A 57,671-nucleotide genomic window follows, 5' to 3' on the forward strand; every position below is an offset into this window, starting at 1 on the left:
GTATCTCTTCTGGAATCGCTTGGATCTATTAGATACGTATGTTCCGTTACTGGCCAATTCATTTTTAGGACAAGAACCCTTCTTCGTGTTCATGATGATCCAGTTTATGCGTTCAATTCCACGGGATCTCGATGAAGCAGCGATCGTTGACGGTTGTTCTTCTTTCGGTGTTCTCTGGCGTGTCCTGATTCCGTCATTAAAACCTGCACTGATTTCTTGTGTGATTTTTCAATTCGTTTGGAGTTTCAGTGATTTCTTAGGTCCATTGATTTATATCACTTCACAAGACAAATTCCCAGTATCTCTTGCGTTGCGGCTCAACGTTGATCCATCTACTAATACCCCATGGAATCAAGTGTTTGCAATGTCGGTGATCTCATTGTTGCCAGCCATCATCTTATTCTTCAGCGCGCAAAAGTATTTTGTCGAAGGTGTCACAAGTTCGGGTATCAAAGGATAGGAGGTAAGTATGAATCCTTTCTTTCACGCTATTTCTGAGTGGACCGTTGCCATTGTCCACTCAGCCTATCGGCTTTTGGTTTATCAACTGTATTTCATCCTGTCGAATAGTTTACTCCTGATGCACTTGTTTTTTCTTCGATTGACTCTGAATAATATTGTCTTCTTTTGGGTACCCCTAGTATTTTTTATTGCAAGTCTGTCCGCTCAATTCGGCTTATTTAACAACCCAGAGCATTTATCGAATAGAAAGAACTATTCTCAGTACTATCGAGAATGCTTGAAGAAAAACTGGGGATTATATTTCTTGTATTCTCTGATTATTCTCTTGATTCTCTTTGGACTGAAAATACTGATATTATATCAACGATCTGTTATGTTTTTGCCATTTGTCCTTACGAGCTGTTTTTTATTAAGCAGTATGCTCTTTGTCTTACTGATCTCAAGCGATTCCCGCGTCACTCAAATCCCATTTAAGAAGAAAATAGAATGGTCATTGCTGATAAGCTACCGTTTGCCTTCAGTCACTGTTTATAATAGTGCATTTATTGGACTGTCGATCTTTTTGATGCAGTATTTTTCTTTGGCGTATCTTTGTTTTCTTAGTGGTGCAATCAATTACGGCGTGTATCGTAATTTGATTCGACGATTTTCACTTGATTTGTTTTTTGAGGAGTGGGGCAACAAGAGCGAACGGCTTGAAATGAATACTAATCAAAAACTGTAGCTTAATTTTAAAAAAAGAGGTGTTTCTATGAAAATAAAAAATCCTGTCTTATCCGGCTTTCACCCTGATCCGTCCATCATCCGAGTAGGAGATACGTACTATCTAGCTAATTCAACGTTCGAATGGTTCCCTGGGATTCGTTTGCACGAATCAAAAGACTTGGTCCATTGGAAACTGCTGGATGCTCCTCTCGATTCAGTAGAGATGCTAGACATGAAGGGAAATCCGTCGTCTGGTGGAATATGGGCACCAGACTTATCATATGCAGACAACAAATTTTGGTTGGTGTTTACCGACGTCAAAGTTGTGGATGGGGCATTTAAGGACATGACCAACTATTTGACTACCGCAACGAACATCCATGGACCGTGGACTACACCGATTCGATTGAATGGCGTTGGCTTTGATCCCTCTCTGTTTCATGATGAGGATGGCAGAAAATACCTCGTGCAACAGACGTGGGATCATCGAGAGTATAAAAATCCTTTCAATGGCATTACACTGACCGAATTTGATGTAGAAACCATGCAGTTGAAACCAGAAACTGCTCGAATGATTTATGAAGGAACGAATGTAGGATTAGTTGAAGGGCCGCATCTATACAAAATAAATGGGCGTTACTATTTATTTGTGGCAGAAGGTGGAACTGTCTTTACCCATCAAGAAGTCGTAGCTAGATCCTCTTCACTGGAAGCTGATTCGTTCGAAACCGATCCTCATGGTCCGTTTCTAACCAATTACGATACGCCTCATTCATACTTGCAAAAGCAAGGACATGGGGCACTTGTGTCTACTCCGTCAGGCGAATGGTACTATGCATCGCTATGTGCAAGACCCTTACATCGAGAAAACGAGTCGGTGACAAATCCTCGCGGATGGTCAACTTTAGGACGTGAGACCGCCATTCAAAAAGTTGAATGGGATTCTGAAGACTGGCCAAGAATCGTTGGTGGACATGGGGGACAAACAAGCGTGGAGGCACCTAAAGATGCAGTACCTACCGAAGTTTTGAGTAGCCGCTCTCATTATGATGACTTTAGTGAGAAGCAGCTAAATAAAAACTGGCAGACCCTTCGTGTACCAATTTCAGCAGAAATGGGCAATGTAGGCGATGGGAAACTAGAACTAATTGGAAAAGGAAGCTTAACAAATCGCCATGATCTTTCAATGATCGCACGCCGTTGGCAAACCTTTTATTTTGATACAATAACAAAAGTAAAATTTGATCCATTTTCTTACCAACAAATGGCAGGACTAACCAATTATTATAATGACCAACACTGGTCCTTCATTTTTATCACTTGGAATGAAGAAAATGGAAAAGTAATTGAAGTAGCTGAAAACAATCAAGGAACCTATACGTCCTACTTAAGAGAAAATGCGATTGCCATTCCAGATGATGTGGATTTTGTCTGGTTCAAAACAAAAGTCCGCAAGCAGACCTATAGATATGCCTACTCCTTTGATGGAGAAACATGGCAAGATTTACCAATCGAATTTGATTCTGCTATTCTCTCGGATGATTATGTATTACAAACTTGCGGCGGCTTCTTCACCGGAGCATTTGTCGGACTAGCAGCGGTTGATTATGCAGGCTATGACACAAAAGCTGTGTTTTGTGAATTTGATTATCGAGAGATGGATGAGGAAGGGCGCAGTTAATTATTATATTGATCTAGAGTAAACTCATTTTTTGTGAGTTTACTCTTTTTCGCTAATTTCTTTCAGTTGGCAGATGAAAAAGTGAATACCCTTAGGTGCTACACTTTTTTTTAATTTTGATTGGCGACCTTAGTTTTCCGATATTCCCCTAAAAAGCTCATCTAACAGCTCCTAACCTTATATACATTTACATATCTAACTCTTATCTTTTTGCTTTTAGTTAGTTAAAAAGCAAAAAATAAATGTGAATCCGAGCTATTTTTAAATAATTAACCAGATAATCTTCCGATTGGAACGATTAAATAGTGAATGATTGGTAGAAAAGAGATTAGAGGATGCGAGTTGTGATAAGTAAACTCATAAAAGAAGAATGCTAGAAAAGTAGAGAAAAAATAGGATTAATGAAATAATCGAGATCCTTATTTTATAACAATTTTCGAAAACCATAAATGAATTGAAGGAAGCTTAGTGTGGGTGAAAGAATAATTACAAAAAAATATTGACTTAAAAAAATGGCTATGGTAATCTATAAATGAAAATAGTGGGAACGTTTCCAAAAAAGTGACTTCGTTAAATTTTTATTTTTTTAAACAAAAATGGAAACGTTTCTAAAATGTATTGGGAGGAGATTGAATTGGAAAAGACATTGGGACCAGGTGGTGAGATAAGGGCGGTACAACGGGATAACAAAAATATCTCGAAGTGGAAAAAATTAAAGAAACAGTTGCGGCGTGATAAGTGGATGTACTTTTTGCTCTTACCCGGTATCATCATGACGTTTATCTTTAAGTATGTGCCAATGTACGGTGCTGTGATTGCATTTAAAGACTATAATCCTATGCTAGGAATTTTGGAAAGTCCTTGGGTAGGACTAGATCACTTTAGGGAATTTATCAGTTCACCAAATTTTACACTTTTGCTGAGCAACACATTAAAAATTAGCATTTATGGTTTATTGTTAGGTTTTTTTCCACCAATTATTTTAGCACTGAGCTTGAATCAAATTATCAATAAAAAAATAAAACAGAAAATCCAGTTGATTCTATATGCGCCGAATTTTATCTCAGTAGTTATTATCGTGGGGATGCTGTTTTTGTTCCTATCCGCAAATGGACCTATTAATGGGTTAGTAGAAAAGGTTACGGGGCAACCAATTATGTTCATGTCTAATCCAGCTTATTTCAGAACGATTTATATTTTATCTGGAATTTGGCAAGGAATCGGCTGGTCATCCATTCTTTACACCGCAACACTGGCGGGAGTCAGTACCGATTTATATGAGGCAGCAAATATCGATGGGGCAAATATTTTACAAAAGATTTGGCATATCGATTTGCCTGCATTGAGGCCTGTGATGGTGATCAGCTTCATCTTGGCCGCCGGCGGTATTATGAATGTAGGATATGAAAAAGCCTACTTGATGCAAACTTCAATGAACATCCCTGCCTCAGAAATCATTTCCACTTATGTATACAAAGTCGGCTTGCAATCAGGTGATTATGCCTACTCTGCTGCTGTTGGTCTGTTCAATATGATTATTAATGTCGTTTTATTACTGATTGTCAACAATATAACCAAGCGGCTAAACGATGGTCAAGGCTTGTAATGAAAGGAGAAAATTATGAATAGTGCTTTATCAAAAATCGACCGTCAAATCTTATGGTTGAATCGAGTGATTGTAACTTTTTTAGTCGTCATTACCATTGTTCCGCTGATTTATGTACTGGTAGCTTCTTTTATGGACCCAGCTACTTTGATCAATAAAGGTATAAGCTTCAATCCGAAAGATTGGACAATACAAGGATATCAACGGGTATTTGCAGATGATTCCATTTTACGCGGTTTCGTAAATTCGTTGTTTTACTCTTTTAGCTTCAGCTTATTGACTGTATTTATTACGATGATCACTGCGTATCCTTTATCTCGACCTAACTTGGCTGGGAAAAAGATTATTATGACTTTTTTTGTCATTACAATGTTCGTTGGTGGCGGCTTGATACCTACCTATTTATTGGTAAAGAACTTGGGCATGTTAGATAGTGTATGGGCGATTATCATACCAGGTGCTATAAATGTGTGGAATATTATCTTAGCGCGTACCTATTTTAGTGCTTTACCAAAAGAACTTTCTGAAGCTGCTACTATCGATGGCGCCAATGACTTGCAAATACTGTTCAAAGTCATGCTTCCATTAGCTAAACCAATTATGTTCGTATTGTTTTTATATGCCTTTGTTGGGCAATGGAACTCATATTTTGATGCCATGATCTATATCAAAGATCCCGACTTACAGCCGTTGCAACTCGTATTAAGAAATATTTTGATCCAAAACCAACCCTCACAAGACATGGTGGGAGCCAATACAGCCATGGCAGAAATGAAACAAATTGCTGAGTTGATCAAATACGCAACGATCGTCATTTCTAGTCTGCCATTAATCATAATGTATCCTTTCTTCCAAAAATATTTTGATAAAGGTGTTTTAGTTGGTTCTGTTAAAGGATAAGTATTGTTCACTATTTGTATGAATAAAAATTATAAAGGAGATTTTAAGATGAAAGCAAAATGGATGCTGCCAATCGTTTTTACTTCCGTACTAATTTTGGGGGCTTGTGGAGGCTCAAAAGAAAAGAGTACATCAAGCCCTGATTATGAACTAGAAAATGTCTCTTTTCCATTGAAAGAAAAAGTATCTTTAAAAATGATGTCTCAAAGTGCCCCTTTGGCTCCCAATGATCCTAATGACAAATTGATTTTCCAACGATTAGAAGAAGAGACCAATCTCCATATTGATTGGACAAACTACAGTAGTGATTTTGCCGAAAAAAGAAATTTGGATATCGCTAGTGGTGATTTACCAGATGCCATCTTCAACGCCGCTGCAGGTGACTATGATTTATTAAACTGGGCGGAAAGTGGTGTTATTGTACCGATTGAAGATTTGATCGAAGATTATATGCCAAATCTGAAGAAAATTTTTGATGAAACCCCCGAATACCGACAAATGTCTACTGCACCTGATGGTCACATTTACTCTATGCCTTGGATTGAAGAATTAGGCGAAGGAAAAGAGTCGATTCATACAGTAAATGGGATGGCTTGGATCAACAAGGAGTGGTTGGATAATTTAGGTCTTGAAATGCCGCAAACCACTGATCAGTTGATGACTGTGTTGGAGGCTTTCAAGACGCAAGATCCAAATGGTAATGGTGAAGCAGATGAAATTCCTTTTAGCTTTATTAACAATGGAGGAAACGAAGACTTAAAATTTTTAATGGGGGCATTCGGTCTAGGTGATAATGATGACCACTTAGTCGTTGATAACGATGGCCAGGTACAATTTACTGCTAACAAAGAAGGGTATAAAGAAGCCATCAAATATTTCAATGAAATGAATAATAAAGGTCTTATTGATAAAGAGGCTTTCGAACAAGATTGGAATACGTATGTTGCCAAAGGGAAAGAACATAAGTATGGCGTGTACTTTACTTGGGATAAAGCAAATATCACGGGTGCAGATGATAGTTATGACGTCTTGCCAGTCTTAGCGGGACCAGATGGAACGAAACACGTTACTCGTACGAATGGCATGGGTTTCTCAAGAGATCGTTTCGTAATTACTAGTGCGAATAAAAACTTGGAACTTACAGCTAGGTGGATAGATAAAATGTATGAACCGTTACAGTCTGTCCAAAATAACTGGGGAACCTACGGTGATGAAGCACAGGCGAATATTTTTGAATTAAAGGATGGTATGTTAAAACATTTGCCTTTAGAGGGGACAGCACCGGGGGAACTAAGACAAAAAACCGAAGCTGGAGGACCATTAGCAGTTCTTGATTCTTATTACGGCACAGTCACGACTATGCCAGATGATGCGAAGTGGCGTTTAGATTTGATGCATGACACGTATTTGCCATATATTACAGAAGACAATATCTATCCACGTGTCTTTTTAGAAAAAGAAGAAACAGATCGATTAGCAAAAATCGAAACGGATATGTGGGATTACATCTATCGCAAAAGAGCAGAGTGGATCACCGGCGGTAAAATCGATGAAGAATGGGAAGAATACCTTGCTGAATTGGAACGTGTAGGTTTGGAAGAATGGATTCAAATAAAACAAACTGGCTATGATAATTTTTTGAAGGGAGCACAATAAGTGTTAGTAGAAGAAACGGCGATTTTGGATAAAGCAAATCGATTTATTGAAATGATGCGAGGAAAAGTTAACCCTCAGTATCGACAAAACTATCATTTTTCCGCACCCATCGGGTGGATAAATGACCCCAATGGGTTTATATATTACAAAGGGCATTACCATCTCTTCTATCAATACTATCCTTACGATAGTCGATGGGGGCCCATGCATTGGGGACATGCGCGCAGTAGTGATTTGGTCCATTGGGAAGATCTACCAGTAGCGTTAGCCCCAGATCAACCTTATGACAGCGGCGGGTGTTTTTCAGGAAGTGCAATTGAAAGAGACGGAAAACTATATTTATTTTATACAGGCTGTCAAGAAATTGATGGTATTAGCCATCAGCATCAATGTTTGGCGGTCTCTGAAGATGGTATTCATTTTAGCAAATACAGTGGTAATCCTGTGGTAGCAGATAAACAATTAGGTGAAAATGGGTTGATACAAGAATTTCGTGACCCTAAAGTAATTGTTCACAACGATGCTTACTATATGGTAGTAGCTACTAAATCTGCACAGTCTACTGGTAGAATAGTGATGTTTCAATCATCAGACTTGTATACTTGGCACTTTTACTCTGTGTTACTAGAAGGGACTTCAGAGCAAGGAATAATGTGGGAATGTCCTGATTTATTCCATTTAGACGGACGAGATGTCTTAATCATGTCACCGATACAAATCAAGAAGAACGGACTGGAATATCATAATATCAGTTCTACCATGGCTTGTATTGGTGAGGTAGACTGGGAAACAGGTCAGATGATAGTTGATAATTTCCATGAAATGGATTTTGGAATGGATTTTTATGCACCACAAACAACAACAGATCCTAATGGCGGACGGGTGATGATTGCTTGGATGCAGATGTGGGATCGTACATTGCCTACACATGAGTTAGGCCATCTTTGGGCAGGCTCTATGAGTTTGCCCCGAGAGTTAAGAGTGAAAAAAAATCGATTGGTACAAAAACCCATCTCAACTGTATATAGTCATTTAGTTTATCAACAAGGCAGTGAAAATATCGCAGTGACTGACACATCAGTCGTATTTCGAAACGCACTGTCGGATTCTTCATATTTACATCTAGTCGCAGATTTGGAGAAAGCAGAAGTTTTTACAATTGAATTACTGCGGTCTAAGACGGATTGTCTCAAACTAGCCTATGACACTGCTACACAGGTTTTTGAATTGGATCGTCAGAAACTAGGAAGAGAGCTTACAGGGGCGGAAGAAGACCCTCTGAATGTCCGAAAAGTTGAAGTACCTTTGATTGATAATCAGCTCGTTCTTGAGATTTTTAGAGATACCTCATCAGTTGAAGTCTTTATTAATGGGTTAGAAGTTATGACGGCTACTTTCTATGAGCTGGAAAAAGCTCGAGATATCTTGTTTCATTCGATTGGAGAAAGTCGTATTCAAGCTTTTGAAACAGCGAGTGTGAAATAAATGTTTGATTGCTTAGGCGATGTATCAATTATTTAATAGGTTTTGAAGGATAATGTTTTTAGAAAAGAACAGATAGCTAGATTTCCCATGGTTTTGCTATTAGTATTTTGAAAAAATTAGTAATTTATGACAAAATTCATTATACTAAACTTGTGCAGAAATGTGAGGGATCAACTATGAAAGCAACAATGAAAGATGTCGCAAAATTAGCAGGTGTCGGAGTAGGAACTGTTTCCCGGGTATTGAATAACGGTTCTGTTAAAGCTTCTACTAGAGAAAAAGTTGAAGCAGCAATGACAGAGTTAAACTATCAACCAGATTTTTATGCCCGGGGGTTAAAGATGAAGCATACGAACACGGTTGCTTTGATTCTACCCACTGTATGGCATCCATTTTTTGGCGAATTTGCCTACCATGTAGAAACAGCATTAGAAAGACAAAACTACAAGCTTTATTTGTGTAACTCCAGTGGGAATAGTGAAAAAGAACAAGAATATATCCAGATGGTCAGTCAAAATAAAGTAGACGGCATCATTGGAATTACTTATTCAGATATCGATGAATACATTTCGAGTAATCTGCCTTTTGTTAGTATTGACCGTTATTTCACTGAAGAGGTGATTTATGTGACCGCTGACAATGCGGCCGGTGGACGTTTGGCTGCAAATGAACTTTATCGCCGAGGATGTCAGAATGTAGCATATATCGGTGGGTACCAAGAAACACCGAATGAAACGAAGAGTCGTCGAAAATATTTTGAGATTGAGTGCCGTCAATTGGGGATTTCCTATAAAGCGTTAGATATGTTAGAACCTTTAGACCATCTCTCAGAACGTGTAACAAATTTTTTGTTAGAGAATCCCGATATCGATGGTATTTTTACGATCAACGATCCAATGGCATTAGCTGTCATTGATATGCTTGAAAAAATAGGGAAAAACGTACCAGAGGATGTCCAAGTTATCGGATTTGATGGTCAAAAGATGACAGAAGGAGATCCTTATCTAGTCTCAACGATTGCCCAACCTACAAAGCAAATGGCGGAAGTGGCAGTGGCAAAATTAATTGCTGTCATTAATGGAGAGACAGTAGAAAAACGTACCGTATTGCCGATTGAATTTGGCGAAGGTGGCACAACGAAACCTTTAGTGAGAAACGATTTTGCTTAGTGCAAATACGTTTCTTTTTTTGAAAATGAGTGAATGAAAGGTGTAGATAAAATGTTATATGGTGGAATAGAAGCTGGTGGAACAAAGTTTGTCTGTGGGATTGGTAATGAACAATTACAAGTGATAGAACGGAAAAGCTTTCCAACCACAACACCAGAAGAAACGATGAAGCAAGTGTTTGATTTCTTTGATAAGTACAAAGGAAATATCGCATCAATTGGTGTAGGAGCATTTGGGCCTATTGATATTCAAATCGAATCAAGAACTTACGGATATATCACCAACACTCCGAAGGTAGCTTGGCAAAATTATCATTTTGTAGGAGCTTTGGAAAACGCCTTGTCGGTTCCCATCTATTGGACTACCGATGTAAATGCTGCTTGTTATGGAGAATATATGGCAGGTTATGGAAAAGGTAAAAATAGTGTTCTGTATTACACCGTTGGTACTGGTGTTGGTGGTGGTGCTGTAGTCGATGGAAAAATAGTCGCAGGTTTCAGTCATCCTGAAATGGGACATATGCTCTTACAACGTCATAATGAAGATCAATTTGAAGGGATCTGTCCTTTTCATCATGATTGTTTGGAAGGGTTAGCCTCAGGACCCGCGATTGAAAAACGCTTTGGAAGAAAAGCCCAAACCATTTCATTTGATCATCCTTATTGGGCGATTGAGGCAGATTATCTTGCTCAGTGTGTGTATAACACAACTTTACTATATGCACCGGAAGTAATAATTTTAGGTGGGGGTGTAATGAAACAGCCACAACTACTCGAGTTGATTCGCCAAGCGTTTAAAGAAAAAATGGGTTCCTATGTGGATACCCCTACTCTCGAAGAATACCTACTAACTCCAATGCTTGCTGACGATGCAGGTTTGATCGGCTGCTTAGCTTTAGCAATAAAGAAGTTGGAACAATAGCAGCATGTTAAAGAACGTGTGAGAGAGTTTTTATAGCAGTTAGGATAGATAAAAAGGTTAACTAAAATGTGAGCTAGAAAAAAGGATGGCTAATAATAGATGTTCATATGTATCTTTTTCGTAATCGAATGTTGCGAATAAGAATTTTTTCTTTCGTTCTATACTATTGTCTAGTTGCCTCAAATTGCTTCTTAATGCTTGGGTTTTGTTTTATCATAGATATTCAGTATAGAAATACACGATGTGAAAATCTATTATTCTTCTCGGTAGTTTATTGCTTCTAGTTGGGATGATTGCGTAGAAACTTAACGTCAGTTAAAGCGCGTCACGAATAGTAGTAACGAGAACTAATGAGACATTAGAATGTTATAAGAAACCCGTCAGAAGAGTCTGCCTGACGGGTTTTATAATTATTAGAAGGCTTGCTATTCCTCACAGCTCCGCAATCTTCCGTACGGTATTGATGGTCCGAATCGTAATCTGTTTACCGACGCTGGTGCCGGCTGTTTTTTTCCACCAATTGGTTTTTTGATAGTCTTTGCGGATGTAGGACCAGAAGACGACGTCTTTGTAAGGGAAAACCTGTTCAAGGTCGGCATTTGGAGCCCCGAGTTTTTCAGATAACACCTCGTAGGTCAGTGAAGGCATCAAAAAGATCAGGTTGTCATAGATGGTTTTATCTTCCGTTCCTGACCAGTCAGGTATATGGGTCAAGCGTTCCTGCAGCTCTGTTTGGCGAATGATATAAATAGCGATATCAAAGGAAAAGTCGTGTTTGACCATTGCTTTAATCATTTCGGCAAGGGCTTGTGGATCATACCCTTCACTGGAAAAAATCACATTGCCGCTATTCAAATAAGTGACCACATCTCTAAACCCTAGTTCTTCAAAACCGGCTTTCAATTCTTTCATAGAAATTTTGTTCTTTCCACCGACATTGATGCCTCTTAATAAAGCGATGTATCGTTGCATGGCTAGACCCTCCTTTAAAACGCTTCTTTTAGCTGATTATAGAATGGATGGAGCGGAAGCACAATCCTGGCTTCTCAGCTACCCAAAATACGTGAGCGAGAAGCGATTAATGCAAGCTTATTGGTGGAGTGGCTGTGGCGTACGTATTTTTGCACTGCTGATTAGTAAAAACGAAGAAACAGCCTATAGATGGTAATACCCCTCACAAATTTGCTAAAGCAAGCGAATTTGTGAGGGGCACTTTAAGTTGTTTTCTCTATTTCTGGTTTCATTGTTAATCCACCGCAATCTTCACAGACACTGTCTGTACGGGGACATCATAAAAGGGATCTTCTCGTCGGCCTAAAAAGTCTTGGGCTTGCTGAGGGAAGAGGGCGTACATCAGCACGTCTTCTTCGCTTTTGGCATACTCAGCGATTTCTTCCTTGAAGGCTGGCAATTGCGGTGCCAGTAGATCAGCTGGTCTGACAGTGATCACTTCAGCATCTCCGATAATTGTTTCTTTGATTTCGTCGCTGATGGGTGCTGGCGATTGTCCATAAAGTCCTTTGACGTAATCTTTGATCTCACTTGGGACAAGTTTGTAGCGTTCTCCTGAAATCACATTCATCAAGGCTTGAGTGCCGACCATTTGCGACAATGGGGTCACTAGCGGTGGATAGCCCAAGTCCGCTCTGACTTTTGGTACTTCTGCTAGGACTTCTTCATACTTGTCTTGCAATCCTTGTTCCGTCAATTGGCTGAGTAGGTTCGACAACATGCCGCCAGGTACTTGATAGATCAAGGTTTTGGGTTCGATGTCTTTGACTTTTGGATTCAGCAGCCCTTCTTCACGGAAACGATCACGAATGGGATTGAAATGTTCTGCAATCTCAGCGACTTTCTGCAAATCAAGTCCAGTAGCAAAGCCGCAATCTTCTAAGGCGATCGCCACAGATTCGGTCGCTGGCTGACTGGTGCCGCCAGCAAAAGAGGAGATGGCAGTATCAATGATGTCTGCGCCAGCTTCCGCAACTTTCAAGTAAGTCATCTCAGCAATGCCGCTGGTGGCATGGGTATGGACTTCCAGCGGCAGATCGACCGCGTCTTTGATTCGGCTGACCAACTCGTAGCCGGTTTGCGGCGTCAAAACGCCTGCCATATCTTTGATACAGATAGAATCTGCGCCGAGGTCTGCCATTTTGTTGGCAAGGTCAACGAAGTAATCCACGGTATGGATCTGGCTAGTAGTATAAGAGATCGCCGTTTGACAGTGTCCACCGGCTGCTTTTGTGGCACGGATGGCAGTTTCCAAATTGCGGACATCATTTAAAGCATCAAACAAACGAAGAATGTCGATGCCGTTTTCGACCGATTTGGTCACAAAGTCAGCAACGACGTCATCGGCATAGTTTTTGTAGCCTAAGAGATTTTGTCCCCGTAAGAGCATTTGCAGTTTGGTCTTTTTCACTTCTTTGCGGATTGCGCGCAATCTTTCCCATGGGTCTTCATTTAAAAAACGCAGGCAAGCATCGAAGGTCGCGCCGCCCCACATTTCAAGGGCATGATAGCCTGCTTGATCCATGGTTTTTAAAATCGGCAGCATATCGCTGGTAGGCATTCGCGTGGCGATCAGACTTTGTTGGCCGTCCCGCAAGACGGTTTCGGTAAATTGGATTTTTTTCATTCTTTCACTCTTTCCTGAATGATTTTACGGATCTGCTGCTGCATGTCTGCTACGCTATGGGTTCTAGAACGGCCACAAACTTTGGCGTCTTGTTCACAGATGTAGCAGCTTCTTGCAGGCAGTCCAATTTCGGTGCGGCTGATAGGTAAAAGCTGGTCTTGGGTTTTGGTTAAGACATCCAGATCCACCAACCGGCCGTAAGGATGATTGGTCTCAATCTGAACCATCATTCGTTTTAGTTCATAAGGATCTGTGGGCAGTACGAGATAATATTCTGGTCCGGTCTCCAAACTGCGGTAGAGGTTTGCCAGTGGAATTAGTTCCTTGACGACCTCTTCGATTTCCGTAATGAGTTCTTCAAAAACTGCGGTCAATGGGGCAGAATTTTTCACGGGACCAGGAATATTCATGGTGGCAACAAGTAATGCCGCTTTTTCATCTGCAGCGAGAAGCTCCCGTTGAAGGGAGCTTCTATTTTCTCGCGCCTGCAGCATGTCGGTTAGCGTCACAGGGGTTCCTGAAAATAGGGCATCAGACATTTTTGACCACATCAATGATCGTGCCATCGCGGTATTCGATCAAAGCGACGGTTTTTTCCCCGTACTTGATTGGTTCGGGTTGACCCACGATACTGTAGGCTTTTTCTTTTAGCTCTTCAATGGTGTATTGGGGAATATCCAATGCTTCAAAATGGCTGATCAGGTCTTTGCGAGCAGGATTGATGGCGATCCCGATTTCTGTGACAACGACATCAATGCTGGCGCCTGGCGTGACGATCGTGTTGACGGTATCGACGATCGTTGGGATCCGTCCCCGCACGAGAGGAGCGATCACTAAGCTCATTTTGCACGCCATACTGGTATCTGAGTGGCCGCCAGAAGCACCGCGGATCACACCGTCAGAACCGGTGATGACATTGATGTTGAAATTCGTGTCGACTTCCAATGCGGAAAGAATGGCGGTATCCAATTGATTGATAAACGCCCCTTTGCTTAACGGTGAGGCATACATATTGGCATCGATCTCGTAATGATTGGCGTTTTTCCCTAGCGATTGTGCGGAAGGATGATCGAAGTCTTGGACATCGATCAGTTTTTCCACTAATCCTTCTTCTAACAGTTCCACCATGGCATTGGTAATGCCGCCAAGGGCAAAGCTAGCTTTGATCTCATCTTTGATCATTGCTTCGCGTAAAAAACGAGAAACAGCTAATGCGGCACCACCTGTTCCAGTTTGGAAGGAGAAGCCTTGTTGGTAATAAGGCGAGCTGGTGATGACCTTGGCTGCATACTCAGCAATCAGCAATTCTTTTGGATTTTTGGTAAAGCGGGTCGCGCCTTTTGCGATCCCTGCAGGATCACCGATGGCGTCGACTTCCACGACATAATCGACATCCGTTTGGGGAATGCTGATTGGGGTATTTGGAAACGGCACAAGGGTGTCGGTGATGATCACGACTTGGTCGGCGTATTTTGCATCGACCATCGCATAGCCCAATGAGCCGCAGGTTGCTTTTCCGACAGTACCATTAGCATTGCCATACGCATCTGAGCTAGGCGCTCCTAAGAAAGCGACATCGATGTGGATATCGCCGGCGGCAATCGCACGAGCCCGACCGCCATGAGAACGGATAATGACTGGGGCATCCATAATGCCTTCGGAGATTGCGGCACCGACTTTGTCCCGCAGACCGCTGGAGGTGATATTGGTCACGACCCCAGATTTGATATGTCCGATCAATGGTTCATGGACATTGGCGATGGAACTAGGGGCAATCGCAAGATTCTTGATGCCCATTTTTGCGATCTCGTCCAAAACGAGATTCATGATAAAGTCCCCTTCGCGAAAATGATGGTGGAAGGAGATCGTCATGCCGTCCGTTAGCCCTGTTTTTTCAATGGCTTCACGAATACTGCCCACGACCTTGCTCTTGCCTGGCAGGACTGGCTCGATCTTGCGACTCGCTTCTTTGTAGGCATGGATATTGGCTGTTTCATTTTCAAAGACCCCGTATTGGTTGGCATAGCATTCAGGGATGTCTTTTCCTACTTTGTTTAACACCATAATTACACTTCCTCCTCGGTAATCAATTTCGCTGCTTTGGCAAGGGCGATCACGCGTTCCGCTCGCTCAACGATTGGTTTATCGACCATTTTGCCATTCAAGGAGATCACACCAGAGCCTTTGCTTTCGGCTTCGCGAATGGCCCAGATCACTTCTTTGGCCTGTTGGATCTCGGCTTTTGAAGGCGCATAGATCCCATTGACTAGGGGAATCTGCCGTGGATTGATCACTGATTTTCCGTCAAAACCAAGTTGCTTGATGCGAGTCGTTTCAGCAATAAAGCCATCTGTGTCATTGATATCAGAAAAGACGGTATCGATAGCGGCGATCCCCGCAGCTCTAGCTGCATGCAAGATCATACTGCGGGCAAACAACAATTCTTGCCCATCTGGGTAGCGACGGGTTTTCATATTGGTGACATAATCTTCTGCCCCTAAAGCGATCCCGATCAAACGATCGGAAGCTGTAGCGATGTCTCGGGCATTTAAAACGCCTTCGGCAGACTCGATGGCAGCCATCATTTTGGTGGTTCCCACAGGCAGATCGTTTTCTTCTTCTACTTGTGTGATCACAGCGGCAACGTCAATGATGTCTTGGGCGGTTTCGGTTTTCGGTAGACGAATGACGTTGACCCCCGCTAGGACCATCGCTTCGATATCAAGGGCACCCACCGTGTCGAGGCCGTTGATGCGTACGACGGTTTCGATGGCAGAATAGTCAAAGGTTTTTAAGGCAAAATGCACCAGTGTCCGAGCGGAGTCTTTTTCATTCAAGGAGACCGCATCTTCTAAATCAAACATAACGGAATCGGCGCCATACAATGGTGCATCCCGTAGCATGGCAGCATTGGCTCCTGGTACAAACATCATCGTTCTTCTTAAACGTTCCATGTGTCGATCTCCTTCCAAGCATACTGTTCTTGTTCGGCGGCCCGATGAACGGCGGTCAGAGTTCGGGCTTTGATGGCACAGTCCAATGCGCCTTTATCGGTGGCAGTGATTTTGGCCTGTGTCACGCCTAGATGGTTCAGCGTCTCAAGGATGACGGCGCGAATTTGTTTGCCGAATTGTTTTTCGACACTGCTATCGAGGGTCAGCTCGATGGTTTGGGTTGTGGTAGGCTCGATCGCGATTAAGATATCACTGGATTCAACAGAGCCAGCAACCGCACTTTTTTTGATTTCCACTTATTATCACCTCTAAATATAGTTATGCTGCATTAAAAATGAGAACGTTGTTTCTGGTAAAAATTGCTGCAAGGAAAGTAAATCTTTTTCTGCAATCGCTTTCCGGACTTTTGTAGCCGAAACGGTTGATTGGTTGATCTTCAGACGGTCGATCACGATCAGTTCAAGCTCGGGTGAAAAAACGGCAGCCATTGCCTCGTTGTAGAGTTGGGTCACGGGCGAGTAAGGCTCTGAGCCTACAAAACGCGTAGTGATCGTCAACAGCGGGGCAATTTTTTCTTTGAAGAGGGTTGCATCAAAGGCGGCTTGTTTTTTGGCGATCGCCTCAGGTGCTTGCTCTTTCAAGAAATAACTGGGAAAGACCGCCGAAGAGACGAGATAGTTGTTGGTCGTCAGCACCGTTACATTTGGCAGATGAGCCACACCATCCGTCACCATCTGCAGCCGTTCGCTGGCAGAAAATTGCGAGCGGTCTTCTGATAAAACGAACACATAAACCTGTTCTTTTTGACTCGCAGCCGTTTCGACTAAGTACAAATGTCCTTTAGTAAAAGGATTAGCGTTCATGACGATCGCGCCGTTGTTTTGTCCAATTCGCTGCCGTTGCAGCTGTTGGGCATAGCTTTCAAAAGAAGGAACGCCTTGTTCCATGAACAAGATGTCTTGTGCTGCCAGCACTTCACGAAACCCGAGGGATTCAAAAAACAGGCGGTTTTTCGGTGCTGTATAGACGAAGGACTTGGTGAAGCCTTCGTCTTTGATATGATCGCTAAGGTGCGAAATCAATTGCGTCAACAGCTGTTCGGAGCGTCTTTTTTCACAGACCACTACATACTTGATGATATTGGCATAGCAAGAAGCAGTAGCAATCAAGGTTTGCTGGTCAAAAATGCCAACGGTATAGGCTACCTCTTCACCGACGGCTAAGCCAGCACGGGTGATCAATTTTTGCCATTGCAAAAAGACTTCTGGATCTTTTTGCAGCCAGATTCTTTTCAGGGTATACATACAATGCCTTCTTTATTTTTTTACTGGGAAGAGCTTCGACAAAAGCAAGGATGCGAAGTAGATGATCAGGATCACGACAAAGACGCCGCCCCAACCGAATAACAACAATTCAAATGAAGTCAGTAAATCTTGACTCATAGTTTTCCTCTCCTTTCTAGTGACCTAAGCAATCAGTGCCAGCAGTAAGCCACCGGCGATGACCGAAGCAATCTGTCCTGAAACGTTGGCACCGGCTGCATGCATCAAAATAAAGTTTTGCGGATCTTCATCTGTCGCCATTTTTTGGATGACCCGACTAGACATTGGAAACGCAGAGATACCAGCGGCACCGATCATTGGATTGATTTTTTCTTTACGGAACAAGTTCAGCACTTTCGCAAACAACACGCCGCCGACCGAGTCCATCACGAAGGCAACCAGCCCTAAACCAATAACCATCAATGTATCGACTTGTAAGAATTCTTCATATTGCATTTTCACAGAAATTGATAAACCTAGGAGGATACTAATGATATTCACTAGTTCATTTTGAGCAGTGATGGACAAGCGATCCAAGACACCACATTCCCGCAAGAGATTCCCGAACATCAAAAATCCAACCAGTGGCAATGAAACAGGCGCAATCAACCCTGCTACGATCGAGATCACGATCGGGAACAAAATTTTGGCCGTTTGCGAAACTTCGCCGGCACGATACGACATACGAATTTTTCGTTCATGCTTGGTCGTCACTGCTTTGATGGCAACCGGTTGAATGATCGGTACTAGCGCCATGTAAGAGTAAGCTGCTACCATGATCGCACCCATATATTTCGAGTTCAGCGTATTTGCGACAAAAATCGAAGTCGGACCGTCAGCAGCGCCGATGATCCCGATGGAAGCTGCGTCGTTTAAATCAAAACCAAGCAACACGGCAACGATGATCGTAAAGAAGATCCCGAATTGCGCAGCAGCGCCAAACAACAAAAGAAATGGATTTTGCAGCAAGGGACCAAAATCGATCATCGCGCCAATCCCGATAAACAAAAGCAAGGGGAACAATTCAGTTGAGATCCCCATATCAAACAATACTTGGAACGGGCCAGCTTCTCCGCCAGCACTTAACACACCTGAGTTCGGGAAGTTCACTAACAACGTGCCCAATCCCATGGGTACTAATAAGGTCGGTTCATATTCTTTCTTGATCCCCAAATACATTAATAGACCACCGATGAACATCATAACGATCCGTCCCGGCTCCGATCCTAACCCGACTACACCTTCAATTAACGTTTCCACTACGTCACTTCCTTTTCAATAAATTAGCCGATCGTAATCAGCAGTTCTCCTGGGTTGACCATGTCGCCCGCATTGACTGCAATCGCAACCACGGTTCCTGCTTTTGGTGCCACGATCTCATTTTCCATCTTCATGGCTTCTAAAATCATCAACGACTGATTTTCTTGTACAGTATCACCTACATTGACCAAGAGACGTAAAATCGTTCCCGGCATCGGAGAATGAATCGGCTCGCCATCAGCAGGAAGCGTAGCTGGCGCTGGCTGCGGTGCTACTTCTGGTTCTGGTGTGCTGACTGCCTCTGGTTGAGCAGGTACCGCTGCGGGAGCCGGTGTTGGCACTGCTGGGGCAGGAGCGGTAGGTTGCGGCGCACCGATTTCTTCCATTTCGACAAGGTATTCTTGCCCATCGATCGCTATTTTAAATTTACGTAACATGTTTTTCCCTCACTTGTTTTCATTTTTTTTGGCTATTTTTTTGATTGTGAACTGAGAATCAGGCAGCTCTCCTGCGGCAATACTGGCAGCAATCAGGGCGACTCGCCTAAAATCAGGATTACGCTTCTCAATTCTTCGAATGACAAACTGACTTTCAGGGTAACATTCAGCCCCTAGTGCGGCGGCTATCAGACTGACTAATGGATAATCTTCTGCAGGCGCTGGCTGATAGCTCGACACTTCTTGCCAATCAGACGCGGGTGGATCCGTTATCATTTCCTGTGGCTTCAAAGGGGAGCTGACAGCCGCATCAGGTTCATCATGCGTTTTTTTGAACAATCTTTTAATAAGATTCATGGGTTTCTCCTTTCTCAATGATTCGTTCCCTTTCATTATAGAAACTCCCGTTCAATCAGCGAGATTTATTTCGGCTAAAAATTGTTTTTTCAGTGTTCCTTTTTTTAAAAAAGAGCGAAAAACCGAGATAAACGTTGATTTATCAAGGTTTTTATTGCGTTAATATTCTGTTAAGAACTTTTTAAACGAAAAATAAGATTTGAAAAGAGAAATTGTTTTTTTGCTGTTCTTTTTTTAAACGGGTCTTTTTTTCTATTTCTTGATTGTTTATTCTTAGACGTGTAAAGCATTCAATAACATTATTTCCTTTAATAAAAGAAAAAGATTCACAAACTAGTGACGCTTGTCGCTAACAAATTACGGGCCTGTAATTTTTTTAAAATGTTTTTTGATAACGCTTACACATTTCGATGCATGAAAGGAAGAAGAAAATGTTCTTAACGATTTTATCCTATGCTATGATTATTGTCTTCATGTTCGTCATCATGAAGAAAAAAATGTCACCCTTTACATCCTTAGTAATTATCCCATTACTATTTACCCTCGTTGCGATGGTTGCTGGTGTTTCAGAAAAAGGCAATATCGGTGATTTTGTCCTTGAGGGAATCTCCACCACAGCCAACACAGGGATCATGTTGCTGTTTGCGATTTTGTACTTTTCGATTATGTTGGATGCGGGATTGTTTGATCCAATCACGAAAAAAATGATTTATTTTGCTAAAGGCGATCCGATGAAAGTCTTGATGGCAACGGCAGTCGTTGCCGCTGCAGTCTCTTTGAACGGTGATGGAACGACCACGACCTTGATCTGTTGTTCTGCGTTTATTCCCATCTATAAGAAGTTGAATATGAAAATGATGAACCTTGGTGTCTTGATCATTTTGCAAAATACCATCATGAACTTGTTGCCATGGGGCGGACCAACTGCTCGGGCAATGGCCGTGCTGGAAGTCGATGCGGATATTCTTTCTTATCTGCTGCCAGGAATGATCTTGTCTTTGCTCTATGTGGTTTTCTTTGTGGCTCGCAGAATGGGGATCCAAGAACGGAAACGTTTAGGGGTTACCGAGCTGACGAATGATGAGATTTTAGAAATGACAACTGTGACTGATCCTGATACATTAGCGATCCGCCGTCCGAAAAACTTTGTCTTCAACGGTATCTTAACAATCGTCTTGATTGGCTGGTTAGTAGCAAGCTCCTTTATCTCTAGTATCGCTTTACCGCCAATCTTGTTATTCCTTGTAGGTACGTGTATTGCATTGATGGTCAACTACCCAATCTTGAAAGACCAGTCGTCACGGATCGGTGCCAACGGCGGCGACGCTGTGCAAGTCGTAATTTTAGTTTTTGCAGCAGGCGTCTTCATGGGCTTGTTCCAAGGCTCAGGGATGGCAACGGCTTTGGCGAATAGCTTCACGCAAATCATCCCTAAACAATTGGCTGGTTTCTGGGGATTAGTCATTGCCCTGATTTCTGCACCTGGGACCTTCTTTATTTCCAATGACGGATTTTACTTTGGGGTCCTGCCAGTCTTAGCAGAAGCAGGTCGTTCGTATGGTTTTACCAATATGCAGATGGCCTTGGCGTCCTTAATGGGCCAAGCGTTCCACTTGTTAAGTCCATTGGTTGCCTTCATCTACTTGCTGTTGCGCTTGACGGGCTTAGATATGGGGCAATGGCAAAAAGAAGCGGCGAAATACGCACTGGGGATTTTCGTGATCTTCGTCGTTACGATCGTGCTATTAGGTCACATGCCGTTTTATATTCCACAGTAATTTCATACAGAAACTATCGAGCAGGCTGCCATTTTGCTCGGTAGTTTTCCTTGTTTATCGATAAACTTATTTTTTCCCAAAAATCTCATTTGTTTTTAGTATGATAGGAGTAAATCATGAATCCAATTATTGATGCAGTAAATAAAAATCTGGATCTGACCAAAAATAAACCATTAAAAGATTTGATCTATGAAGCATTCAAAAAAACCATCATTTTAGGAGATATTCCCGCAGGCTCTCGCATCAATGAGAAAGAATTTTCCGATACGCTAAATATCAGCCGAACCCCGATTCGTTACGCCATGACTCAGCTCGTGGCTGAAAAACTGGTGGAGCATGTGCCAAAAATCGGCATCGTCGTAAAAGGGATCAGTATCAAAGATGCTTATGAGATTTACGATATCCGCAAATCATTGGATACGTTAGCGACCATCAAAGCGATGGACTTGATGACTGAGGAAGATTTCCAGGAGATGCGCTGCTTGTTAGAACATGGCGAACAGCTGAATCGTGAGGATGATGTGGATGGGGTCTTGAAAAACTTTTCGGACTTCAATGCGTTTATTTACGAAAAAAGTCAAATGCTGCGGTTAAAAAGTATCGTGCTAGATCTGCAAGCGTACCTCGTGTATTTTCGTGACATTGCGATTCGCTCTTCTAGAAGAAGGGATGCGGCATTGACGGAACATTGGCTGATTTATCGCGGCATGAGAACCAATGACACGGAACAGATCACGTTGTTGACCCATGAACATTTGGATCACTCCCTGCAATTTATTCTTGCTGAAATGGAGCGAAGAAAAATTGACTGATTCCCGTCTTTTTATCGCCAGCAGCTATGCAGTCAATGCGCTGCATTATGAGGTAGCGTTAGCACCCAAGCCTGGTTTAGTAGATCCTTGCTCCTCTGGTGCGCATCAGGACATGAATGTGTTTACCTTTATCAACAGTATCACTTGTTTGGCGCCTTTTTTTCAGCGCTATAGCCAAGCGGGCTTTGCCCATACAGGCTCGCTGATCCAGCTGTTTGACCAGTTACGTGGGATCGGTCAAGAAGCAGAAACAGCGATGCTTCGGGCAACCAAAGGCATCAATACCCACAAAGGGGCGAACTTTTCCTTTGCAGTTTTGTTGGGGGCGACAGGAGTCTATTATCAACAAAATGGCAAGGCGGAGCTGATGGCTGAAGATACCAATCAGATCCTGCAGCTTGCCGCTGATATCTGCCAGCATTTGGTCAAGCAAGACCTGCAGCAAATCACCCACAAAGACCAATTGTCTTATGGGGAAAAAAATTATTTGACCTACGGCACGATGGGGATTCGTGGAGAAGCTGCAGCTGGGTATCCAACGGTCAAAAAACTGCTGGAGTACTTGCGGCAGCAACCGCAAAAAACCTCCGTTTCCTTGTTGCGCGGGTTAGTCTATCTAATGAGTGAAACCGAAGACAGCAACCTCGTCCATCGAGGAGGTTACGAGGCGATGAAGACGGTACAGCAGGAGATGCAAAAAATTCACCAAGCCAATCTGTCAGATACAGACTTGCTTCGTGAATTAACGATCTATGATCAAGTATTGATTGCACGCCATTTGAGTCCCGGCGGCTCGGCGGATCTTTTAGCCTTGGCGCTTTATTTCTTGCAGCTAGAAGGCGTCTCCTTCTGGTAAAAAGGTATAGCCGATCCCCCAAACGGTTTTTAAAAAGCGGGCGTGCTTCGGCTCATCTTCAATTTTGTTTCGCAGATGATTGATAAAAACCATCACGGTATTGGCATCGAATTGGCCATCTTGCCAGACATTGCTGTAAATCTGTTCTTTCGAGAACACTTGATCTGGATTTTCCATGAAAAAGCGCATCAGCATGATTTCTTTTGAAGACAACTTGATGGGCTGATCATTTTTGAAAAACTGATAGCGTTTTTGGTCAAAACGAAACATGCCGCTGCACAGATCGCCTTCCGGTTTGGCGATCCCTTTTTCTCGCAGCACGTTGCGGCGATCAAGAATCGAAACGATTTGTGCTTTTAAGAGTGCCGGTGAAAAAGGCTTCGTAATGTAGTGATCGGCGCCAATCTCATAGCCGTTGATCATGTCTTTTTCGTCACTTTTTCCGCTCAAAAAAACGATCGGCACCGTGGGGTTTTCTTCCCGAATCAGTTGTGCCAAATGATAGCCGTCATTTTCATGCTCTAAACTGATATCCAGTAAAAAAAGATCAAAGCTGACACGAGAGTTGATCGCAATCGTTTTTTCAACGGAATCGGTCTGGTAGATCAAAATACCCGTCGACTGTAAAGATTTCCAAATCAGCCGCCGAATGGCAGGGTCATCATCAACGATTAAAATTTTTTCATCTCGCAAAATATCCGCCTCCTGTATCAATAGTATTATAGTAAATATGAAAGGGGTTTATAATGAAACCGCCATCAAAGTTTTGGCTGTATTTAAGTGTGGTCGCTACCTTATTCATTACACTGATTGGACTTATTTTTACCTTTACAAGTTATAAAAGCGCACAAAGACAAGCTGAAACCGTCGGGTTGCGGCAGTTGGAAACGGTCAATCAAGCGGCGATCAAGCTGATCAGCCGCAGTATCGAATCGTACCACATGGCTCTTACCAATTATGCCGATGACCACCTCGAAGGCGCCGCCTTGGCTGATTTGCAGCGCCCCTTAACGTTACCAGTGATCAATTCTGCGAACAATGCCATGGTCGGATTGTTTTTGATCGACCAACAAGGTCAGGTCATCGCCCAAAATACCGCAACGGCGGTCAATAAACCAGAAGACCCGCCGGTGCAAGAATTGTTATTCAAAGACCCATCCTTAGACAAAGTATTGGCAGGACGGCAGGTACAAAATGGGCAAGTCTATTTTGATGGCAAGCAGGCCTATCTAAATGTGTATCAGTCCTTAACCCTTGACGACAAAGAAGCGATTCTTGTGATGCCTTTGAATCTACAGCGCATGTACCATCATGAATTTACCACCGATCGCAATGTCTCCGGCTATACGATGGTCAAAAACGCCGAGATGCGGATCGTTATGCACCCATCGGACGAACAAATTGGTTTTTCCATCGTTGAAAGCCGCAAAAAAGAATTTCCAGAGCTGGATTTCACCGATCTTGAGCGCTTGGAGCAAGAACAAATCGACAATGAAGCAGGCACCTCCGTCTATTATTCTTATTGGTGGAACGAAGAAACACTGCAAAAAGTGCTGAAATTGGCTGCTTATCAATGGATCACCATCGGCGACAGTCGGCTGATCGTCGCTAGCAATGCCGATTTTTTGGAGCAAAGCGGTCTCTTTTTACAAGACAACTTAATTTTGATCGGCCTACTAGGTTTGTTGTTTGTCATTATGATTTTATTGACGATCCTGATCAAAAACTACATGAAACGCAATCAAGCCTATGTCGAAAACCAAGCATTGAAAGAACGACAACGGCTGTTAAAAGAAAAGCACGAGATCGAAAAAAACATTTTGCAAGAATCAAAACTGGAAACCATTGGCTTATTAACGACCTCGATCGTCCATGACCTAAACAACTTTTTGACGCCCATGATTGGTCATCTACAATTACTGATCGAGGAAAACCAACACGATGAAGTCTTGGTGGAGGACTTGCAAGAAGTCTGCAAAGCAGCAGAAAAAGGCAAAGAGTTATCTAGCAATGTGCTGCGTTTTTCGAAACTCGAAAGTGCCGATAAAACTGTGCAGTCGATCGCTACTACCTTGACAGAAGCCATCGATACTATGCGTGCGCTGCTGCCAAAAGCCTTTTCCCTTACGTATGATATCCAAGAAGTAGGATATGCCGTCTACGAGAAGATCGATCTGCAAGTCATCATTTACAATTTGTTGATGAATGTGTACCAAGCAAATGCCGATTGCAGCATTCGCTTGAGCCGCACTTCGACAGAAAGCGCCACCTTTCTGTTTCGTAAGCAAGCTTTCTCCGCGCAACAGGAGTTTGCTTTGATCGAAATCGCCGACAACGGTCCCGGCATACCAGAAGCGATCCAAGAAAAAATCTTTACCCGCTTTTTCACGACCAAGAGTGCCACTGGCGGTACTGGTCTAGGACTCTTCACTGTCTCTTCGATCGTGGAAAAAAACGATTGGCTGATTGATGTTACAAGTACGCCTAAAGGAACCACCTTTTATATTGGTATCCCTCTAACTGATCCCGAAAAAGCCGCTGAAACCAACTGATCCAATGGGATGGTTTCAGTGGTCTTTTTCCTGGGTATGTTGGAAGGCATTGATTTTTTGCAGGACTAGCAAGACGAGTACCAAAACAAAGATCGCTAAAGCAAAAAATAGGGCATCGTTCGCCATACCTTGCGTCAACAATAACTCGCGCAAAATCGCAGTAATGCTGATCAGAATCAAGTAACGGACGGGAATGTGATGTCCATCCTTCATATACCGCAGCAACATCAAAATGATTTCTAATAAAATGAATAACGTGGCAATTTCTTCAATCAAAAAGGACAGGTGAGGCGCTTCACTTAAGGGAAAGAGCGTCGTGCTGATCATAAAAATCGCTTTTCCCATAAAAATCAAGACGACAACGACTAAGATCGCCAACATGCTATCAATGCAAATACTGATCACTCGCTCGAACATTCGGGTCAATTTTTCCATTCGCCACTCCATTTCTGCTTTTTCTTTTATTATACAAAAGAAGGCGTAGAACAAAGGGAAAAGAACAGAGAAAGAACAATCGCGGCCATATCTTTTTGACCGCAAGCTTAACGGTCCTTCTATGGGCATGTCTTTTGTGATAGCTTTCAATAGCAGAAAGTAGCGAGAAAAATATATTATCTTTTTTCGGAAAAATTAGAAAACAATGAGAATAAATAGTTAAAATATACACAAATTATTACGGGACACTTAGTTTCTTTTTTTGTTACAATGGTTAAATAAAATAGAACGCTGTTGAAATGTTGCTTAAACAATGTTTTTATCGCTATCGAATAGAAAAATAGTCCGATCGCAAGATGTTTATCGTTGTTAATAAAGTAACAAGTTGGGCGGAGTTCGCAAGAAAAATGCTGCTTTTCTTATCGTATATGACGGGGATCAGTGAGGAGAAAAGAGCAAGAAAAACGGAGGGAAACAAATGAAAAAAAGTGGATGGTCAAAATGGGTGATTGGGGCAGCCTCATTATTGTTGCTTAGTGCATGTGGCGCCGATGGCGGAACAAAAGCCAGCAGCAGTGCGGCAAGCTCTTCTTCAGAAAGTGAAGTCACTTCAGGTGCTTCCCAACAAGAGTATACCGATCCAGCAGAGTTAAAAGATCAATATGATATCGTCATCGTTGGTGCTGGCGGTGCAGGGATGGCAGCAGCCTTGTCGGCTAAAGATGCTGGAATGAATCCAGTCATTTTAGAAAAAATGCCGATCGCAGGCGGAAATACCTTGAAATCTTCTGGCGGAATGAACGCATCAGAAACCAAATTCCAAGAAGCCCAAGGCATTGAAGATTCCAATGAACTATTTTTTGAAGATACCCTAAAAGGCGGTAAAGGAACCAACGATCAAGAATTGCTGCATTATTTAGTGGATAACTCTGCTTCAGCGATTGATTGGTTGGATTCAATGGGGATCACTTTAGACAATATCAGCTATAGCGGCGGTGCCAGTGTGAAACGGATCCATCGTCCTCACGACGGTTCAGCAGTCGGTAGGTATTTGGTGGATGGCCTATTGAGAAACATTCATGAGCAAGAAATTCCTTTGTTTGTAAATGCTGATGTGACAAAAATCAATGAAACAGACGGCAAAGTCACTGGCGTCAACGTGAAAATCAATGGCGAAGAAAAAGAAATCGCTGGTGATGCGGTCGTTGTTACTACTGGTGGTTTTGGCTCAAACAAAGAACTGATCGAAAAATACCGTCCAGATCTGAAAGGCTATGTCAGCACGACTTCTGAAGGTAGTACAGGCGATGGTATCAAGATGATCGAAGAATTAGGCGGCGCAACGGTTGATATGGATCAAATCCAAGTCCATCCAACAGTAGTTCAAGATACAGGCATGTTGATCAGTGAAACCGTTCGTGGAGAAGGCGCCATCTTGGTGAACCAACAAGGGGAACGTTTCTACAATGAATTAGAAACCCGCGACAATGTTTCAGCTGCTATCACGGATCTGCCAGAAAGCTATGCCTACTTGATTTTTGACAATGCGTTAGCAGGTAGAGCCAAACAAGTCGATTACTACAAAGAACAAGGTGTAGTGGTAGAAGCCGACACCATCGAAGCCTTAGCTGAAAAAATCGATGTCGATCCAGCAACCTTGAAGAAAACCTTAGATACATGGAACCAAGCAGTGGCAGACAAAGCCGACAAAGATTTCGGTCGTGAAACGGCGATGGACTATGATCTGACGGAAGGGCCATTCTATGCGATTCAAATCGCACCTGGGATCCACCATACAATGGGCGGCGTCAAAATCAATACGAAGACCCAAGTATTGAAAGAAGATGGCACACCAATCACTGGCTTGTATGCAGCAGGTGAAGTGACCGGCGGTATCCACGGACAAAATCGAATCGGCGGCAATGCTGTAGCCGACATTATGGTCTTTGGTCGCCAAGCAGGCGCACAATCCTCTGACTATTTGAAAGAAAACGGGAAATAAGCGGCTGCTTTTTCCTAAAAAAGACCGTATATAAAGAAAGAAACTTGGAACGAATCCTCTTAAGCGATTAGGAGGAGATTCGTTTCAAGTTTTTTTGTATTTCTCACTGAAAGGACGGGAAACTATTCATTATAATATTATAATGATTTGATAATTTATAATTCACATATAAACAGAATGTTTATGTCAGTAGGGTTTGCTTTTCAATGAATCGGAATCAAGGAATAAACGGATAGGATTGGTTTATTCGATGATAAAAAATTTTAGGAGGCAGAGTATGAAAAACGCATTGGTAAAATGGTCGGTCGGGGTGGCAATCTTACTTGGAGGGACCTTGTTCTTCACGGGGAAACAAGTATTTGCTCATGGTTATGTGGAATCACCGGTCAGTCGGGGCTATCAAGGGTCTTTGGATCGCAATACGTTAGGGTGGAGCGCTGCGTTTGAAAAATATGGCAATGTCATTTCAAACCCACAATCATTGGAAACCAAAAAAGGCTTTCCAGAAGCAGGACCAGTAGATGGTCGTATCGCTTCAGCAGATGGTGGACTCGGACAAATCGGGGACTTTGTTCTTGATGAACAAGGAACCAATCGTTGGACCAAACAAGACATCAATCAAGGACCATTGCGGGTCAATTGGCATTATACAGCGCCGCACAAGACCACAAAATGGCATTACTATATCACGAAACCAGGATGGGATCAAAACGCGCCACTTTCAAGAGATAGCTTGGAATTGATCGCTACTGTAAATCACGATGGTTCGGCTGCCAGCAATAGTCCAAGCCATACCATTACCATTCCAGAAAATCGTCTCGGTTACCATGTCATTTTAGCGGTCTGGGATGTTGCCGATACGCCAAATGCCTTTTATAACGTAATCGATGTTAACGTTTCTGGTTCAACGGTCATTCCTGAAAAACCAGTAGTACCAGCAAATGTCCGCTCAGAAAGAGTGACTAGCAGCACGGTGGCTTTAGCATGGAACGGTCAAACCGATGCGAAAGAATACAACGTGTATCGTGATGGTGCCTTAGTGGCAACGACTACTGAGCCAACCTTTACCGACACGCAATTAAAAGCCAACACAACCTATAACTATCAAGTAGAGGCAGTCGGCTTTACGGCGTTAGTTTCAGAAAAAAGTGCTGCAGTGAAAGTGACTACCGCAGCAGACAATCAAGTCGAAACCCCTTCGACACCAGGCAACCTACACCAAATGAGCGTGACAGACAGCAGCGTGTCCTTAATGTGGCAAGCATCGACTCATACAAATGGGATCGCTGGATATGACGTTTACCGCAATGGCGTCAAAATCGCTACAGCCACAGGAACAACCTATGAAGACACGAATCTAGCAGCGGACACGACCTACAATTACCAAATCAAAGCAATCAGTAAAACGGGCGAACAATCTGCTTTTAGTAACCAGCTGAGCGTGAAAACCAATGCCAAAGAAGAAACGGAAACACCTGGAGGCGGGGAGTCAGAATACCGTGTGTGGAAACTAGGTACTTTCTCTGCACCAGAAGTGTATACAAGCGGTGAAATCGTGAGCCATAAAGGCAGCAACTATGTCGTGATCAACACCCACTCAAATTACGGGGACACCACTTGGTCTCCTGATCAAGCACCAACCTTGTTTCAGAAGCTGTAACCCCTGAATGAATCAGTAACGCAAGAGCAGTGCGGTGGCACTGCTCTTTTTGACTCTTTTATGAGGAAATGATTGAACCTTTGTTTGATTCGTGCAACCAATTGGACGAATTCGTTTGAGGAATGCAAAAACAGGTGCTGCTATGCATCATGCGTAGCAGCACCTGTTTTTTGCTTTAGATCAAGAATAGAAGAAACGGATCAAGATCCCACCTAAAATCAGCACGATTGCACCGCATAAACGGTTGGCCATTTGGGCAAAAGCAATCATTTCCATTCTATCAGAGGCAGACAATACAGCGATATTGCCTGTTCCCCCCATGGAGTTGTTGATCATACCGGCGCCAATTGCGGTTTCAACGGGATACATCCCCAATACCATCCCGAAGAACCAGCTGGCAGCCCCCATAGATACGACACTGGTTAGGCAAAGCACGACAAATTGCCAAGTAAAGGCAGAAGCCAATGTTGACAGATCGATCAATGCCAAACCAATCCCCGCCAAGACCGCGTGGGTCAAATTCGTCATCACAACATTGTTGAACATCACCACAGAATCTTCGAGTTTCTTAGGGACAATGTTCAAGGCTTTTAGAATAAAGACAATCACGATCATAAAGGCATACTCGTGAATTTTAGGGAAAAAGTCGCTTAAAATCGCACCAACGACCAACAGTGAGAAGGAAAAGAGCATCCCGACCCCGATTTGTTGGGCATCAAGTGTTATTTTTGGTTTTTCTAATTCTTCTTTCGTGGCATTGATCAGTGTACCATGGCCATTGTATTTGGTTTTAGCAAAGGCCTTTGCGATAAATAAAGCACCAATAATGGCAAGAATATTCCCGAAAGTAACAGCTGGCGCTAATTGAGAAAAGATGGCGGCTTGATTGCCGTTTGCCAAGCCATCGGCATAAATTTGTGAAAGTGGGGTGATTCCCGCTCCCATACCGCCAGACATCATTGGTAGAGACACATACATCACCGAATCAGCGAATCCATTGCCTAGCAGCATACCGACAAGGCCGACGGAGAAAAAGCCTACTACCATAGTGATCAAAGCAACGGGAATGAATTTCGTAGAAGCTTTCACCAACAAATTACGGTTCATACCTAAAATCGAGCCGCAAATCAAAGCGGCAATATAGAAATCAAGAAAGCCAAAACCGCCCCCCATGAAGTCACTGACCGCGTCAATGACTTTCGTGGGTACGAGATGGAAGGAGGCTAAAAGGGTGGCACCAAGCAGGGTAAAAACTGACCCACCGCCAAGATAAGAATTCATGATCGGGAGTTTTTCCCCAATGAAATACAGCAGGTGTCCTAAGGCAACCAGTAAAATGGTGATCCCAACCATATTTAATGGCAATTTGTCTAAGGCAATCGCACTGAATATGACAACCATGAAAAAGAGATACAAGGGAAGACTAATTCCCGAAATCGTCATCGTTTTTAATTTATTCATTTTTCAGACCTTCCTAGTATGTTGGATACCATTTAAGATTTTGGACAGCTTTTGCCATATCGGTTTCTTGCGCTTGGGCTAACCCTTGTTCTTTGGCTTTGTTGGCAACTGCTTCAGCCACTTTGATAGAAACGTCCGCAACGTATTCAAATGGTGGAAGAACAGGTGCACCGGGTTGGCTCAAATCAACCAAACCACTTAATGAGTGAGCAGCGGCACCAATCATTTCATCGGTCAAGAGAGAGGCTTCTGAAGCCAACATACCTAACCCTAGACCAGGATAGATCAAGGCGTTGTTTGCTTGGCCGATTTGGTAGTCGACCCCTTTGTATTGGATCGTTCCTGAAGGGACACCGGTTGCCACAAAGGCTTTTCCATCAGACCATTCGATCACTTGTTCAGCTGTTGCTTCTAATTTTTTGGTTGGATTCGAGATAGGGAAAATCACTGGACGAGCAGTGTTTTCACACATCGCTTCCACAACTTCTTTGGTAAAGGCACCGGCATTGGTGGAGGTACCGACCAAAATCGTTGGTTTTGCGACTTTAATGACATTGATCAATTGCGTCATATCGCCAGCATTGGCAAAGTCAGCCCGTTTTTTGGCAAATGGTTTTTGTGCAGGAGTCAAATCGGACATATCATCAAACAAAAGCCCTTGTTTGTCAACCATAAAGAAATGATTGTAGGCTTCTTCTTCTGAAAGACCTTCGCTGACCATTTCCGCATGGACTCGACTGGCAATCCCAGCACCAGCGGAACCACCGCCATAACATAAGTAGATTTGATCCGTTAATTTTTCACCTGTAATATCCAGTGCACCGAAGATACCACCCAGCACAACGATTCCCGTTCCTTGGATGTCATCGTTAAAAGTTGGAATCGATTGTTTGTATTTGTCCAAAATCGTTGCAGCATTTGAACGGCCAAAGTCTTCCCAATGCAAGTAAAGTTTAGGGAACAATGATTCTGCCGTTTGAACAAATTGGTCGATGAATTGGTAGTAGGCGTCACCGTAAACACGTTCTTGCCGATTGCCTAGATACAAATGATCCTCTAACAATTCTTTACGGTTCGTGCCAGCATCGATCACGATTGGTAAAACAGAAGCAGGGTCGATCCCAGCAGCTGCGGTATAAATCATCAATTTACCGACAGAAATATCGACACCTTGGACACCCCAGTCACCAATCCCAAGAATCCCTTCAGCGTCAGTGGCTACGATCAAGCGAATGTCCCGATCGCCAGCGGCATTTTTCAACGTTTCTTCGATGTTTTCTGGATGATTGATATCTAAGTATGCTGCATATTGAGGATCAACGAATAGGCGGCTGTAATTTTCAATGGTATCAGCAATCGTTGGATCGTAGACGATCGGATTGAATTCAACGATATGTTGGTTGAACAAATAGTAGAACAATGTCCGATTGGTATTAAAGATTTCCATTAAAAAGTGACGTTTTTCTATGTCTGATTCTTTGGTGACATATTGCAAATAGGCTTGTTCTGCTTGTTCTTCGATCGTTTGCACGTGAGGGGGCAATAAACCGATCAACCCTAGTTCTTTTCGTTCTTCTTGTGTAAACGCGGTTCCTTTGTTTAAAAATGGGTTATTTAAAATGTCATGTGCTTTCATTATGTTCCTCCAATGGATATATTTTGAGTACTCGTTCATTTCCATTAGCTACTTTAATCCTTGCATGGAATTATAGTCAACTATCGGTGGTATAATAAAAATTATTTATAACAAAACCGATGCGAGCTTGAATCGGCTAAGGGAGAAATCAGACGATGAATATACGAGATTTAGAATACTTTAAAGCTTTGGCAGAGATGCTTTCTTTTACGCAAGTGGCGCATAAATTTGCTGTCAGTCAACCAACCGTCAGCTACGCTGTCAAACGCTTGGAAGAGCATTATGGCTGTGATTTGATCGCTCGAGAAGCCTCTCATCGCTCCATTTCATTGACCACGGAAGGAGAAATTTTGAAGGCTCATGCACAGTATATCTTAGATGAATTTTTGACCTTGGACCGAGCCATCGACCATGCCAAAAACAACCGGACCCACATCGGTTTGCCGCCGATCATTCGTTCCAAAGTCTTTTCAAAACTCTTAGACGAAAAAGAGATCATCCGCTTTATTTCGAATTTCCACTTAGTATCTGGGGGATCCAATGAATTGCTTTCGAAACTATTATCAGGAAAAATCGATTTTAGCTTGCTGGGCAGTGTCAATCCCCTCGTCCACCCGAATCTGCAGGTGAAGTTGCTGCACCAACAAGAGTTTTTTATCTTTGTGTCAAAAGAAAACCCATTGGCAGAAAAAAAGGAAATCTCATTCGAAGAAGCTGCCGAATATCCCTTTATCCTATTGGAAAAAGGCTATACCCATATGCGCGCCTTTCAGAATTTAAGTGAGAAATCAAAGAAGAAGCCAGAAGTTCCCTTTTATTTTTCAGACGTTCAGACAATTGGTCAGTTGGTCAGTTCCAATATCGGCATTACCTTGATGACGGAATTTCCCGTGTTTCAAGAAAAGGAAGGCTTAGTGAAAATACCATTGGTCCCTGAAGATAAGGAAATCTTTTATATTCAATATGCCTATTTAAAGAGTGCGATGTTGAATCAAGAAGTCCAGAAGTTGATTAGGATCTTGGATGAGCTGCCTTGGGAGGATGAAGGGTGAGGAATGGGGATCTCTTGAGGTAAGGTCAGAGAAAAATGGTGTCGGTATGTGTTCTTGAGCTGCTGAAATAAAAGGGATCTTTCAACGTGGAAAAAACAAATGGATGGTTCCTTTAAACGATGAAACGAGAAAAAAATCTCTTTACTTAGACCGTTCTTACCGCATGAAAAAAATGCTAAAAACCTTGATAAATCTCGGTTTTTAGCGTGGGTTTTTGGTATAATAAGGATACAGTAAAGTTTGTGACGGTGGCTATCTTTTGAAAGTGAGGTGGTGCATTATGAATGTACTATCGAAATCTGAAGAAAGGAGTAGCTTTTTGCAAGATGTGGATATAATCGGCATTTTGTTAGCAATAGCGCCTGTTTTGTTAGCCTTCATTGGTTTAATCGAAGCATGTGTGAAACTAGCAGATACGATTATAAACACTCGTTCTTCTAAGCATAGAAGCAAGAAGAAACGAAAAAAGAATGCAAAAAAATAACCGTCCTCTTTAGCCAGGCGACGATTATTTTTTAAAAAGTAATTAAATCTGGCCACCGTCTTAAACGGTGCTGTAGGGGAGTTGTTTGCGCAACTCCTCTTTACACAATAATTATAGCAAGATTTCGGTGAGATATCAATCATTGACGCTACAGACGTGCTATTGCACGTCTATTTTTTTGTCCTCCTAAGTGGTGGGTAGCAACGATTGGTCGCTTTGGTGTATCACTTGTTTACCAATCAAGATTTCTATGGGTTCGAAGATGGTAAGAGGTACAATATTTCTCCATTTGAAGTATTTTCTGGTGTTGATGAAGTTGGTTACCAGTTGATCAAGAAAGTGATCCATCGTAGACTACAGGTTTATTCATTCGTCTTAATTATTGTGTTCAGAAACACGTAACAAAATCTATGTTCAGTTATTCTGTCGGTATTAAGTTGTGGTAAAATTTACGATGAAATCGATCAGCCTATAAATCAAGAGGATTACCAGAATACTGACCTTTTATTTTCAAGGGATTACTAAAATAGTTAACCTTATCGTGCAAAAGCAAAAAAAGATAGATCGAAGATGTTGGTGTAAAAGTTGAATCTTTAGAAGAGTGGATCCCCCCATGAAAAGAAGAGGGGCAAAAAAATAGAAAGGTGAATACGGTAGAATAGCATGTTTTCAGGGATGTAACATGATAATTGCGTGCCTATTTTGTCGCACACAATGTATAATCCTACTTGACTGATATAGTAATCAGAAAAAATAGGAGATGATTATTGTGAGAAAAATTGTTTTAGGGATTGCAGCTGTTCTATCTTTGTTTATTGGGGGGATAGGAGCTTCAGCTGAAGAATCAGAGATTTGGGCTTCTGAAGGAATTGAAATTATTAGTGATGTTGAAACGGATGCCAATTTAAGCGATCAACCAATTGAAAATGTTGGTATAACTATCCCTGGGTTGACTAGAGGAGCTAATGTGCCAAGTAGCAATTGGAATATAGCCTCCAAAGGTAAATATTCCCTTAGTGGAAGTAGTGATCGAGGGGGATATGTGTATTCTTCTTATACATTCAAAGGAAAGACTTCTTATACTGTATCGATTAGTAATACAGGAAAAAATGTTATAGATATAAAGTGTAAAAATAGTAGTACAACGTATATTTCTTTTTCTGTTAAAGCAGGGAAAAGCCGAACAGTAACTTGGAATGGAATTAAATCTAGTACAACTTGGTATGCTCAATTTTACAATGGTAACTTGATAAACAATTCTTACTCGTTTACAGGTACAATAAAATAATTAGAGCAATTTATGTTTTACAAAATCAATTGTTAAATGGCAATTGCTAAACAAATGAACCCTTGGAGGATAAACTTTATTTATGGAAATCGGAAAAATGTTACGCCAAAAGAGAACTGATTTAAATTTAACACAAGAAGACATTGCGAAGCAGTTTAATGTTACACGTCAAACTGTTTCTCGTTGGGAAAATGAATTATCTTATCCCAATATAGATACTCTTGTAGAACTTAGCATTTTTTTTGAATTTTCCTTAGATGAAATTTTACGAGGTGATTCAGTAATGGTAAAGGATTTTGCACAAAAGGTTAATATGTCAAAAAAATACAAAGGATGGAAAATAGCGACACTTTGTTTAATCGTATTAATTTCTATATTTGTATTAAACTATTTTTCTCCCTCAATGGATATTGGTAACGGCGATGTAGATTCTGTTACTGTTACTAAATCAAAGGATCACACAAATGTTGAGGTTCAATTGAGTCTCAATGTATTTGAACAACCTGAAGTCTGGGAATATTATCCGGATCTAGAGGATGGAAAGGGGATTATTGAAGTTTCGAAAAGGATTCAGCTACAAGCTATTTTTAATCCAAAGAAGAGAGTGAATTTAGAAATTCCTAATGATTTTCTATCTGATAAGCAAACCATCAAAATTAAAAACACGAATTATATCATCGATTTAGAAACAGGAACTGTAACTAACTAATTCTCTCGTTGAGTATTACTTAACGAACATATAGTGCACGTGAGAGTATCCAGGTAATGTCAACCTAAGAAAATCTTCCCCTTATTTAATAGAGTGTATTGTAAACCCGAAGTTTGTTTTGGATAGGCTACAATTAACTAGACAGAAAAATTAAGGTGTGTAGACTAGAAGAAAACATACCAGGAGGAATTTTTATGTCTAAGAGAACACGAAGAACTTTTTCACAAGAATTCAAGCAACAAATCGTCAATCTTTACTTAGCTGGAAAGCCACGTGTAGAAATCATTCGAGAATATGAACTAACGGCTTCAGCATTTGACAAATGGGTAAAGCAATCTAAAACGAGTGGTTCATTCAAAGGAAAAGATAATCTTACGCCTGAACAAAAAGAATTGTTAGAACTACGTAAAAGAAACCAGCAATTAGAAATGGAAAATGGTATTTTAAAGCAAGCAGCGCTGATATTCGGACGAAGAGACAAGTAATCGATGCGAATAAGCATCTTTACCCTATATCAGCGATGTGCAGAATATTAGGTCTATCACGTCAGTCCTATTATTATCAATCAAAACCAAAGAAAGACGAATCAGAACTTGAAGAAGTAGTCGCTGAAGAATTTATCCGCAGCCGAAAGGCCTACGGCTCAAGAAAAATAAAAAAAGCCTTATCAAAACGAGGCATTCGGATCAGCCGACGATAAATTAGTAGAATCATGAAAAATAGAGGATTAAAATCGAGCTATACTGTTGCTTATTTTAAAGTACATCATTCTACTTGCAATGAAGCCAAAACGACAAACGTATTGAATCGTAAATTCTTAAGAGACAACCCATTAGAAGCGATCGTAACAGACTTGACTTATGTACGAGTCGGGAAAAAATGGAATTATATCTGTTTCATTTTGGATCTGTTCAATCGAGAAATTCTCGGCTATTCTTGTGGAGAACATAAAGATGCCGTTCTAGTAAAAAAAGCATTTAGCCGTATCAAACAACCTCTGACAGAGGTTGAGATTTTTCATACTGATCGTGGAAAAGAGTTTGATAACCAAGCTATTGATGAATTATTAACAACTTTTGACATCAATCGATCATTGAGTCATAAAGGCTGTCCTTTTGATAATGCCGTAGCTGAATCAACTTATAAGTCGTTGAAAGTAGAATTTGTCTATCAATACACATTTGAAACCTTACAACAATTGGATTTGGAGTTATTTGACTATGTCAATTGGTGGAACCACCTTCGGTTGCACGGTACACTTGGCTACGAGACACCGGTTGGTTACCGTAACCAGAGATTGGCGCAGCGAATCCTTGATAATGAGCTCGGATGTGCTAACGCTAGCGAGGCAGTCTAACTTTAACTGTTAGCTCCTGCCGAAGATCGTCACATCCGAGGAGGCTCATTGTCAAGGACAATCGGAATAGCATACGGAAGGAAGTTCTGCACCTTATAAAATTTGTCAAAAAAACTGTTGCCATTCCATCAACTCTACCAGCACATCAGCGGTTTCCTGTGGGTGGCTGATTGGAAAATGATGACCCAATGGCAGATCGACTATTTTAGTCGTTTCTCTTGGCGGTAAATAGCTTTTATCCTCAGTTCCCCATATGATCGGAATTGAAGGGTCATTTCTTTTAACAACCGATTTAGTTGAAGTGTTGTGTTGACTATCCGTGAAGAACGAACACTCTTCTTCACTCTTTTTAAATATTCACTAGAAGAGGCTGCTTCGTCTATCAGCAGTTTTTTTTGTGAAATAGGCGAGTAATTGTCGTTCAGATGCATGTCTTAAAGCTAATTTACTGAGCCATGTTGCAGGGACCGAATCGGTTTTGTGAATAGGTGGTTGTAAAAGAATCAGTTGATCGTTCTCTGAAAAGAAGCGCTGTTCAGCGGCTGTTTCGATCACTTTGTTTTTATTTGAACGTTTATAATTTGCCATAATAGAACTACATAGTACTAATTGAGTCTTGTCAATTTTTTGTTGACCGATTGATTCATTTTCTTTTTATTGTTGTAAAATTAATGTTAAAAAATAATTTAAGGTTCTTTTTTTAATGGTCGGCATATATAATAAGAACATACAGTAAGAAAATGTATGCTAAAAAGAGGACTCTTATGAAAAAATTTGCAATTGGCTGTTTTGGGATCAGCCTTTTTATGACGATCGTTGGCCTTTTTTTACAGACGATTTTGATCCCTATTCAAGATTTTGACACAATCAGCAAAGAAGAACTTAAGAATATCCAACTTGATCTTGCTATTAATTATCCATTAGGAACTGGTATGCTCTATGTCGGGCTTCCTTTGTTAGTATGCTCGAGTGGTTATTTGGTTTTTTGTTATTTTAGAGATAGGAAGAACTGAAGCTTATCTTGAAAAAATGCTTAAGAGGAACGCAATATAATATGATGTACGTTTGTATTTAAATGAAAAGGTAACTATTGTTTGTTTGGATCTGTAATGTTTGAGGAAATACTAACTAATTAAGGAAGTGCTTTATGAAAATAAATGATGTTTTGCATAGACGCCAGTATACGATTAATTTATCTTCTAATACTCCACTGCTTGATTTAGCTTCTTTAAGTAATATGGGGGTCTGGAGTAATCCAAAAGAGAAACATTATATATTGACTTTGACACACAATGACGATCCCATTAACGATTCTTCTATGTTTGAGAAAATTTTTAAGGAGCGTACTGGATTACAGTCAAAAGATTTTATATATGAAGCAAAACATGGACCGATGACCCTACAACGTGCTGTTGATTCGACTTGGTTTTGAAAATATAGAGTTTTTTGAATAGATGCAATAGCACAATGCATGAAATCATGGTATTGAGATTATTTTGAAGGAATTGAAAATAATGAATTTTTTTAAGGAAGCAGGTCTGAATAGCTATGAACAATCACGAAAAGAATCGAAAACAACATTCAATTAGCAATCTATCTAGTAATTCCTTTAACGTAATGAATACAAAATCTGATCCTTCACAAACTGGATCACCAATACCTTTTCAAAATGGCGACTTTTCATCAGTTGATCGAAACGTTCATTCTTCAAAAACAGTCGCTGAACTGCTTTGTTTCTATTTAGCAGGTAGTATTATTGCGGCAATTGGATGTTATTTGTATATTAAGCTGCCCTTATTTGCTAATTTACTGGAGAATACGATTTTATCTTTTGCTATTACTTTTGGGATTATCATCCTAAGCTTTGTTTTGTCTCATTTTATAACGAAAGTACTTACTGCTCATAACAGAAATAAATGACCAATATGAAATGAATTGTGAGGATAAATAGATGTATTCAAATTACCAGAAGCTGCCGCACTATTTAAAAAAGTGGTATGCATTATTTTATATTTTACCATTGATGCTTCTCTTATTTGTTAATGCCCTGACAGCTTGGTTAACTTTTCCCATAAACATAGGAATTCTATTGATTCTTTATGGAGTAAGTTGTTTGATTGCTACCAAGGCGTCTCAAGGTAAAAAAGAATGGTTTGTTCTAGATGGCATCACTTTTGGGATTGCCTTGATCACTCTTTCTATCATTTAATTGAAATAAAGGGGTAGCCTTTGATGCAGAGATAATAGTGGAGAACCGATTATTGCGCATGTCGTCTCTTCTTTCGTTGTGATGGCAGCAGCCATCTTGATCTAAAAATTACTGTGCAGTGGCTGTTTATAAGCGTAAAGGAATTGAGGATAGCTTGGCTGTACGCTTAGAAGCTCTAAAATTAGGTTGATTGAAGCCGATTTGAGAGTTCAGATAAGCGTTACGGGCTTGCTATTTTTTGCAGTCGTTATATACTGATGTCTATACTTCATGGTTTCGTATGTCGTCATCATTTCGGTAGTATTGCTGATATGAAAGACCGCAGCAAAAGTGAGCGAATAGGAGGAAGTAGTGATGCAGCAAACAGAAGAAACTGAATTATTTGTAGAATGCCCAGTGGCTAGCGTCCAGAAGGTCGTACGCGGCAAGTGGTCCATGGTCATCTTGTCCTTTTTACGGCACAAAACGCTTCGTTTCGGTGCGCTTAGTCGTAAAATGCCCATGGTGACCCAAGCAAATTTGACAAAGGAATTGCGCATGCTTGAAAGCTATGGCCTCATTCATCGTGAAGTCTATCCGCAAGTGCCGCCAAAAGTTGAATACTCACTGACCGAAATGGGGCATAAATTCATGCCAGTTTTGGATGCCTTAGAAACATTTGCTTCTACCTATGAGTCAGAAAACGAAAAAGTAGTCAATCCTTGAAGCGTTCAAGGATTTTTTTTGTACCTGAAATCCGTATGATTACACAAATCTATTGAAAACGATAGTTCCTATCAAAAAATATGGTACTTTTTATTATTGAGGTAACAGGTCATAATGAAATCATCTTAAGAAAGAAGGTTTTTTTATGAAAAAAAATGATACTGAATCAATATGGCTCTGTAGATGTTATGCAAATGGTTGAAACTGCTATCCCTGAGCCAGCTGCTAAACAAATTGTGATCAAAACCGCAGCGATCGGCGTGAATGATCCTGATATTGTTATTCGTGCGAATGGACCATTTCCAACGATGCCAAAAGAATTGAAACCTGTGCTTCCACACTCTTTGGGACAAGACTTTTCTGGTATCGTAACAGCTGTCGGAGATGATGTGACCCGCTTTTCAGTAGGTGATCATGTGGTTGGGATGGCGTTTATGAGTACATATTCTGAATACATTTTGTTAGACGAGTCAGCAGTTGTTGCTGCTGTACCGAAGGAGCTGGACTTGGTGCCGTTAGGTGGATTTTTCCTTGGTGTGGCCACAGCCTACGGTGCAACCATTCGTGATGGTCAAGCAAAAGATGGACAAAAAGTACTGATTCATGGCGGTGCTGGCGGTGTCGGGTCTAAAGCTGTTCAGCTGGCAAAACATGCCGGAGCGTATGTCATAGCAACAGGCAGCGCTGAACAAGCTGACTATATGAAGGAGTTAGGGGCAGATGAAACGATCGATTATCAAACAGAAGATTTCACAAAATTGGTTTCTAATGCCGATTTAGTGGTTAATTTAACTGGTCCTAAAATATTGGAGAACAGTTATCAAGTAATCAAAAAAGGTGGACGCGTCACTTCTGTTAATGCGCCAATCGATCCTGTTGAAACGGAGCGTAGAGGAATTACTGGTATGTATTCTATGGGATTCATGACTGTTGAAGAGCTGAAAAAAGTCATTGATCTTTATGCGCAAGGAAAACTTGATGTCCTTGTAGACAAGACATATCCCTTTGAATTAGAAGCAATCAAGCAAGCTCACCTTGATTTCCAAGCAGGCGGAAATACTGGCAAAAAGATCATTGTCTTTGATAAATAGGGAGTAGTAAATAGAAATCGTACAATAGAGATTTTAAGAGCGAGCGTAACAGAACGCTATCCGTTGTTTAGCTACAAGCACAGTGCTCCAGAGAAATGAGTTTAATCGATGGATTCTTCAGTTACTTGATCAAGGCAGAATTTCCAAAAAATTTGTAAGAATTACCATGAAAAGAGACAAGATACAACTCAGTTAGAACCAATACAAGTCCGCTTCCTTTCGAAACGGAAGCGGACTTGTATTGGTTTCCTTCAATAAAAAACCTATTAGTTTTCAGTATCTAACATCCGGTTCATAAACCATTCCACTTGTTGCGGTGCATCGTGGTCAAAGAATGCGGACTCTTTTTTATCTAAAGCGGCTATTTTTTCAATGTCTTCCTGGGAAAGCTCAAAGTCAAAAATAGCAATGTTTTCAGCCATCCGTTCTGGACGAACTGTTTTTGCTAAAGCGACGATCCCTCTTTGCATCAACCAGCGAAGCACAACTTGGCCAACCGTTTTGCCATATTGCTTGCCAATTTCTGCTAATGTTGGATTGGTAAATAGGTCATGACGTCCTTCTGCAAAAGGTGCCCAAGCTTCAACTTGGACGTCATATTTTTCATGCCATTCCTGATCTTCCACTCGTTGATTCCAAGGGTTCACTTCGATTTGATTGATTTGAGGTTTCACCTCATTCAAGCCGACAAACTCGATCATCTTAGCTGATTTGAAATTTGAAACGCCAATTGCACGTAATTTCCCTGTTTTTTGAGCAGCAACCATTGAGCGCCAAGCACCATAAACATCTCCATATGGTTGGTGAATAAGGTAGAGATCAAGGTAAGTTAATCCCATTGTTTCAAGCGAATGTTCAATCGTTTCCTTAGCTTTATCTTCGGAAGCTTGTAGAATAAATAATTTAGAGGTAACAAAAAGTTCTTCTCGAGTGACTAGACCATCACTGATGGCACGCTTGATTCCCTCGCCGGTTTCTTTTTCATTTCCATAAATAGAAGCAGTGTCGATCAAGCGATACCCAGCTTTGATTGCTTGGTAAACAGCTTCGGCTGTTTCTTCCAAAGGAATTTGATAAACGCCAAATCCTAGTTGCGGCATGGTGACACCATTATTGAGTGTGATTGTTTGCATAGTGTTTCCTCCTCTAATTTACATTACATGTTCTATCCTAAACCTTGGAGTTAGGTCTATAGCAAGTAAAAGATGTTACTTTTTTCGTTCCCATAATTTTTCCACTTTATCAGGGGTCATATTTCCTGCTTTGAATTTTGCGATATGCTCATCATACGTTTCTATCTTATAAATAAGCAGGTCTCGTACTTCCTGCATTTCTGCTAACTTTTTCTCTAATTCTTCGAGTTGATCGGATAAAATCTGTTTTTGAGCTTTTTCGACATTTTGACTTTCACGTACTTGTGCCAATTGGGCAAATTCAATTAGTGATTCGATGGACAATCCTGCATTTCGTAAATGTTTTGCTAAATAGATCCAGTTTAGATCATTCGTTGTGTACACCCGATAGCCACTCTCATTGCGTTGAACAGGTGGAATCACACCGACTCGTTCATAATAGCGCAATGTGTCTACGCTCAAATCAAACATTTCCGCTGCTTTTTTTATATTCATCGTTGGTTCTCCTTATCTTTTTCTATAAGTAATCATAAACCCTAAAGTGGACTCTAGGGCAAGTGGTTTAAAATTATTTATTTAAAAGAATATATTTTGTTCGTCAGGACGACTATATAGGAAGAAAAAGCTTCCAACACTTTTATTTCAACAGAATGATTTGGAATGGCAACAGTTTTTTTGACAAATTTTATAAGGTGCAGAACTTCTTTCCGTATGCTATTCCGATTGTCCTTGACAATGAGCCTCCTCGGATGTGACGATCTTCGGCAGGAGCTAACAGTTAAAGTTAGACTGCCTCGCTAGCGTTAGCACATCCGAGCTCATTATCATGGATTCGCTGCGCCAATCTCTGGTTACGGTAACCAACCGGTGTCTCGTAGCCAAGTGTACCGTGCAACCGAAGGTGGTTCCACCAATTGACATAGTCAAATAACTCCAAATCCAATTGTTGTAAGGTTTCAAATGTGTATTGATAGACAAATTCTACTTTCAACGACTTATAAGTTGATTCAGCTACGGCATTATCAAAAGGACAGCCTTTATGACTCAATGATCGATTGATGTCAAAAGTTGTTAATAATTCATCAATAGCTTGGTTATCAAACTCTTTTCCACGATCAGTATGAAAAATCTCAACCTCTGTCAGAGGTTGTTTGATACGGCTAAATGCTTTTTTTACTAGAACGGCATCTTTATGTTCTCCACAAGAATAGCCGAGAATTTCTCGATTGAACAGATCCAAAATGAAACAGACATAATTCCATTTTTTCCCGACTCGTACATAAGTCAAATCTGTTACGATCGCTTCTAATGGGTTGTCTCTTAAGAATTTACGATTCAATACGTTTGTCGTTTTGGCTTCATTGCAAGTAGAATGATGTACTTTAAAATAAGCAACAGTATAGCTCGATTTTAATCCTCTATTTTTCATGATTCTACTAATTTTTCGTCGGCTGATCCGAATGCCTCGTTTTGATAAGGCTTTTTTTATTTTTCTTGAGCCGTAGGCCTTTCGGCTGCGGATAAATTCTTCAGCGACTACTTCTTCAAGTTCTGATTCGTCTTTCTTTGATTTTGATTGATAATAATAGGACTGACGTGATAGACCTAATATTCTGCACATCGCTGATATAGGGTAAAGATGCTTATTCGCATCGATTACTTGTCTCTTCGTCCGAATATCAGCGCTGCTTGCTTTAAAATATCATTTTCCATTTCTAATTGCTGGTTTCTTTTACGTAGTTCTAACAATTCTTTTTGTTCAGGCGTAAGATTATCTTTTTCTTTGAATGAACCACTCATTTTAGATTGCTTTACCCATTTGTCAAATGCTGAAGCCGTTAGTTCATATTCTCGAATGATTTCTACACGTGGCTTTCCAGCTAAGTAAAGATTGACGATTTGTTGCTTGAATTCTTGTGAAAAAGTTCTTCGTGTTCTCTTAGACATAAAAATTCCTCCTGGTATGTTTTCTTCTAGTCTACACACCTTAATTTTTCTGTCTAGTTAATTGTAGCCTATCCAATTTGAGAAATCATCAGTATTGAAAGCTCCTTTCTTAGTGTTTTTCAAAGCAAGTCATACTCTCTTAGAAATTATTGTTTCGTTATCTATATGAGAGAGGCATTTTTTTCTATAGATTTTAAATAAATCCATCTCATGTTATGATGATGATGAAAATTCTTAACTTGGATTAAGGAAACAATCGGTTCTTGTTATGAAAAACGAAAAAAAGCTGATGAGAGTGTGACTATCCATGAATATAAAAGAAGTAAATAATATGAATCAAAAGTTAGAGCAACAATTAATTGAAGTTTGGGAGAGTTCTGTTAAGGCGACGCACACCTTTTTGTCAGAGGCCGAAATCCAAGCCATTAAGCAATACATTCCAGAGGGATTGCATCATGTGCCACATTTGATTGTCGTAGAAAGTGAGCAAGGAGAGCCAGCTGGCTTCATGGGGATCTCGGATCGAAATCTTGAAATGCTGTTTATAGCAAATGAACAAAGAGGCAAGGGCCTAGGAAAGAAACTCTTGGCATATGGGATGGAAAACTATGCTGTAAATGAACTGGGAGTAAATGAACAGAATCCTCTAGCGAAAGGATTTTATGAACATATGGGATTTGAGGTATACAAAAGAAGCGAGTTGGACGAACAAGGAAACCTTTATCCAATTCTTTATATGAAGAAAGTTGATAAAAAGTAGCTGTTTTTTTCATTCTTTATTTTTGAGGATTGCTTGGCTGTATGCCTAGAAGCTCTAAAATTAGGTTGATTGAAGACGATTTTAGAAACAAGATAAGTGTCACAAGCTTTTTATTTTCAGCAGTCGTTATATACGACTGTCTATCATTCATCATTTTATAGGTCGTCATCATTTAGATTACGCTGGCAATGTGAAAGGCTGCTACTTAATCAAGTCAGCTTCATTTGCAATGCCTCCAAAAAACTTTCCAATTTGAATAAAAAGCTCACCCCAAGCAACCCCCGAAAAATAGTTTCGGGGGTTGCTTGGGATTTGGGGGGCTTAGCTTGCTAAGCAATGATCGATCACTAAAAAATGATCAAAACAGAATAGGCAATTTTTTGTTTTTAATCAAAAAATGTTGATCGTTTTATCAAGCAGAGGATGGCACAAGTAAGTGGAAAGTAGGTAGTGGCTATTTTTTGTGTTCAGGATGGGGAAGTAGATTTGTCTAGGATACACTTGAGGATAAACGTTTGAGGATCATTTGTTTTTGACTTACCTATGTGCCATCACTGCGAAAACCCTGTGGATGAAGGCGTCGTGTACGACACCAGATACTCGGATGAGAACTAAGGACGGTTGATTGCCCGTGCCTGACACGCTTTTTCTAACCGCAAAGTCGTAAGGGCTGAAGAGCTGCAACGCTGAGTAAGTTGGCTGCCCCGTGCGGTTTTTGGTGTTTTTTGAACCCTACAAGCTGCTATTGCTCCTCGCCTATTCGTCGCAAGCTTGGAAGGCTTTCTCAGAAAATGCCCGTCAGCTGTCAGCACGTTGTCTTTTGCATCAGGAAGCATCAGCGTTCCAACAAACCTTGGTGACCCAGAAGGAAACCACTCATTTTTGGCAACTTTTATCCCAGAAATCGTTGCGCTAGAAGTATGTCCGTCCGTACTTTCCAGAAAAAAGGCAGCTGAAAGTGGGCAGATACCCAACAAAAAGGCGGTTATGACGACCACAAGCGCTCTCAAAAAACTCAGTCCTTTCTTTTCAATGGTCATTGTTCTTATCTGCACTTCATGATAGCACCGAAACGCGAAGTATTTTTCGCGTTTTTTTGTTTTTAAAATAAAAAATTAGATATTCGCTTTTTTTAGATAAATGGTATACCTGAGATGGAATAAAAATAATAAAAGAAAGGACAGGATTTACAATGAAAAAAACATCATTAGTTGCAGGTTTCGTTTTAGGTGTAGGCGTTTTGTTCACTCTAGGTGCGTGCTCAACAGTGGAAGAGTCAGGGGAAGTGGTCTCTGGGTCAGGAACCGAAACGTTGATCAGTGATTCTTCAGATGAGGTGATCGTGGGAAGTGAAAAATTGAGTGATGACGGGTATTTTGAAGAAATCGTAACCAAGGGAATCGATCCGAAAGTCAAAGATGTTGTTTGGTATGAAACGAATTATGAAAATGCTGGTTGGGATCACATTCGCTTTTTAGTGAACCATGTAAAAATTGTGAATGTAGAAGCGTTCAAACACAAAGACAAAGAATACAAAACATTGCTTTCACTGAAATATCAATTGTTTAATGAAGATTCGAAAGACAAAAAAATCAAACCTGACAAAGCCTATTTGGTGTTGAATGATGGCAAGAAAATTGAAGCGGAAGTATTTGTGGACTATTTAGATGATGAAATTTTGACCCATGACAAACACAAAGATGGCTTTATTCACTTTAAAGTAGCACAAGAACAAAGTTTGCCAGCGATCAAAGCAATCGAAATCGAATTTAAAGCAGATGGCGATCTGACACATACGTACCATATTGATCTTTCTTCCGCTGCTGAAAAATAGTATCTAACGATAGGAGGTTGAAAAAAATGGATACTAGCAAGAAAAAACTATCATTGTTGAGTTTTTTTGCGATAACTGCTTCAATGGTGATGACGGTATATGAGTATCCAACCTTTGCGACATCGAAGATGAATCTAGTTTTTTATTTACTCGTCGGCGGTTTCCTCTGGTTTATCCCTGTAGCCCTTTGCTCTGCGGAGATGGCTACTGTAAAAGGATGGGAAAAAGGGGGACTCTATACCTGGGTCTCAAAAACATTAGGGAGAAAATGGGGCTTTGCTGCCATTTTCTTCCAATGGTTCCAAATCACGGTAGGCTTTATTACGATGATTTACTTTATTGTCGGGGCGCTTTCCTATGCCCTAAATTGGCCGGCTCTTAATACCAATGTTTGGCTGAAGCTGATTGCCACTTTAGTGATCTTTTGGTTGATTACGATCTCGCAATTTGGCGGAACAAAAAATACCGCGAAGATTGCCAAAGTAGGGTTCTTTGTGGGGATCGTCGCAACTGGGATCATACTTTTTATCCTAGGAATTGTCTACATTGCTCAAGGAAATCCCATCAAAGTTTCCTTTGGCTCAGGCGCATGGATTCCTGATTTTACAAAAATCAATACGCTGGTCGTTTTTGTTTCCTTTATTTTGGCCTATGCAGGGGTTGAATCTTCTGCCAGTCACGTAAAAGACATGGACAATCCTGGAAAGAATTACCCGAAAGCCATTTTGATTTTAGTCGTAGCGACTATTCTTTTGGATACGTTAGGTGGGGCAACGGTGGCTGCCACGATTCCCCAAAATCAATTGTCTCTTGATACTGGTGTGATCCAAGCTTATTCTTATTTGATCCATCATTTTGGCGGCGGGGAATGGCTGGTTCGTTTGATTGCCGTGGTCATCTGTTTAGGTGTCATTGCAGAAATTGCCGCTTGGGTAGTCGGCCCATCAACGGCGATGCTTGAAGCAGCTGAAAATGGCTTGCTGCCAAAACAAATGGCCAAAGTCAATCAACACAATGTTCCAATCAATATCGTTTTGGTGCAAGGCATCATTGTTTCTATTTGGGCGGTTGTCTTGACATTAGGCGGCGGGGGCGCCAATCTATCCTTCTTCGTTGCGATGGCTTTGACGGTCTGCATCTATCTGGTTGCTTATGTCCTCTTGTTTCTTTCGTATATTAAGTTAGTCAAAGAAAAAGACGACTTAACAAGAACGTATCATATTCCTGGGGGGAAAAATGTGAAAATTGGTGTTGCGATGGTTGGTTTGCTTGTTTCTATTTTTTCTTTCTTTATTTCCTTCTTTCCACCGAGCGATATCGGATCGGGAAAAGGCGGAACCTATTTAGCCATCTTGATCATCAGCTGGCTGATAATTGTCGTGATACCGTTTGTCATCTATAAATACGTAGGTGAAAAAGCAAGCGATAAAAAATAAAAAGCACAACCTATGAGGAGGAGAGCTGCATGTTATTTAGTAAAAAAAATCGAAAAGAAGCCCAATATTTGGAACCTATCTATGGGAATGAGGCAATGGATCGGGCGATCCCTATGTACAAATTGCCAAAAGAGTCCTTGGTACCGCGGGATGCCTATGAATTAGTCAAAGATCAATTGATCGATGAAGGGGTCTCAAGACAAAATTTGGCGACGTTTTGTCAAACCTACATGGAACCAGAAGCAGTCAAAATCATGAGTGAAACCCTTGATAAAAACGCCATCGATAAAACCGAGTACCCACGGACAGCAGAAATTGAAAACCGCTGTGTCAACATGATCGCTGATTTATGGCATGCACCAGAAGCGTCCGATTTTATCGGTACATCAACGGTAGGATCAAGTGAAGCGTGTATGCTAGGTGGATTGGCCTTAAAATTTGCTTGGCGCAATCGGGCAAAAAAACTTGGCTTAGATATCAATAAACAAAAACCAAACTTAGTGATTTCTTCTGCCTATCAAGTCGTTTGGGAAAAATTCTGTGTTTACTGGGACATTGAAATGCGGACGATCCCTATCGATGAAGAACATGGCAGCATCAATGTTGAAAAGGTCACAGACTATTTAGATGAATATACGATCGGGGTCGTCGGTATCTTAGGGATCACTTACACTGGACGATACGATGACATCAAAGCACTAGACAAGAAATTAGAGGAATACAACAAACACACCGACTACAAAGTCTACATCCACGTGGATGCGGCTAGTGGTGGATTGTACACGCCATTTATGGAACCAGAACTTGAATGGGATTTCCGTTTGAAAAATGTTCGTTCCATCAGTACGTCTGGACATAAATATGGGTTAGTCTATCCTGGTATCGGTTGGGTGCTTTGGAAAGAAAAAGATTTCCTTCCAGAAGAATTGGTCTTCAAAGTAAGTTATCTTGGCGGTGAAATGCCAACGATGGCCATCAACTTTTCAAGAAGTGCCAGCCAAATCATCGGACAATATTACACCTTTATCCGCAATGGGTTTGAAGGCTACCGCTTGATCCACAAAAAGACCAGTGATGTTGCCCAATATTTAGCAAAAGAGATCGAAAACATGGGCTACTTCGATATTTATAATGATGGGTCACGGTTGCCGATCGTCTGCTACAAATTAAAAGAAAATGCCGACATTTCTTGGAATTTGTATGATTTGACGGATGAATTTGCCATGAAAGGCTGGCAAGTCCCTACCTATCCATTACCTGATAATCTATCACATATCAATATCCAACGCTTTGTCTGCCGAGCAGATTTAAGTATGCAAATGGCAATGGATCTGGTGCAAGACATGAAAGAAGGAATCGAGCGCTTGAACAAGCGACCAAGCCGTCATGTTTCATCCGACCAAACCTATGGCTTTTCACATTAAGAAACGGTATCGTTAGAAACCCGTTCATTGCTTTTTTCAATGAATAAAAAGACCCTTTATGAAACGTTTTTTGCAAGACTGAATGAACAATGGTTTATAGAAAAATCAAAGGCGGTTGCATCGACTGCCTTTGATTTTTTTGTTTATAAGAACGGGTAAGCACTTGATAGTATTATTTTTTAAGAGAAAGTAAAAAAATGGCGCTTGATAATTTCATTTATTGACATTTCTAGCTTGTGATAGTATTAATTATTATGGTCTAAATATATTTTTTTAGAGAAGAACGTTTTACATAAACAAAAAGAAAATCCGAGAACATTGTCGCGAGGAAACTCTGAGGAAAGTTCGTCTGGCAGGCGCATTTTTGTTCGTTCGTTTTGGTTTATTTGGGGAGTAAGTGAAGGAAAAGTATGTGTAGAAAGGGCCTGTTTTTACTACATTTGTTTGTTTCATAGGAAATGTACTGCTATCTTTTTCTGTAAATTGGTTGTAACTATTCGAAAAGAATAAGGATTTACACAGGAGGAAAAACAGTCATGTATAAAGAAGACTTACTGGATAAAGACTTGAAATTGGAGTATATCTTGCTCAAATTCTTGTATTTATCGACGGGTCATATCAAAAAAAGTGATGCGTGTCGGGAATTAGAGATTACGATGCCAACCTTGACGAAACTATCAGAAAATCTTCAGCAACAACTAAAAAATGAGAAGGTCTCTTTTGCAATCAACCGTTATACCCTTGATCTGCAAGTAAACGACAGCGTCTCATTGGATGATTTGACCGACACGTTATTGAAAAAATCTGTAAAATATCAAATCATCCATTATTTGTTTCAACATGCAGGCTATGATGCTTTCGTATTAGCCGATGAATTAAAAATAAGCGTGGGGACACTGAATCGTGTGATTGCAGAGTGCAATCAGCTGCTGCAGCATTTTGAATTAAAGATAAAGAACAAAAAGCTAGCGGGAACGATGACGCAACGCATTTATTTTTACTATAATTTTTTAAAAATGGGGGAAACAGCGATCGACTCTGTTTTGATCGATGAGCTGGTGGCGGAGCTAGCGAAAAAAATAACCCTCTCGATTGCGCAACAAAAGCAGTTGAAGATCTGGCTATTTGTGATCATGAAAAAAGTCACGCCTCACACAACCGTGGGAAGCTTAAGTCCAGAGGAACAAATCAAAATCAATCGCTGCCAAGAAATGCCGATTTGTCGCTTTATTCGACAGGCCTATGTGTCGAAAAAAAGCATCTGTTCAGTAGACGAAGCCAAGATCGTCCCCTTCTTTATCTGTCTTTTTCTCGTTACGGTAGGAGGAATTCCTTACGAGGAGCTTCGCTTAGGGTTGTATACCAATAAAAATCCTGTCTTTGAGATCACCGATGAAGTCATGGCAGCGATCCAGTCCATTTATTGTCTTGAAGCCTCCCATACGACGATCGATATTAAAGCCAGTGTCTTCTCCTTGATCGCACAAGTCTATTACTTTCATGGGGTAAATTACTCCATTGACCGAGTCACCTTGAATTATTACCACAAGCTATTTCACAATTCCTTGCGAGATCAAGTGATTACAGACATCCTGCAACACATTATTGCACCAACTAACTTGTTTACGCCCACGAAACTCAACTACCTCAAGAAACGTCTGGTCTTTTTAATCTATCTGTTATCACCGAAAGAGGAATATCGAGTACGGATCGGGGTCTTAAATATGGGCTCCAGTCTTTTGGCAGATGCTTCCATTTACTTGTTGAAAAATGAACTAAAAGGGAAACAAAATGTGACTATTTCTCCTTATAACAATGAGGAAGAATACGATTTGCTGATTTCAAACGCCCGTGTCCCTCAACTTGGCAACAATTATGGTCAATTTTATCAAGTGACTGCCATCGGTGCCGATTTAGATGTCAATCAGGTTTCTGCGATCGTCGATCAAATTGCTTACTCTAAGTACCATTCTTTTGTGGTGTGAGCCATTACTTGTTAGTTAAAAAGCAGTGAGTCAACAGATAGGTGATTCGCTGCTTTTTCAATTATCTGCAAAGGATGAGAAGGAAAAGGAGCTTGAATTGCTCTTATCATTGATGACGAAATAAGAATAGGGATCAGTCAAGCAGCTTTCTGCTAGATAAATGTGCCCAGTATCCTTGTATAACGTATCGCAACAGAGCAGAAGACATCAAGCGTGAAAATAATAGAAGGGATTCAAAATGCTGATTTTGGAAGGAGGTAAAAAAAGATCCCCATAGAGATGTGGGTCTGGCATCGTTAATTAGCTCTATCAATATCGACAAACCGACTAGCTATATTTTTCCAAAAACAGAAGTATGATAAAATAGAATTCAACTAATAGTTTAGTTCTGATTTCCTCTATTCCGCACTCCGTTCATTGAAAAGTTAATCTCAAGGAAGTTGTCTTAATGGTAGAGAGAAGAAAAAGTCAAAGAATTAAGGCAATCTAAAAAGATGACTCAAAAAAGCTTAACAGAAATTCTGAACGATAATTTTTTTAGTAACTAATGAAAGCGTTTAAACAAGCCCTGAGATAGAACTCAACCAATAGTTTAGTCCCCATTCCCTCTATTCAACGATCCGTTCATTGAAAAATTAATCTGAAGGGAGTTATATTAATGTTAGATTTAGGAAAAAATATCAAAGAATTAAGACAATCTAAAAAGATGACCCAAAAAAGCCTAGCAAAAATGTTGAACGTTACGCCACAAGCTGTATCTAAGTGGGAAAGAAACGAGAGTAATCCAGACATTCAGACGCTTATATCTTTGAGTAACTACTTCAATGTTTCTGTTGACGAGATTTTAGGAAGGAAAAGACCTACTTTTTTTGAGACTCTTTTTTCTAAAAAGAAAGGATATCAGCAAATGGAAAAAACAGGAGATTTAATTAAACCAAAAGATTCAGTAGAAGAAATGAAGTTGAAAAAAGTTATCATTTTTGATATCGTTTTTAGCTTCATTGCAGACCAAGGACTTTTACAAACGCAAGCTTTAAGTAGGAAACTGGAGATGCTTATGCAGAAAAGAGGACAGAAAGTTCTCATTGAGATTTATAATTCGAATCAGGTAAATCAATATGGCGGTGAAGCCGATCTTATTTTGCTGACTCCAACTTTCGGATATGCGAAAAACGAAATTGAACAGAATTTTCCTACAACACCAGTCATAGCTATTTCAAAAAAAGATTACGGGATGCTTAATGTTGAAAAATTGTACAAAGAGATAGAAAATGCATTCGATCAATAGCGGTTCTCAAAAGATTTGCTATTTTTGTTTTACGTTTCCCTTTGGGACTTTGGTTGGTTCAGCAACCTTATCCGCTATTTCGTTTGATTGAGTTTCTGATCGTAGACTCAAAGTTGTGCGGCACCACTTCCTGTTCCTTCTCCTTACTATATTCGGCTTGTGGTTCGCTGCACTTGCCAGTAACTATCTGCGAGTGGATTTGCACCAGCTAGAGAAGTGCCATCCATGTCCAGTAGACTCAAAAAAGATGAAAATCACTAACAAAAAATCTGAGCCAGAATGTGGTTTATTCTGACCCAGATTTGATATTGTAAAACTCATTAGTCCTTATTAACAAAGATTTCATTAGTTTTGATTTTCTAATTTCTCTAGAACCTTTTTGGGAATTGCGTCTTTTTCAACGCCATTCGGGCCTTTTATTGTACGCTTTTCACTGATCACCGCTTTTACATAAGAATTTGGTGTTAAGGGTTTTGCGTTATCTTCTGATAGTGAAACCTCAAGGGTTTGGGTGCTGCCATCTTCTTTTACAAAGTTTAATGTGTAATCGTAAGAATACCAAGGAGACTGGTCACCGATGCCGCTCTTACTTTCGTGTTGGACTTTAGGCGGAATCTCAGAGGGGACATACGCGTAAGCTGTTTGTCCTGAGTAGGTGGATTGATAATATTCATATCCTTTGTACCCAACGAATCCTAAAAGTACGACTAAGATGAATCCGATTATTTTTTTCATATAAACCATCCTTATCCTCAAATATGGAGCTATTATAACAGAATGGTTCTATAGATGACCTTTCATCAGACGAACAGTTTTGCAAGGAGAAACGTTGCTATCCAGTCGTGAAAAAGCAGGGAACGCCGCTAGTAAAGAGTTCGATCTATAAATCCTCAGGGGATTGGTGCTTAGAGCGACTAGAAATAAGAGGGGAAGTAGACGACAAGATCTTAATTAAAAAACACAGCATGGAAAATGCTTCTTTTATGTATGCCCAGCAGCAGACAGCTTGATGAGACGTGCCGTTTGTTTTTTCACTATAGAAAGGCGAAAGAGGGCGCACCAGTTTCATAAAAAACCAGCAAAGGCGCTCCGTAAGAGACCGTCTTTGCTGGTTTTTTCTACCGAAAATGCTTGTGAGCAGTCCATGGCAGCTTTTTATGGTTCGATTTTACTATACAAATCGAGGGCTCTTTTTCTGGCTTCGTTGTGGTCGACTATAGGCAACGGATAGTCGGTGCCTAAAACTACCTTTAGGTCGGCTTGTTCTTCGTCAGTCATCAAGTAAGGTTCATGGATGAATTTTAGCGGCAACTGGGCGAGTTCGGGGACAAATTGTTTGATAAACGTCCCATCCTTGTCGAATTTTTTCCCTTGTGTAATGGGGTTGAAAATTCGAAAGTAAGGAACCGCATCGGTGCCAGTCGAAGCTGCCCACTGCCAGCCGCCGATATTGCTGGCAGCGTCGTAGTCGATCAATTGTCGAGCAAAATAGGCTTCTCCTTGCCGCCAATCGATCAGTAAATCTTTGGTTAGAAAGGAAGCGACGATCATCCGTAGACGGTTATGCATCCAACCGGTCTGATTCAGCTGCCGCATCGCGGCATCAATGATCGGATAGCCGGTTTGCCCTGCTTGCCATTTGGTTAGCACCTCTTCATCCTTTCGCCAATCCATGTTTCGATATTTCTCAATGAGTTCATAGTTTTTTTGTTCAGGATGGCTGAAGTAGATCATATGATAAAAATCTCGCCAAGCCAGTTCTTTTAAAAAGGTCGCTTTGCCAGTGCTTGATGGCATTCCTTGGCAAGCGGCCCAAACCTTCCGAATGGAGATTTGTCCAAAAGACAAGAAAGGGGACAGGCGGCTGGTTCCTTTGATCGAAGGGATATCACGGTCTTTTTCATAGGTGGCCAAACGCTTTTGCACAAATGCTTGCAATTGCTTATGCGCATAGTCTTCCCCAACGATCGTTGAAAAATCGGTCTTTCTATTTTCTAGCAGCTTAGCAAGCAGCGCTGTCCCTGCTTTGAAGTGAGGGGCATCATCAAAATGAACGGCTTTTTCAAAATCGAGGGCCTGCTTTTGATACACCGGTTTGGGCAATTGAATCCATTTCTTATAGTAGGGGGTAAATTTTTTGTAGTACGTCCCATCCTCTTTGGTGACTTCTGTTGGTTGATGCAGATGATGGTCTTCAAAAGAATGGACAGTGATGCCTTTTTTCTCGACCAATTCTTTTATGTAGAGATCACGTTTACGACCAAATCCACGGTTATCAAAGTTGAAGTAAAGCTGGCTCCATTCTGGATAGCAAGCGAACAACTGATCAAAGGCTTCTGTCAAAGTCCCTGTCAATAGGTGGATCGTCAGATTTTGCTTTTTGGCAGCCTCGATAAAGTGAGCAACTGCGCTAAAAAAGTAATCATGACTTGGCGCCTCGGGGAGAAACTGCTTGTCATTGAGATGAAATACACACAACAAATGGTCGTTTTCTTGAAGAGACGCAAGCGCCTCAGTCAGTGCCGTGTTGTCCTCTAAGCGTAGATCCTTTCTAAACCACATCACATGAATTGCCATACAAACCTCCTTGATAATATAACCGTGCAAAAAACGATCGGATTTCGTTTATAGTAATGGAAAGATGGGATTTATTCAAATTTGGCGATTGCTTTAGCTAACCAGAAATCTTGGCAAGCGTCCGTGATTATAGAAAGCATATGGAACAAGAAGATGCGTCGCTTTTCAATAGCCGATCTTGTAAACAAAAAAAATCGAACACAGAACAAGAGTCTGCGTTCGATTCTAGCAATCAACAAAATTATTTCATTTTTCGTTCATCTGGCACGATATCTGCTTTTAACAACCAGATGTGGAAGAACCATTCTGCCACACCGATCAATACTGCTGGGATCAATACTAGCATCCAAATATCATTTGTATAGTCCATATAAGTCAGATATAGCCATAGGATAAGGGCTGCTGCGCCGGCATCTGCGATCGTTGCCGCAATGTTACCGATCTTCCGCAAAATGACCAAGTCGCCTAGCACATAGATCATCACCACAATGATCACACCGACGGTCGTCGAGTCCATAAAACTGACATCGTAAATCCCTGACAACACAATCCACAAAATCGCCCAAATCATTAGTGCTTTGACAACCAACGCTTTTAGATGTTTCATTTCATACACTCCTTTTTATTATTTATTCCAAAAGCAAGAAGGTCATCGTTAGTGATAACCTTCTATTTCAAGGCTATCATCTGACATTTTTTGTGTCAAAAAAAAGGATTGGTTTGGTTTTTTATACTATTTTAAGCATAATTGCTTGACGAATGGTCGTGAATAGTTTAAACATTTTAAGGAATAAGTAGTGGGATTGATTTGTGAAATGAAAGAAGAATAGAGGGGATTTTGTAAGGAGATAAAGTATCGGTACAGTATTTACTGGAATCAAACAATTTAGCATGGCAATTTAAATGGAGCGACCCGCCAAAGTCAGATTTTGATCTGCTTTTCGAGGGTCGCTTTATGCCGTCTTCTTATTTATTTTCTCCTAACAGCTCGAAAATAATTGAGCCCGGTTCCTGCAAATACTACGAAACTAGCCAATAGGAACAAAAATCCTACAGGAATCAGGTAGAAATTTTCATGTAAAATGCCGGATTGATCGATGTATTCTACGGCGCTTGCTTTGATGAAGAAGCAGGCAAAGCCGAATAGTAGTAAAAATGTTCCGATCAAGGTCGTGATCAAATTGAGTTTGGCGCGTCGGGTCTCGCTGCCGTCTTTGATTAGTTTTTCAGTGATCTTGTTCACTTGAGTTCCTCCTAAAATCAATTCATCAAGCGAGAGTTCAAAAATCGTGGCGATGGCAATCAGCATTTCTAAATCTGGTAGATTACGATTGTTTTCCCAGTTCGAAACGGCTTGTCTTGTCACGTGTAGTTGAGTGGCAAATTGTTCTTGGGTCAAGTTATTTCTCGTACGTACTTCTTTGATTTTTTCGCCAAATTCCATCTTTTCTTCCTTTCGCTGATGTGACTTAAGCATAGTTTAAACGCACGTTGATTCCAAGAAAGCAGGGCTTGCTGCTTGATAAATCAAGGGAAAGTGGTGCTTGCGTCGCTTTTTTGTCCGCTCTTGGTTAGGGCGGGAGCCAATCATCTTTAATAATCAAAGCGATCAGCTGCTAAGTAAACGATTTGATACTTGTTATTTTT

The 57,671-nt window shown here is 40.9% G+C and carries 54 protein-coding genes and 1 pseudogene; 31 read left to right on the forward strand and 24 right to left on the reverse strand.

The genetic code is table 11. From position 1 onward, the window contains the following. The 9 genes from IGJ05_RS14105 to IGJ05_RS14145 form a co-directional block, all read left to right on the forward strand. A partial coding sequence (locus IGJ05_RS14105) for a carbohydrate ABC transporter permease (RefSeq protein ID WP_438725321.1) occupies positions 1-460 on the forward strand: 460 nt, incomplete at its 5' end. A gap of 9 nt (positions 461-469) precedes the next feature. Next, positions 470-1,186 carry a hypothetical protein gene (locus IGJ05_RS14110; protein WP_010748891.1) on the forward strand — a complete coding sequence of 239 codons (717 nt, stop codon included), beginning with the start codon at positions 470-472 and terminating at the stop codon, positions 1,184-1,186. Positions 1,187-1,213: 27 nt separating this feature from the next. Beyond that, positions 1,214-2,848 (forward strand): glycoside hydrolase family 43 protein, encoded by a 1,635-nt coding sequence (locus tag IGJ05_RS14115; RefSeq protein ID WP_081117106.1) that lies wholly within the window; start codon positions 1,214-1,216, stop codon positions 2,846-2,848. Positions 2,849-3,461: 613 nt separating this feature from the next. Continuing rightward, entirely contained in the window at positions 3,462-4,454 is a 993-nt protein-coding gene (locus IGJ05_RS14120) for an ABC transporter permease (RefSeq protein WP_081117105.1), read from the forward strand. 15 nt (positions 4,455-4,469) lie between these two features. Continuing rightward, positions 4,470-5,354, forward strand: coding sequence for a carbohydrate ABC transporter permease (locus tag IGJ05_RS14125; RefSeq protein WP_010748894.1), 885 nt, complete (start codon positions 4,470-4,472; stop codon positions 5,352-5,354). Between the two features lie 48 nt (positions 5,355-5,402). Then, positions 5,403-7,010 carry an ABC transporter substrate-binding protein gene (locus tag IGJ05_RS14130; protein ID WP_266166161.1) on the forward strand — a complete coding sequence of 536 codons (1,608 nt, stop codon included), beginning with the start codon at positions 5,403-5,405 and terminating at the stop codon, positions 7,008-7,010. Continuing rightward, positions 7,011-8,495, forward strand: a complete 1,485-nt coding sequence (locus tag IGJ05_RS14135; protein ID WP_081117104.1) for a glycoside hydrolase family 32 protein — start codon at positions 7,011-7,013, stop codon at positions 8,493-8,495. Between the two features lie 176 nt (positions 8,496-8,671). Continuing rightward, the gene (locus tag IGJ05_RS14140) at positions 8,672-9,664 is read left to right on the forward strand and encodes a LacI family DNA-binding transcriptional regulator (protein WP_015510589.1); all 993 of its coding nucleotides are present in this window, start codon (positions 8,672-8,674) and stop codon (positions 9,662-9,664) included. A gap of 51 nt (positions 9,665-9,715) precedes the next feature. Further along, the gene (locus tag IGJ05_RS14145) at positions 9,716-10,585 is read left to right on the forward strand and encodes an ROK family protein (protein WP_010748897.1); all 870 of its coding nucleotides are present in this window, start codon (positions 9,716-9,718) and stop codon (positions 10,583-10,585) included. Positions 10,586-11,017: 432 nt separating this feature from the next. Here IGJ05_RS14145 and IGJ05_RS14150 read toward each other — a convergent pair whose 3' ends face one another. From IGJ05_RS14150 to IGJ05_RS14200, 11 genes are all read right to left on the reverse strand, one after another. Then, positions 11,018-11,557, reverse strand: coding sequence for a DUF1697 domain-containing protein (locus tag IGJ05_RS14150; RefSeq protein ID WP_010748898.1), 540 nt, complete (start codon positions 11,555-11,557; stop codon positions 11,018-11,020). 274 nt (positions 11,558-11,831) lie between these two features. Beyond that, positions 11,832-13,223, reverse strand: coding sequence for an oxaloacetate decarboxylase subunit alpha (locus tag IGJ05_RS14155; protein ID WP_266166160.1), 1,392 nt, complete (start codon positions 13,221-13,223; stop codon positions 11,832-11,834). Further along, positions 13,220-13,762, reverse strand: a complete 543-nt coding sequence (citX, locus tag IGJ05_RS14160; protein WP_017144445.1) for a citrate lyase holo-[acyl-carrier protein] synthase — start codon at positions 13,760-13,762, stop codon at positions 13,220-13,222. Before citX ends, IGJ05_RS14155 begins: the two co-directional genes overlap by 4 nt. After that, on the reverse strand, positions 13,755-15,287 hold the full coding sequence (gene citF / locus IGJ05_RS14165; protein ID WP_266166159.1) for a citrate lyase subunit alpha: 1,533 nt from the start codon (positions 15,285-15,287) through the stop codon (positions 13,755-13,757). The genes citX and citF overlap by 8 nt, the downstream gene beginning before the upstream one ends. Before the next feature lie 2 nt (positions 15,288-15,289). Further along, positions 15,290-16,177 carry a citrate (pro-3S)-lyase subunit beta gene (gene citE / locus IGJ05_RS14170; protein ID WP_005230463.1) on the reverse strand — a complete coding sequence of 296 codons (888 nt, stop codon included), beginning with the start codon at positions 16,175-16,177 and terminating at the stop codon, positions 15,290-15,292. Next, positions 16,165-16,473, reverse strand: a complete 309-nt coding sequence (citD, locus tag IGJ05_RS14175; protein ID WP_266166158.1) for a citrate lyase acyl carrier protein — start codon at positions 16,471-16,473, stop codon at positions 16,165-16,167. The genes citE and citD overlap by 13 nt, the downstream gene beginning before the upstream one ends. Positions 16,474-16,485: 12 nt before the next feature. Continuing rightward, the gene (gene citC / locus IGJ05_RS14180; RefSeq protein ID WP_081117101.1) at positions 16,486-17,481 is read right to left on the reverse strand and encodes a [citrate (pro-3S)-lyase] ligase; all 996 of its coding nucleotides are present in this window, start codon (positions 17,479-17,481) and stop codon (positions 16,486-16,488) included. A 12-nt stretch (positions 17,482-17,493) separates the two neighbouring features. After that, on the reverse strand, positions 17,494-17,619 hold the full coding sequence (locus IGJ05_RS14185; protein ID WP_008381833.1) for an OadG-related small transporter subunit: 126 nt from the start codon (positions 17,617-17,619) through the stop codon (positions 17,494-17,496). A 24-nt stretch (positions 17,620-17,643) separates the two neighbouring features. Then, on the reverse strand, positions 17,644-18,759 hold the full coding sequence (locus IGJ05_RS14190; protein ID WP_010748903.1) for a sodium ion-translocating decarboxylase subunit beta: 1,116 nt from the start codon (positions 18,757-18,759) through the stop codon (positions 17,644-17,646). A 23-nt stretch (positions 18,760-18,782) separates the two neighbouring features. Beyond that, positions 18,783-19,196, reverse strand: a complete 414-nt coding sequence (locus IGJ05_RS14195) for an acetyl-CoA carboxylase biotin carboxyl carrier protein subunit (RefSeq protein WP_005230471.1) — start codon at positions 19,194-19,196, stop codon at positions 18,783-18,785. A 9-nt stretch (positions 19,197-19,205) separates the two neighbouring features. Beyond that, positions 19,206-19,589 (reverse strand): hypothetical protein, encoded by a 384-nt coding sequence (locus IGJ05_RS14200; RefSeq protein ID WP_034696242.1) that lies wholly within the window; start codon positions 19,587-19,589, stop codon positions 19,206-19,208. 395 nt (positions 19,590-19,984) lie between these two features. Between IGJ05_RS14200 and IGJ05_RS14205 the strand changes: the two genes are divergently transcribed. The 3 genes from IGJ05_RS14205 to citG all read left to right on the forward strand — a co-directional run bounded on the left by IGJ05_RS14205 (position 19,985) and on the right by citG (position 22,999). Further along, positions 19,985-21,331 carry a CitMHS family transporter gene (locus IGJ05_RS14205; protein ID WP_010748906.1) on the forward strand — a complete coding sequence of 449 codons (1,347 nt, stop codon included), beginning with the start codon at positions 19,985-19,987 and terminating at the stop codon, positions 21,329-21,331. Positions 21,332-21,447: 116 nt separating this feature from the next. Continuing rightward, positions 21,448-22,143 carry a GntR family transcriptional regulator gene (locus tag IGJ05_RS14210; protein ID WP_317756350.1) on the forward strand — a complete coding sequence of 232 codons (696 nt, stop codon included), beginning with the start codon at positions 21,448-21,450 and terminating at the stop codon, positions 22,141-22,143. After that, positions 22,136-22,999 carry a triphosphoribosyl-dephospho-CoA synthase CitG gene (citG, locus tag IGJ05_RS14215; RefSeq protein ID WP_010748907.1) on the forward strand — a complete coding sequence of 288 codons (864 nt, stop codon included), beginning with the start codon at positions 22,136-22,138 and terminating at the stop codon, positions 22,997-22,999. The genes IGJ05_RS14210 and citG overlap by 8 nt, the downstream gene beginning before the upstream one ends. Here the strand turns inward: citG and IGJ05_RS14220 are convergent. Beyond that, positions 22,976-23,692, reverse strand: coding sequence for a response regulator transcription factor (locus IGJ05_RS14220; protein WP_005230498.1), 717 nt, complete (start codon positions 23,690-23,692; stop codon positions 22,976-22,978). The genes citG and IGJ05_RS14220 overlap by 24 nt on opposite strands. Positions 23,693-23,745: 53 nt before the next feature. On the opposite strand from IGJ05_RS14220, the gene IGJ05_RS14225 reads away from it, so the two are divergent. After that, positions 23,746-25,551 (forward strand): ATP-binding protein, encoded by a 1,806-nt coding sequence (locus IGJ05_RS14225; RefSeq protein WP_010748909.1) that lies wholly within the window; start codon positions 23,746-23,748, stop codon positions 25,549-25,551. Positions 25,552-25,566: 15 nt separating this feature from the next. Here the strand turns inward: IGJ05_RS14225 and IGJ05_RS14230 are convergent, their stop codons facing one another. Next, positions 25,567-25,986, reverse strand: a complete 420-nt coding sequence (locus tag IGJ05_RS14230) for a phosphate-starvation-inducible PsiE family protein (RefSeq protein WP_074934197.1) — start codon at positions 25,984-25,986, stop codon at positions 25,567-25,569. A gap of 478 nt (positions 25,987-26,464) precedes the next feature. Here IGJ05_RS14230 and IGJ05_RS14235 point away from each other — a divergent pair, with 478 nt between their 5' ends. Beyond that, positions 26,465-27,988: a flavocytochrome c gene (locus tag IGJ05_RS14235; protein WP_081117099.1), complete on the forward strand. Its 1,524-nt coding sequence runs from the start codon at positions 26,465-26,467 to the stop codon at positions 27,986-27,988. Positions 27,989-28,265: 277 nt separating this feature from the next. Continuing rightward, complete coding sequence (locus IGJ05_RS14240) at positions 28,266-29,648, forward strand: lytic polysaccharide monooxygenase (RefSeq protein ID WP_179135477.1); 1,383 nt, start codon at positions 28,266-28,268, stop codon at positions 29,646-29,648. A gap of 180 nt (positions 29,649-29,828) precedes the next feature. Here the strand turns inward: IGJ05_RS14240 and IGJ05_RS14245 are convergent, their stop codons facing one another. Beyond that, positions 29,829-31,109, reverse strand: coding sequence for a 2-hydroxycarboxylate transporter family protein (locus IGJ05_RS14245; protein ID WP_005230514.1), 1,281 nt, complete (start codon positions 31,107-31,109; stop codon positions 29,829-29,831). A 13-nt stretch (positions 31,110-31,122) separates the two neighbouring features. Further along, entirely contained in the window at positions 31,123-32,784 is a 1,662-nt protein-coding gene (locus IGJ05_RS14250) for a malolactic enzyme (protein WP_280115278.1), read from the reverse strand. Between the two features lie 116 nt (positions 32,785-32,900). Between IGJ05_RS14250 and IGJ05_RS14255 the strand changes: the two genes are divergently transcribed. The 5 genes and pseudogenes from IGJ05_RS14255 (at position 32,901) to IGJ05_RS14275 (ending at position 37,635) form a co-directional block, all read left to right on the forward strand. Continuing rightward, a complete protein-coding gene (locus tag IGJ05_RS14255; protein WP_081117096.1) occupies positions 32,901-33,797 on the forward strand; it encodes a LysR family transcriptional regulator in 897 nt (298 codons plus the stop codon). A 280-nt stretch (positions 33,798-34,077) separates the two neighbouring features. Then, a complete protein-coding gene (locus tag IGJ05_RS14260) occupies positions 34,078-34,281 on the forward strand; it encodes a hypothetical protein (RefSeq protein ID WP_081117095.1) in 204 nt (67 codons plus the stop codon). A 769-nt stretch (positions 34,282-35,050) separates the two neighbouring features. Next, on the forward strand, positions 35,051-35,569 hold the full coding sequence (locus IGJ05_RS14265) for a hypothetical protein (protein ID WP_081117094.1): 519 nt from the start codon (positions 35,051-35,053) through the stop codon (positions 35,567-35,569). An 82-nt stretch (positions 35,570-35,651) separates the two neighbouring features. Then, positions 35,652-36,278 carry a helix-turn-helix domain-containing protein gene (locus tag IGJ05_RS14270; RefSeq protein ID WP_081117093.1) on the forward strand — a complete coding sequence of 209 codons (627 nt, stop codon included), beginning with the start codon at positions 35,652-35,654 and terminating at the stop codon, positions 36,276-36,278. Between the two features lie 194 nt (positions 36,279-36,472). Continuing rightward, positions 36,473-37,635: pseudogene (locus IGJ05_RS14275) on the forward strand (IS3 family transposase). 360 nt (positions 37,636-37,995) lie between these two features. On the opposite strand, the gene IGJ05_RS14280 reads toward IGJ05_RS14275, so the two are convergent. After that, a complete protein-coding gene (locus IGJ05_RS14280; RefSeq protein WP_266166648.1) occupies positions 37,996-38,223 on the reverse strand; it encodes a hypothetical protein in 228 nt (75 codons plus the stop codon). Positions 38,224-38,399: 176 nt separating this feature from the next. Here IGJ05_RS14280 and IGJ05_RS14285 point away from each other — a divergent pair, with 176 nt between their 5' ends. The 5 genes from IGJ05_RS14285 (at position 38,400) to IGJ05_RS14305 (ending at position 41,640) form a co-directional block, all read left to right on the forward strand. Continuing rightward, positions 38,400-38,648, forward strand: a complete 249-nt coding sequence (locus IGJ05_RS14285) for a hypothetical protein (RefSeq protein ID WP_015510558.1) — start codon at positions 38,400-38,402, stop codon at positions 38,646-38,648. Between the two features lie 134 nt (positions 38,649-38,782). Then, positions 38,783-39,067 carry a hypothetical protein gene (locus tag IGJ05_RS14290; RefSeq protein WP_266166647.1) on the forward strand — a complete coding sequence of 95 codons (285 nt, stop codon included), beginning with the start codon at positions 38,783-38,785 and terminating at the stop codon, positions 39,065-39,067. Between the two features lie 519 nt (positions 39,068-39,586). Further along, on the forward strand, positions 39,587-39,844 hold the full coding sequence (locus IGJ05_RS14295) for a hypothetical protein (protein WP_081117146.1): 258 nt from the start codon (positions 39,587-39,589) through the stop codon (positions 39,842-39,844). Positions 39,845-40,198: 354 nt separating this feature from the next. After that, positions 40,199-40,549, forward strand: a complete 351-nt coding sequence (locus IGJ05_RS14300) for a winged helix-turn-helix transcriptional regulator (RefSeq protein ID WP_015510556.1) — start codon at positions 40,199-40,201, stop codon at positions 40,547-40,549. 194 nt (positions 40,550-40,743) lie between these two features. Beyond that, positions 40,744-41,640, forward strand: a complete 897-nt coding sequence (locus IGJ05_RS14305) for an NADP-dependent oxidoreductase (protein WP_266166646.1) — start codon at positions 40,744-40,746, stop codon at positions 41,638-41,640. Positions 41,641-41,906: 266 nt separating this feature from the next. Here the strand turns inward: IGJ05_RS14305 and IGJ05_RS14310 are convergent, their stop codons facing one another. From IGJ05_RS14310 to IGJ05_RS14320, 3 genes are all read right to left on the reverse strand, one after another. Next, the gene (locus IGJ05_RS14310) at positions 41,907-42,773 is read right to left on the reverse strand and encodes an aldo/keto reductase (protein WP_208788301.1); all 867 of its coding nucleotides are present in this window, start codon (positions 42,771-42,773) and stop codon (positions 41,907-41,909) included. A 75-nt stretch (positions 42,774-42,848) separates the two neighbouring features. After that, on the reverse strand, positions 42,849-43,268 hold the full coding sequence (locus IGJ05_RS14315) for a MerR family transcriptional regulator (protein WP_015510553.1): 420 nt from the start codon (positions 43,266-43,268) through the stop codon (positions 42,849-42,851). A gap of 289 nt (positions 43,269-43,557) precedes the next feature. Then, a protein-coding gene (locus IGJ05_RS14320) for an IS3 family transposase (protein WP_438725142.1) occupies positions 43,558-44,720 on the reverse strand; the annotation gives its coding sequence in 2 pieces (ribosomal slippage) (positions 43,558-44,444 and positions 44,444-44,720; 1,164 coding nt in all). Between the two features lie 307 nt (positions 44,721-45,027). Here IGJ05_RS14320 and IGJ05_RS14325 point away from each other — a divergent pair. After that, entirely contained in the window at positions 45,028-45,480 is a 453-nt protein-coding gene (locus IGJ05_RS14325) for a GNAT family N-acetyltransferase (protein ID WP_266166645.1), read from the forward strand. A gap of 611 nt (positions 45,481-46,091) precedes the next feature. On the opposite strand, the gene IGJ05_RS14330 is transcribed toward IGJ05_RS14325, so the two are convergent. Beyond that, positions 46,092-46,520 (reverse strand): hypothetical protein, encoded by a 429-nt coding sequence (locus tag IGJ05_RS14330; protein ID WP_179135480.1) that lies wholly within the window; start codon positions 46,518-46,520, stop codon positions 46,092-46,094. Between the two features lie 152 nt (positions 46,521-46,672). Here IGJ05_RS14330 and IGJ05_RS14335 point away from each other — a divergent pair, with 152 nt between their 5' ends. From IGJ05_RS14335 to IGJ05_RS14355, 5 genes are all read left to right on the forward strand, one after another. Then, positions 46,673-47,314, forward strand: coding sequence for a hypothetical protein (locus tag IGJ05_RS14335; RefSeq protein WP_015510550.1), 642 nt, complete (start codon positions 46,673-46,675; stop codon positions 47,312-47,314). A gap of 26 nt (positions 47,315-47,340) precedes the next feature. Next, positions 47,341-48,750 carry an amino acid permease gene (locus tag IGJ05_RS14340; RefSeq protein ID WP_010748933.1) on the forward strand — a complete coding sequence of 470 codons (1,410 nt, stop codon included), beginning with the start codon at positions 47,341-47,343 and terminating at the stop codon, positions 48,748-48,750. Between the two features lie 29 nt (positions 48,751-48,779). Then, a complete protein-coding gene (locus IGJ05_RS14345; RefSeq protein ID WP_208788302.1) occupies positions 48,780-50,174 on the forward strand; it encodes a glutamate decarboxylase in 1,395 nt (464 codons plus the stop codon). A gap of 536 nt (positions 50,175-50,710) precedes the next feature. Next, positions 50,711-52,159 (forward strand): helix-turn-helix domain-containing protein, encoded by a 1,449-nt coding sequence (locus IGJ05_RS14350; RefSeq protein WP_081117141.1) that lies wholly within the window; start codon positions 50,711-50,713, stop codon positions 52,157-52,159. A gap of 658 nt (positions 52,160-52,817) precedes the next feature. Next, entirely contained in the window at positions 52,818-53,447 is a 630-nt protein-coding gene (locus IGJ05_RS14355) for a helix-turn-helix domain-containing protein (RefSeq protein ID WP_081117140.1), read from the forward strand. Positions 53,448-53,792: 345 nt separating this feature from the next. Here the strand turns inward: IGJ05_RS14355 and IGJ05_RS14360 are convergent, their stop codons facing one another. From IGJ05_RS14360 to IGJ05_RS14375, 4 genes are all read right to left on the reverse strand, one after another. Next, positions 53,793-54,191 (reverse strand): YxeA family protein, encoded by a 399-nt coding sequence (locus tag IGJ05_RS14360; RefSeq protein ID WP_010748936.1) that lies wholly within the window; start codon positions 54,189-54,191, stop codon positions 53,793-53,795. 411 nt (positions 54,192-54,602) lie between these two features. Next, positions 54,603-56,024 carry a cryptochrome/photolyase family protein gene (locus tag IGJ05_RS14365; protein ID WP_081117139.1) on the reverse strand — a complete coding sequence of 474 codons (1,422 nt, stop codon included), beginning with the start codon at positions 56,022-56,024 and terminating at the stop codon, positions 54,603-54,605. 241 nt (positions 56,025-56,265) lie between these two features. After that, positions 56,266-56,631, reverse strand: coding sequence for a DUF2512 family protein (locus tag IGJ05_RS14370; RefSeq protein WP_081117138.1), 366 nt, complete (start codon positions 56,629-56,631; stop codon positions 56,266-56,268). A gap of 363 nt (positions 56,632-56,994) precedes the next feature. Then, positions 56,995-57,468: a DUF3955 domain-containing protein gene (locus IGJ05_RS14375; protein WP_081117137.1), complete on the reverse strand. Its 474-nt coding sequence runs from the start codon at positions 57,466-57,468 to the stop codon at positions 56,995-56,997. Positions 57,469-57,671 lie beyond the last annotated feature (203 nt).

This window comes from Enterococcus sp. AZ167, assembly GCF_051714025.1.
Taxonomy (GTDB): Bacteria; Bacillota; Bacilli; order Lactobacillales; family Enterococcaceae; genus Enterococcus_D; species Enterococcus_D casseliflavus.

What these genes read in the sequence shown, in the direction of transcription:
- IGJ05_RS14110 (WP_010748891.1), top strand. Translation starts at nt 470, where the DNA reads ATGAATCCTTTCTTTCACGCTATTTCTGAGTGGACCGTTGCCATTGTC.
- IGJ05_RS14115 (WP_081117106.1), top strand. Translation starts at nt 1,214, where the DNA reads ATGAAAATAAAAAATCCTGTCTTATCCGGCTTTCACCCTGATCCGTCC.
- IGJ05_RS14120 (WP_081117105.1), top strand. Translation starts at nt 3,462, where the DNA reads ATGTATTGGGAGGAGATTGAATTGGAAAAGACATTGGGACCAGGTGGT.
- IGJ05_RS14125 (WP_010748894.1), top strand. Translation starts at nt 4,470, where the DNA reads ATGAATAGTGCTTTATCAAAAATCGACCGTCAAATCTTATGGTTGAAT.
- IGJ05_RS14130 (WP_266166161.1), top strand. Translation starts at nt 5,403, where the DNA reads ATGAAAGCAAAATGGATGCTGCCAATCGTTTTTACTTCCGTACTAATT.
- IGJ05_RS14140 (WP_015510589.1), top strand. Translation starts at nt 8,672, where the DNA reads ATGAAAGCAACAATGAAAGATGTCGCAAAATTAGCAGGTGTCGGAGTA.
- IGJ05_RS14145 (WP_010748897.1), top strand. Translation starts at nt 9,716, where the DNA reads ATGTTATATGGTGGAATAGAAGCTGGTGGAACAAAGTTTGTCTGTGGG.
- IGJ05_RS14150 (WP_010748898.1), bottom strand. Translation starts at nt 11,557, where the DNA reads ATGCAACGATACATCGCTTTATTAAGAGGCATCAATGTCGGTGGAAAG.
- IGJ05_RS14155 (WP_266166160.1), bottom strand. Translation starts at nt 13,223, where the DNA reads ATGAAAAAAATCCAATTTACCGAAACCGTCTTGCGGGACGGCCAACAA.
- citX (WP_017144445.1), bottom strand. Translation starts at nt 13,762, where the DNA reads ATGTCTGATGCCCTATTTTCAGGAACCCCTGTGACGCTAACCGACATG.
- citF (WP_266166159.1), bottom strand. Translation starts at nt 15,287, where the DNA reads ATGGTGTTAAACAAAGTAGGAAAAGACATCCCTGAATGCTATGCCAAC.
- citE (WP_005230463.1), bottom strand. Translation starts at nt 16,177, where the DNA reads ATGGAACGTTTAAGAAGAACGATGATGTTTGTACCAGGAGCCAATGCT.
- citC (WP_081117101.1), bottom strand. Translation starts at nt 17,481, where the DNA reads ATGTATACCCTGAAAAGAATCTGGCTGCAAAAAGATCCAGAAGTCTTT.
- IGJ05_RS14185 (WP_008381833.1), bottom strand. Translation starts at nt 17,619, where the DNA reads ATGAGTCAAGATTTACTGACTTCATTTGAATTGTTGTTATTCGGTTGG.
- IGJ05_RS14195 (WP_005230471.1), bottom strand. Translation starts at nt 19,196, where the DNA reads ATGTTACGTAAATTTAAAATAGCGATCGATGGGCAAGAATACCTTGTC.
- IGJ05_RS14200 (WP_034696242.1), bottom strand. Translation starts at nt 19,589, where the DNA reads ATGAAAGGGAACGAATCATTGAGAAAGGAGAAACCCATGAATCTTATT.
- IGJ05_RS14205 (WP_010748906.1), top strand. Translation starts at nt 19,985, where the DNA reads ATGTTCTTAACGATTTTATCCTATGCTATGATTATTGTCTTCATGTTC.
- IGJ05_RS14210 (WP_317756350.1), top strand. Translation starts at nt 21,448, where the DNA reads ATGAATCCAATTATTGATGCAGTAAATAAAAATCTGGATCTGACCAAA.
- IGJ05_RS14225 (WP_010748909.1), top strand. Translation starts at nt 23,746, where the DNA reads ATGAAACCGCCATCAAAGTTTTGGCTGTATTTAAGTGTGGTCGCTACC.
- IGJ05_RS14230 (WP_074934197.1), bottom strand. Translation starts at nt 25,986, where the DNA reads ATGGAAAAATTGACCCGAATGTTCGAGCGAGTGATCAGTATTTGCATT.
- IGJ05_RS14235 (WP_081117099.1), top strand. Translation starts at nt 26,465, where the DNA reads ATGAAAAAAAGTGGATGGTCAAAATGGGTGATTGGGGCAGCCTCATTA.
- IGJ05_RS14240 (WP_179135477.1), top strand. Translation starts at nt 28,266, where the DNA reads ATGAAAAACGCATTGGTAAAATGGTCGGTCGGGGTGGCAATCTTACTT.
- IGJ05_RS14245 (WP_005230514.1), bottom strand. Translation starts at nt 31,109, where the DNA reads ATGAATAAATTAAAAACGATGACGATTTCGGGAATTAGTCTTCCCTTG.
- IGJ05_RS14250 (WP_280115278.1), bottom strand. Translation starts at nt 32,784, where the DNA reads ATGAACGAGTACTCAAAATATATCCATTGGAGGAACATAATGAAAGCA.
- IGJ05_RS14255 (WP_081117096.1), top strand. Translation starts at nt 32,901, where the DNA reads ATGAATATACGAGATTTAGAATACTTTAAAGCTTTGGCAGAGATGCTT.
- IGJ05_RS14260 (WP_081117095.1), top strand. Translation starts at nt 34,078, where the DNA reads ATGAATGTACTATCGAAATCTGAAGAAAGGAGTAGCTTTTTGCAAGAT.
- IGJ05_RS14270 (WP_081117093.1), top strand. Translation starts at nt 35,652, where the DNA reads ATGGAAATCGGAAAAATGTTACGCCAAAAGAGAACTGATTTAAATTTA.
- IGJ05_RS14280 (WP_266166648.1), bottom strand. Translation starts at nt 38,223, where the DNA reads ATGGCAAATTATAAACGTTCAAATAAAAACAAAGTGATCGAAACAGCC.
- IGJ05_RS14285 (WP_015510558.1), top strand. Translation starts at nt 38,400, where the DNA reads ATGAAAAAATTTGCAATTGGCTGTTTTGGGATCAGCCTTTTTATGACG.
- IGJ05_RS14290 (WP_266166647.1), top strand. Translation starts at nt 38,783, where the DNA reads ATGAAAATAAATGATGTTTTGCATAGACGCCAGTATACGATTAATTTA.
- IGJ05_RS14295 (WP_081117146.1), top strand. Translation starts at nt 39,587, where the DNA reads ATGTATTCAAATTACCAGAAGCTGCCGCACTATTTAAAAAAGTGGTAT.
- IGJ05_RS14300 (WP_015510556.1), top strand. Translation starts at nt 40,199, where the DNA reads ATGCAGCAAACAGAAGAAACTGAATTATTTGTAGAATGCCCAGTGGCT.
- IGJ05_RS14305 (WP_266166646.1), top strand. Translation starts at nt 40,744, where the DNA reads ATGGTTGAAACTGCTATCCCTGAGCCAGCTGCTAAACAAATTGTGATC.
- IGJ05_RS14310 (WP_208788301.1), bottom strand. Translation starts at nt 42,773, where the DNA reads ATGCAAACAATCACACTCAATAATGGTGTCACCATGCCGCAACTAGGA.
- IGJ05_RS14315 (WP_015510553.1), bottom strand. Translation starts at nt 43,268, where the DNA reads ATGAATATAAAAAAAGCAGCGGAAATGTTTGATTTGAGCGTAGACACA.
- IGJ05_RS14325 (WP_266166645.1), top strand. Translation starts at nt 45,028, where the DNA reads ATGAATATAAAAGAAGTAAATAATATGAATCAAAAGTTAGAGCAACAA.
- IGJ05_RS14330 (WP_179135480.1), bottom strand. Translation starts at nt 46,520, where the DNA reads ATGACCATTGAAAAGAAAGGACTGAGTTTTTTGAGAGCGCTTGTGGTC.
- IGJ05_RS14335 (WP_015510550.1), top strand. Translation starts at nt 46,673, where the DNA reads ATGAAAAAAACATCATTAGTTGCAGGTTTCGTTTTAGGTGTAGGCGTT.
- IGJ05_RS14340 (WP_010748933.1), top strand. Translation starts at nt 47,341, where the DNA reads ATGGATACTAGCAAGAAAAAACTATCATTGTTGAGTTTTTTTGCGATA.
- IGJ05_RS14345 (WP_208788302.1), top strand. Translation starts at nt 48,780, where the DNA reads ATGTTATTTAGTAAAAAAAATCGAAAAGAAGCCCAATATTTGGAACCT.
- IGJ05_RS14350 (WP_081117141.1), top strand. Translation starts at nt 50,711, where the DNA reads ATGTATAAAGAAGACTTACTGGATAAAGACTTGAAATTGGAGTATATC.
- IGJ05_RS14355 (WP_081117140.1), top strand. Translation starts at nt 52,818, where the DNA reads ATGTTAGATTTAGGAAAAAATATCAAAGAATTAAGACAATCTAAAAAG.
- IGJ05_RS14360 (WP_010748936.1), bottom strand. Translation starts at nt 54,191, where the DNA reads ATGGTTTATATGAAAAAAATAATCGGATTCATCTTAGTCGTACTTTTA.
- IGJ05_RS14365 (WP_081117139.1), bottom strand. Translation starts at nt 56,024, where the DNA reads ATGGCAATTCATGTGATGTGGTTTAGAAAGGATCTACGCTTAGAGGAC.
- IGJ05_RS14370 (WP_081117138.1), bottom strand. Translation starts at nt 56,631, where the DNA reads ATGAAACATCTAAAAGCGTTGGTTGTCAAAGCACTAATGATTTGGGCG.
- IGJ05_RS14375 (WP_081117137.1), bottom strand. Translation starts at nt 57,468, where the DNA reads ATGGAATTTGGCGAAAAAATCAAAGAAGTACGTACGAGAAATAACTTG.